56 protein-coding genes and 1 tRNA gene (2 of these 57 only partly in view) are annotated in these 56079 nt (G+C 61.5%); 34 read left to right on the forward strand and 23 right to left on the reverse strand.

The genetic code is table 11. From position 1 onward, the window contains the following. Positions 1–255 carry the 5' portion of a phosphoribosyl-AMP cyclohydrolase gene (gene hisI / locus C8264_RS00330; RefSeq protein WP_108458968.1) on the reverse strand. The gene continues 195 nt to the left of window position 1, outside the view, so the window shows 255 of its 450 coding nt (coding positions 1–255); it begins with the start codon at positions 253–255; the stop codon falls past the left edge of the window. 42 nt (positions 256–297) lie between these two features. Further along, a complete protein-coding gene (gene folE / locus C8264_RS00335) occupies positions 298–921 on the reverse strand; it encodes a GTP cyclohydrolase I FolE (protein ID WP_108458969.1) in 624 nt (207 codons plus the stop codon). Between the two features lie 143 nt (positions 922–1064). On the opposite strand from folE, the gene C8264_RS00340 reads away from it, so the two are divergent. From C8264_RS00340 to C8264_RS00370, 7 genes are all read left to right on the forward strand, one after another. Beyond that, positions 1065–1517: an iron-sulfur cluster assembly scaffold protein gene (locus tag C8264_RS00340; RefSeq protein ID WP_108458970.1), complete on the forward strand. Its 453-nt coding sequence runs from the start codon at positions 1065–1067 to the stop codon at positions 1515–1517. Beyond that, a complete protein-coding gene (gene yidD / locus C8264_RS00345) occupies positions 1517–1828 on the forward strand; it encodes a membrane protein insertion efficiency factor YidD (protein ID WP_108458971.1) in 312 nt (103 codons plus the stop codon). The genes C8264_RS00340 and yidD overlap by 1 nt, the downstream gene beginning before the upstream one ends. A gap of 72 nt (positions 1829–1900) precedes the next feature. After that, positions 1901–3880 (forward strand): threonine--tRNA ligase, encoded by a 1980-nt coding sequence (gene thrS / locus C8264_RS00350; RefSeq protein ID WP_108458972.1) that lies wholly within the window; start codon positions 1901–1903, stop codon positions 3878–3880. Between the two features lie 3 nt (positions 3881–3883). Next, entirely contained in the window at positions 3884–4114 is a 231-nt protein-coding gene (locus C8264_RS00355; protein ID WP_108458973.1) for a hypothetical protein, read from the forward strand. Positions 4115–4121: 7 nt separating this feature from the next. After that, a complete protein-coding gene (arfB, locus tag C8264_RS00360) occupies positions 4122–4553 on the forward strand; it encodes an alternative ribosome rescue aminoacyl-tRNA hydrolase ArfB (protein ID WP_108458974.1) in 432 nt (143 codons plus the stop codon). After that, a complete protein-coding gene (locus tag C8264_RS00365) occupies positions 4553–5551 on the forward strand; it encodes an NAD-dependent epimerase/dehydratase family protein (RefSeq protein WP_108458975.1) in 999 nt (332 codons plus the stop codon). The genes arfB and C8264_RS00365 overlap by 1 nt, the downstream gene beginning before the upstream one ends. Before the next feature lie 31 nt (positions 5552–5582). After that, positions 5583–6974: a phosphohexomutase domain-containing protein gene (locus C8264_RS00370; RefSeq protein ID WP_281261431.1), complete on the forward strand. Its 1392-nt coding sequence runs from the start codon at positions 5583–5585 to the stop codon at positions 6972–6974. A 252-nt stretch (positions 6975–7226) separates the two neighbouring features. On the opposite strand, the gene C8264_RS00375 is transcribed toward C8264_RS00370, so the two are convergent. Together C8264_RS00375 and C8264_RS00380 are read right to left on the reverse strand one after the other, a co-directional pair. Continuing rightward, on the reverse strand, positions 7227–9050 hold the full coding sequence (locus C8264_RS00375; protein WP_108458977.1) for a hypothetical protein: 1824 nt from the start codon (positions 9048–9050) through the stop codon (positions 7227–7229). A gap of 241 nt (positions 9051–9291) precedes the next feature. Continuing rightward, positions 9292–10272 carry a hypothetical protein gene (locus C8264_RS00380; RefSeq protein WP_108458978.1) on the reverse strand — a complete coding sequence of 327 codons (981 nt, stop codon included), beginning with the start codon at positions 10270–10272 and terminating at the stop codon, positions 9292–9294. Positions 10273–10436: 164 nt separating this feature from the next. Between C8264_RS00380 and C8264_RS00385 the strand changes: the two genes are divergently transcribed. From C8264_RS00385 to C8264_RS00395, 4 genes are all read left to right on the forward strand, one after another. Then, positions 10437–11021, forward strand: a complete 585-nt coding sequence (locus C8264_RS00385; RefSeq protein WP_108458979.1) for a nitroreductase family protein — start codon at positions 10437–10439, stop codon at positions 11019–11021. 59 nt (positions 11022–11080) lie between these two features. Beyond that, positions 11081–11881, forward strand: a complete 801-nt coding sequence (locus C8264_RS00390) for a transglycosylase SLT domain-containing protein (RefSeq protein WP_108458980.1) — start codon at positions 11081–11083, stop codon at positions 11879–11881. 107 nt (positions 11882–11988) lie between these two features. Further along, positions 11989–12159, forward strand: coding sequence for a hypothetical protein (locus C8264_RS21995; protein WP_162783384.1), 171 nt, complete (start codon positions 11989–11991; stop codon positions 12157–12159). 72 nt (positions 12160–12231) lie between these two features. Further along, positions 12232–13440, forward strand: a complete 1209-nt coding sequence (locus tag C8264_RS00395; protein WP_108458981.1) for a DUF2336 domain-containing protein — start codon at positions 12232–12234, stop codon at positions 13438–13440. Here the strand turns inward: C8264_RS00395 and C8264_RS00400 are convergent. Further along, a complete protein-coding gene (locus C8264_RS00400) occupies positions 13437–14213 on the reverse strand; it encodes an NAD kinase (protein ID WP_245892873.1) in 777 nt (258 codons plus the stop codon). The two genes, C8264_RS00395 and C8264_RS00400, sit on opposite strands and share 4 nt — an antisense overlap. 165 nt (positions 14214–14378) lie before the next feature. On the opposite strand from C8264_RS00400, the gene C8264_RS00405 reads away from it, so the two are divergent. Next, positions 14379–14642 (forward strand): spike base protein, RCAP_Rcc01079 family, encoded by a 264-nt coding sequence (locus C8264_RS00405; protein WP_108458983.1) that lies wholly within the window; start codon positions 14379–14381, stop codon positions 14640–14642. Between the two features lie 4 nt (positions 14643–14646). Here the strand turns inward: C8264_RS00405 and C8264_RS00410 are convergent, their stop codons facing one another. The 15 genes from C8264_RS00410 to C8264_RS00475 form a co-directional block, all read right to left on the reverse strand. Continuing rightward, the gene (locus C8264_RS00410) at positions 14647–15891 is read right to left on the reverse strand and encodes an O-antigen ligase family protein (protein ID WP_108458984.1); all 1245 of its coding nucleotides are present in this window, start codon (positions 15889–15891) and stop codon (positions 14647–14649) included. Continuing rightward, complete coding sequence (locus tag C8264_RS00415; protein ID WP_108458985.1) at positions 15888–17018, reverse strand: glycosyltransferase; 1131 nt, start codon at positions 17016–17018, stop codon at positions 15888–15890. Before C8264_RS00415 ends, C8264_RS00410 begins: the two co-directional genes overlap by 4 nt. After that, positions 17015–18202 carry a glycosyltransferase gene (locus tag C8264_RS00420; RefSeq protein WP_108458986.1) on the reverse strand — a complete coding sequence of 396 codons (1188 nt, stop codon included), beginning with the start codon at positions 18200–18202 and terminating at the stop codon, positions 17015–17017. The genes C8264_RS00415 and C8264_RS00420 overlap by 4 nt, the downstream gene beginning before the upstream one ends. A 29-nt stretch (positions 18203–18231) precedes the next feature. Continuing rightward, the gene (locus tag C8264_RS00425; RefSeq protein WP_108458987.1) at positions 18232–19215 is read right to left on the reverse strand and encodes an NAD-dependent epimerase/dehydratase family protein; all 984 of its coding nucleotides are present in this window, start codon (positions 19213–19215) and stop codon (positions 18232–18234) included. Positions 19216–19503: 288 nt separating this feature from the next. Beyond that, positions 19504–20835 (reverse strand): SGNH/GDSL hydrolase family protein, encoded by a 1332-nt coding sequence (locus tag C8264_RS00430; protein ID WP_108458988.1) that lies wholly within the window; start codon positions 20833–20835, stop codon positions 19504–19506. 2 nt (positions 20836–20837) lie between these two features. After that, positions 20838–20996 (reverse strand): hypothetical protein, encoded by a 159-nt coding sequence (locus tag C8264_RS22000; RefSeq protein ID WP_162783385.1) that lies wholly within the window; start codon positions 20994–20996, stop codon positions 20838–20840. Between the two features lie 41 nt (positions 20997–21037). Continuing rightward, complete coding sequence (locus C8264_RS00435; protein ID WP_108458989.1) at positions 21038–23260, reverse strand: acyltransferase family protein; 2223 nt, start codon at positions 23258–23260, stop codon at positions 21038–21040. A 45-nt stretch (positions 23261–23305) separates the two neighbouring features. Further along, positions 23306–24412: a glycosyltransferase gene (locus C8264_RS00440; protein WP_108458990.1), complete on the reverse strand. Its 1107-nt coding sequence runs from the start codon at positions 24410–24412 to the stop codon at positions 23306–23308. Next, a complete protein-coding gene (locus C8264_RS00445) occupies positions 24412–25218 on the reverse strand; it encodes a WecB/TagA/CpsF family glycosyltransferase (RefSeq protein ID WP_162783386.1) in 807 nt (268 codons plus the stop codon). Before C8264_RS00445 ends, C8264_RS00440 begins: the two co-directional genes overlap by 1 nt. Positions 25219–25249: 31 nt before the next feature. Further along, positions 25250–27376, reverse strand: coding sequence for a GumC family protein (locus C8264_RS00450; protein ID WP_108458992.1), 2127 nt, complete (start codon positions 27374–27376; stop codon positions 25250–25252). A 213-nt stretch (positions 27377–27589) separates the two neighbouring features. Further along, entirely contained in the window at positions 27590–27850 is a 261-nt protein-coding gene (locus C8264_RS00455; RefSeq protein ID WP_108458993.1) for a hypothetical protein, read from the reverse strand. 103 nt (positions 27851–27953) lie between these two features. Further along, the gene (locus tag C8264_RS00460; protein ID WP_108458994.1) at positions 27954–28697 is read right to left on the reverse strand and encodes a 2-keto-4-pentenoate hydratase; all 744 of its coding nucleotides are present in this window, start codon (positions 28695–28697) and stop codon (positions 27954–27956) included. A gap of 244 nt (positions 28698–28941) precedes the next feature. Next, entirely contained in the window at positions 28942–29709 is a 768-nt protein-coding gene (locus C8264_RS00465) for an ATP-binding cassette domain-containing protein (RefSeq protein WP_108458995.1), read from the reverse strand. Next, positions 29706–30782 (reverse strand): ABC transporter permease, encoded by a 1077-nt coding sequence (locus tag C8264_RS00470; protein WP_108458996.1) that lies wholly within the window; start codon positions 30780–30782, stop codon positions 29706–29708. Before C8264_RS00470 ends, C8264_RS00465 begins: the two co-directional genes overlap by 4 nt. A 78-nt stretch (positions 30783–30860) precedes the next feature. After that, positions 30861–31880 carry a sugar ABC transporter substrate-binding protein gene (locus C8264_RS00475; protein ID WP_108458997.1) on the reverse strand — a complete coding sequence of 340 codons (1020 nt, stop codon included), beginning with the start codon at positions 31878–31880 and terminating at the stop codon, positions 30861–30863. Between the two features lie 219 nt (positions 31881–32099). Here C8264_RS00475 and C8264_RS00480 point away from each other — a divergent pair, with 219 nt between their 5' ends. Both C8264_RS00480 and C8264_RS00485 read left to right on the forward strand, forming a co-directional pair. Then, a complete protein-coding gene (locus tag C8264_RS00480; RefSeq protein WP_108458998.1) occupies positions 32100–33335 on the forward strand; it encodes an ROK family transcriptional regulator in 1236 nt (411 codons plus the stop codon). Between the two features lie 152 nt (positions 33336–33487). Further along, the gene (locus C8264_RS00485; protein ID WP_108458999.1) at positions 33488–34195 is read left to right on the forward strand and encodes a PilZ domain-containing protein; all 708 of its coding nucleotides are present in this window, start codon (positions 33488–33490) and stop codon (positions 34193–34195) included. Here the strand turns inward: C8264_RS00485 and C8264_RS00490 are convergent. Further along, positions 34169–35200 carry a LacI family DNA-binding transcriptional regulator gene (locus C8264_RS00490; protein WP_108459000.1) on the reverse strand — a complete coding sequence of 344 codons (1032 nt, stop codon included), beginning with the start codon at positions 35198–35200 and terminating at the stop codon, positions 34169–34171. The genes C8264_RS00485 and C8264_RS00490 overlap by 27 nt on opposite strands. A 148-nt stretch (positions 35201–35348) precedes the next feature. Between C8264_RS00490 and C8264_RS00495 the strand changes: the two genes are divergently transcribed. From C8264_RS00495 to C8264_RS00550, 12 genes are all read left to right on the forward strand, one after another. After that, positions 35349–36134, forward strand: coding sequence for a glucosamine-6-phosphate deaminase (locus tag C8264_RS00495; RefSeq protein WP_342748678.1), 786 nt, complete (start codon positions 35349–35351; stop codon positions 36132–36134). Further along, positions 36124–36903 carry a sugar isomerase domain-containing protein gene (locus C8264_RS00500; RefSeq protein WP_108459001.1) on the forward strand — a complete coding sequence of 260 codons (780 nt, stop codon included), beginning with the start codon at positions 36124–36126 and terminating at the stop codon, positions 36901–36903. The genes C8264_RS00495 and C8264_RS00500 overlap by 11 nt, the downstream gene beginning before the upstream one ends. Before the next feature lie 98 nt (positions 36904–37001). Beyond that, positions 37002–38051, forward strand: a complete 1050-nt coding sequence (locus C8264_RS00505; RefSeq protein ID WP_245892875.1) for an N-acetylglucosamine-6-phosphate deacetylase — start codon at positions 37002–37004, stop codon at positions 38049–38051. Beyond that, the gene (locus C8264_RS00510) at positions 38048–39298 is read left to right on the forward strand and encodes a neutral/alkaline non-lysosomal ceramidase N-terminal domain-containing protein (RefSeq protein ID WP_108459003.1); all 1251 of its coding nucleotides are present in this window, start codon (positions 38048–38050) and stop codon (positions 39296–39298) included. The genes C8264_RS00505 and C8264_RS00510 overlap by 4 nt, the downstream gene beginning before the upstream one ends. Before the next feature lie 71 nt (positions 39299–39369). Beyond that, positions 39370–40686, forward strand: coding sequence for an ABC transporter substrate-binding protein (locus C8264_RS00515; protein ID WP_205245589.1), 1317 nt, complete (start codon positions 39370–39372; stop codon positions 40684–40686). Positions 40687–40755: 69 nt separating this feature from the next. Beyond that, positions 40756–41643, forward strand: a complete 888-nt coding sequence (locus C8264_RS00520) for a carbohydrate ABC transporter permease (RefSeq protein WP_108459004.1) — start codon at positions 40756–40758, stop codon at positions 41641–41643. Then, entirely contained in the window at positions 41640–42506 is an 867-nt protein-coding gene (locus C8264_RS00525; protein WP_108459005.1) for a carbohydrate ABC transporter permease, read from the forward strand. Before C8264_RS00520 ends, C8264_RS00525 begins: the two co-directional genes overlap by 4 nt. Continuing rightward, positions 42503–43750 (forward strand): AGE family epimerase/isomerase, encoded by a 1248-nt coding sequence (locus C8264_RS00530; protein WP_108459006.1) that lies wholly within the window; start codon positions 42503–42505, stop codon positions 43748–43750. The genes C8264_RS00525 and C8264_RS00530 overlap by 4 nt, the downstream gene beginning before the upstream one ends. Next, on the forward strand, positions 43751–44830 hold the full coding sequence (locus C8264_RS00535; RefSeq protein ID WP_108459007.1) for an ABC transporter ATP-binding protein: 1080 nt from the start codon (positions 43751–43753) through the stop codon (positions 44828–44830). It begins immediately after the preceding gene. Positions 44831–44843: 13 nt separating this feature from the next. After that, on the forward strand, positions 44844–45863 hold the full coding sequence (locus tag C8264_RS00540; protein WP_108459008.1) for a Gfo/Idh/MocA family protein: 1020 nt from the start codon (positions 44844–44846) through the stop codon (positions 45861–45863). Positions 45864–45999: 136 nt separating this feature from the next. Further along, a complete protein-coding gene (locus tag C8264_RS00545; RefSeq protein ID WP_108459009.1) occupies positions 46000–46389 on the forward strand; it encodes a DUF6152 family protein in 390 nt (129 codons plus the stop codon). Further along, entirely contained in the window at positions 46386–46841 is a 456-nt protein-coding gene (locus C8264_RS00550) for a hypothetical protein (protein ID WP_245892876.1), read from the forward strand. The genes C8264_RS00545 and C8264_RS00550 overlap by 4 nt, the downstream gene beginning before the upstream one ends. A gap of 24 nt (positions 46842–46865) precedes the next feature. On the opposite strand, the gene C8264_RS00555 is transcribed toward C8264_RS00550, so the two are convergent. Further along, positions 46866–46941: transfer RNA gene (locus tag C8264_RS00555), tRNA-Thr, on the reverse strand. Positions 46942–47243: 302 nt separating this feature from the next. Between C8264_RS00555 and cysD the strand changes: the two genes are divergently transcribed. Together cysD and cysN are read left to right on the forward strand one after the other, a co-directional pair. Beyond that, positions 47244–48152, forward strand: a complete 909-nt coding sequence (gene cysD, locus C8264_RS00560; protein ID WP_245892877.1) for a sulfate adenylyltransferase subunit CysD — start codon at positions 47244–47246, stop codon at positions 48150–48152. Next, complete coding sequence (gene cysN / locus C8264_RS00565; protein ID WP_108459011.1) at positions 48152–50038, forward strand: sulfate adenylyltransferase subunit CysN; 1887 nt, start codon at positions 48152–48154, stop codon at positions 50036–50038. The genes cysD and cysN overlap by 1 nt, the downstream gene beginning before the upstream one ends. A gap of 158 nt (positions 50039–50196) precedes the next feature. On the opposite strand, the gene C8264_RS00570 is transcribed toward cysN, so the two are convergent. Continuing rightward, positions 50197–51624 (reverse strand): mannose-1-phosphate guanylyltransferase/mannose-6-phosphate isomerase, encoded by a 1428-nt coding sequence (locus tag C8264_RS00570; protein ID WP_108459012.1) that lies wholly within the window; start codon positions 51622–51624, stop codon positions 50197–50199. Between the two features lie 194 nt (positions 51625–51818). On the opposite strand from C8264_RS00570, the gene C8264_RS00575 reads away from it, so the two are divergent. The 6 genes from C8264_RS00575 to C8264_RS00600 all read left to right on the forward strand — a co-directional run. Next, on the forward strand, positions 51819–52946 hold the full coding sequence (locus C8264_RS00575) for an S-(hydroxymethyl)glutathione dehydrogenase/class III alcohol dehydrogenase (RefSeq protein ID WP_108459013.1): 1128 nt from the start codon (positions 51819–51821) through the stop codon (positions 52944–52946). Positions 52947–53004: 58 nt separating this feature from the next. Further along, the gene (gene parS / locus C8264_RS00580) at positions 53005–53484 is read left to right on the forward strand and encodes a type II RES/Xre toxin-antitoxin system antitoxin (protein WP_108459014.1); all 480 of its coding nucleotides are present in this window, start codon (positions 53005–53007) and stop codon (positions 53482–53484) included. Then, positions 53481–53987: an RES family NAD+ phosphorylase gene (locus C8264_RS00585; RefSeq protein ID WP_108459015.1), complete on the forward strand. Its 507-nt coding sequence runs from the start codon at positions 53481–53483 to the stop codon at positions 53985–53987. The genes parS and C8264_RS00585 overlap by 4 nt, the downstream gene beginning before the upstream one ends. Positions 53988–54017: 30 nt before the next feature. Then, complete coding sequence (locus C8264_RS00590) at positions 54018–54491, forward strand: YaiI/YqxD family protein (protein WP_108459470.1); 474 nt, start codon at positions 54018–54020, stop codon at positions 54489–54491. 246 nt (positions 54492–54737) lie between these two features. Next, on the forward strand, positions 54738–55454 hold the full coding sequence (locus C8264_RS00595) for a polysaccharide deacetylase family protein (protein WP_162783387.1): 717 nt from the start codon (positions 54738–54740) through the stop codon (positions 55452–55454). 144 nt (positions 55455–55598) lie between these two features. Next, positions 55599–56079: the 5' portion of a HupE/UreJ family protein gene (locus C8264_RS00600; protein ID WP_108459017.1), read on the forward strand. 119 nt of this gene lie beyond the right edge of the window; the window shows 481 of its 600 coding nt (coding positions 1–481); it begins with the start codon at positions 55599–55601; its stop codon lies beyond the right edge, outside the window.

Consider the following 56079-nt stretch of genomic DNA (forward strand, 5'->3'; position numbering starts at 1 on the left):
CTGCAACTCGCCCGAGGTTTCGCCCTTTTTCCAGATCTTGCCGCGCGAGCGGGACCAGTAGTGGGCGATGCCGGTTTCCAGCGTAAGCGAGAGTGCCTGGCTGTTCATATGCGCCAGCATCAGCACCTCGTTGGTGCCTGCCTCGATGGTAACGACCGTCACCAGCCCCGCAGCATCGAAGCGTGGGGCAAAGGTGGTGCCTTCTTCAAGTTGATCGTGGCTCAGGGGCGTGGGGTCGGCAAAGGAAATGGTCATGACGCGGGTTTTACCCCGCGCCCGTTATCGGCGCCAGCCTGCTTAGCGCCGGCCGATCATGGCATAGAAGCGATCCTGCTCGGAACGCTCTTCGGCGAACACGCCGGTGAAACGGTGGGTGATGGTGGTGGCGCCATGGGCGCGAACGCCGCGCATGGACATGCACATGTGTTCGGCCTCCAGCATCACCGCCGCACCGCGCGGCCCCAGATGCTCGTTGATGGCATCGATGATCTGCGAGGTAAGGTTTTCCTGGGTCTGCAGGCGCAGGGAAAAAACTTCGACCAGGCGGGCGAGCTTGGAGAGCCCGACGACGCCGTCATGGGGCAGATAAGCGATGTGGGCCTTTCCCACGAAGGGCACCATGTGGTGCTCGCAATGGGAACTGAACGGAATATCGCGGACCAGCACTATATCGTCGTAGCCGCCGACATCCTTGAAGGTCTTGGACAGGATGGCCTTGGCGTCCTGATGGTAGCCGGCAAAGAACTCGCCATATGCCTTGGCAACCCGGGCCGGGGTTTCCAGCAGGCCTTCGCGGGTCGGGTCATCGCCGGCCCAGGCAAGCAGGGTGCGCACGGCAGCCTCGGCCTCTTCACGCGTCGGGCGCGGGTAGGGGGCAGTAGAGGTCGAAAGGGCACCGAGCGGATTGGTGTGGGCGTCCATAGGTGTGGGCTCCTTCAAGCGAGACCATTCTGCGCTGGCGCCTTGGTTTTGGACCAACGTTTTCGGCAACCCTGACATTGCCCATGCAAGCCTCTATATAAGCTGAGGGCAAAACAGCGGCAAGAAACAGAATTGTTTGGTTGATGGACATCAGCGATCTCTATTCCCAGAAGATATTGGAACTTGCGGCCAATGCCCCGCAGCCGCCCCGGCTCGCGAATCCCGACGCCAGCGCGCGCAAGGTCAGCCGCGTCTGCGGTTCGCTGATCGAAGTGGACGTCGTGGTGCGTGACGGAGTGATCGCCGAATACGGGCATCACCTGTCCGCTTGCGCGCTGGGGCAGACATCGGCGGCGGTGGTGGCGCGGGAAATCGTCGGTACCCCGACTGGGGAGTTCCTGCTGCTGCGTGACCAGATGCACGCAATGCTCGAGGCGGACGGTACGCCGCCGGCCGGAAAGTGGGCGGATCTGGCCTATCTTGAGCCGGTGCGCGAATACAGGGCGCGGCATATATCGACGCTGCTGGTGTTCGATGCTGTTGCCGAAGCGCTGGAAAAGGTCGAGTCGGCACAATCGGTTGCGGCGGAACCTTGATGCAGCGATTCAATGACTGGCTGTGGCGTGCGGTGGATCTGCCGTTCAAGATCGTGGCCGTGCTGCTGATTACCATCTACCGCTACACGCTATCGGCTTTTGCGGGGCGCACCTGCCGGCATCTGCCGAGCTGTTCGGAATATACCAGCAACGCCATATGGACCTTCGGCTTCTGGCCCGGGGGCTGGATGGGGCTTGCCCGGTTCATCCGCTGCCGTCCGGGCGGCACCGATGGCTATGATCCGGTGCCCGACGCCGTGCCAGCCGATGCGCACTGGTATTTGCCCTGGCGTTATGGACGCTGGAAATAATGCTCAATCATGCTAGACAGGCGCCCTTGCTGCGACAAACGCGGCAATGACCCTATTTCTGGAGATCCCAAAATGACGATCAAGGTGACATTTCCCGACGGTGCAGCTCGCGACTATCCGCGTGGCACCACCGGGACCACCATCGTCGAAGGCATCTCCAAGTCGCTGGCCAAGAAGACGGTCGCGATGCGCTGGAACGGCGTGCTCAGCGACCTCAGCGATGCGCTGGAGGCCGATGGCCGGATCGAGTTCGTGACGCGCGACAGCGGCTCCAAGGATGTGCTGGAGCTGATCCGCCACGATGCGGCGCACGTGCTCGCGGAAGCCGTGCAGGAGCTATGGCCCGGCACGCAGGTGACGATCGGTCCGGTGATCGAGAACGGCTTCTATTACGACTTCAAGCGCGACGAGCCGTTCTCGGAAGAGGATTTCCCGGCCATCGAAAAGAAGATGGCTGAGATCATCGATCGCGGTGCGGCCTTTACCAAGGAAATCTGGACGCGCGACCAGGCCAAGGATTTCTTCCGCACCAAGGGCGAGGAATTCAAGGTCGAACTGGTGGATGCCATTCCGGCCGACCAGTCGCTCAGGATGTACAAGCAGGGTCAATGGATCGACCTTTGCCGCGGCCCACATATGCGCACCGTCAAGGATGTTGGCTCGGCCTTCAAGCTGACCAAGGTGGCGGGCGCCTATTGGCGCGGCGACAGCAACAATCCGGTGCTGAGCCGCATCTACGGCACGGCCTTTGCGACCAGGGAAGAGCTCGACGCCTATCTCCACATGGTGGAAGAGGCGGAAAAGCGCGACCACCGCAAGATTGGGCAGGAGATGGACCTTTACCACTTCCAGCCAGAGGCGCAGGGGTCGGTGTTCTGGCATCCGAAGGGCTATGTGCTGTACAATCAGATGGAGGCTTATATCCGCCGCCGCCTGAACGAGTCCGGCTATGTGGAGGTCAAAACCCCACAGCTGATGAGCTCAAAGTTCTGGGAGCAGTCGGGCCACTGGGGCAAGTATCGCGAGAATATGTTCGTGGTACCCGACGAAGTGCCGGGTACGGAAGACGAAGGTCCGGTGCTGTCGGGCAAGGGCGACCTCATGGCGCTCAAGCCGATGAACTGCCCGGCCCACGTGCAGATCTTCAACCAGGGCATCAAGAGTTACCGCGACCTGCCGCTGCGCATGGCCGAATTCGGCTGCTGCCACCGCAACGAGGCACACGGCGCGCTGCACGGGCTGATGCGCGTGCGCCAGATGACCCAGGACGACGCGCACATCTTCTGCCGCGAAGACCAGATCCAGAGCGAGACCGAGCACTTCGTACACCTGCTTTATTCGGTCTATGGGCACATGGGCTTCGAGAACGTCGTCATCAAGCTCGCAACGCGTCCCGAGAAATTCGGCGGCACCATCGAGCGCTGGGACGCGGCCGAGAAGGCGCTGGGCGATGCCCTGCGTGCAACCGGCTACGACTTCGAAATCGCGGAAGGCGAGGGGGCGTTCTATGCACCCAAGCTGGAGTTCCACCTCAAGGACGCCATCGGCCGCTCCTGGCAGGTCGGCACGCTGCAGCTCGATTACGTGCTGCCCGAGCGGCTAGACGCGACTTATGTGGCCGAGGACGGCAGCCGCAAATATGCCGTGATGCTGCACCGCGCGATCCTTGGCTCGCTCGAGCGCTTCATCGGCATGATGATCGAGAACTATGCCGGCAAGATGCCGATGTGGCTGGCGCCGACGCAAGTCGTCGTAGCCACCATCGTGTCCGAAGCGGATGAGTACGCCGAAAAGCTGGTGCGCCAACTCAAGGCCGCCGGCATTCGCGCCGAGATCGACACCCGCAACGAGAAGATCAACTACAAGGTGCGCGAGCACTCGGTGGGCAAGACCCCGTTGATGTTCGTGGTCGGCCGCCGCGAGGCCGAGGAGGGCACCGTATCGGTGCGCCGTCTCGGCACCGAGGGTCAGAAGGTGGAGCCATTCATGGATGCGCTGGTGTCCCTGATGAGCGAAGCCACCGCGCCCGATCTCAAGGCGAAGGCCGCCTGAGCCATGCCGCAGCGTCCGTCCAATCGCGAAATCAAGGCCCTCACCCATCTGGGTGAGGAAAACGCGCTCGGGCCCGGCGACTTCAAGGATATCGGCGAAAAGGTTTTCGCCGGTATGCTCAAGAAGGGCTGGGTGGTTGAGGCCGAAGGGCTGCCGGGAAAATACCGGGCAACCATCAAGGGCCTGACGATCCACGAAGGCGAGATCATCTTCGCGGGTCGCTTGCGACGATAGGGCTGACATGGCCGACCGGATACCCATAACCCGCACGATCTCCATCGATCCATCAGAGATCGAGGAGACTTTCGTGCGGGGGACCGGGCCGGGTGGGCAGAACGTCAACAAGGTGTCGAGCGCGGTGCAATTGCGCTTTGATCTGCTCAATTCCCCTTCCATTCCCGAGGCGATGAAGCGGCGGGTTGCAGCGATTGCCGGCAAGCGGCTGACCAAGGATGGGGTAATCGTGCTGACGGCCAACACCCACCGCGACCAGCCGATGAACCGGACCGAAGCACAGGCCCGGCTGGTTGCTTTGCTGGCGGAAGGCGCCCACGTGCCCAAGCCGCGTGTCGCAACGCGGCCAACGCTCGCCTCCAAGAAGCGGCGGCTCGAAGGCAAGTCCATTCGCTCCACCGTCAAGCAATTGCGCAATGTGCGCCCGGAGAGCGAGTGATGCGCTTTCTCGTGACCGGCACCGCCGGCTTTATCGGTTTCCACCTGGCGCGGCGCTTGCTGGCCGATGGGCACGATGTCACCGGTTACGATGCGGTCACCGATTATTACGATGTTTCGCTCAAGCGGACCCGGCTGGCGCTGCTGGGGGAACATGCCCGCTTCACGCCCATCGAGGCGCGGCTAGAGGATGCCGAAACGTTGACTTCAGCTCTTGCCAACGCCCAGGCCGACATCGTCGTGCACCTCGCCGCACAGGCGGGGGTTCGCTACAGCATCGAGCATCCGCAAAGCTATGTGCAATCCAACCTTGTCGGCACTGCCAACCTGCTGGAAGCCCTGCGCCAGCATCCGCCGCGACACTTGATCTTCGCCTCGACCAGCTCGGTCTATGGCGGCAACACCCAGATGCCGTTCGCCGAAACCGATGCGGCCGACCAGCCGGTTTCGCTTTACGCGGCCACCAAGAAGGCGGGCGAAGCCATGGTGCATGCCCATGCCCATCTCTGGCAATTGCCATCCACCTGCGTGCGGTTCTTCACGGTTTACGGGCCGTGGGGCCGGCCGGACATGGCGCTGTTCAAGTTCGTCGAGGCGATGCTGGCCGGGCGCCCCATCGATGTTTATGGGCACGGCAAGATGCAGCGCGATTTCAGCTTTGTGGATGATGTCGTGGACGCGCTCATCCGGATCGGTGCCAGGCCGCCGGTGATGGGCGAGAAGCTGCCCCATGATAGCCTGTCGGGCGTCGCCCCGTTCCGCAGCCTCAACGTGGCGGCGGGCGAGCCCCTCGAACTCATTGATTTCATGCGCGCCGTCGAGCGCGCCACTGGCATGTCGGCGCAGCTGAATATGCTTCCTGTTCAGCCGGGCGACGTGGTTGCGACGCAATCGGATACCAGATTGCTCACCGAACTGATCGGCCCGATGCACCATACCCAGGTCGAAGACGGCGTCGGGCGGTTCGTCGAATGGTATCGCGGGCACTATCAGAAATAGACCAGAGGATTTTGGATTGTCTCAGTCGAGCTTGAAGTTTGGAACGAGTGGGCTCCGCGGATTGGCCGTCGAGCTGGAAGGGCAGGCGGCGCGCCGGTATACGGCAGCCTTCCTGCGCCACCTGCAAAGCCTCAATGCGCTTGGCGGCGGCAAGGTGTTCCTCGGCCGCGACTTCCGGCCCTCCAGCCCACAGATAGCGCGCGACTGCGCAATTGCCATCGCACAGTTCGGGCTGGAGCCCGTGGATTGCGGCACCATCCCGACGCCCGCGCTGGCCTATCACGCCATGGCTGCCGGCTGCGCCGCGATCATGGTGACGGGCAGCCATATTCCGGTCGATCGCAACGGGCTCAAATTCTACCTGCCGGTGGGAGAGATCAGCAAAGCCGATGAGGCCGGCATTGTCGCGGGCCTGACGGATGAGCCGGTGGCTGACCGCGAAATTGCCATCGCCGATGAGGCCGATGCTGCCACCGAGCGCTATTTCCAGCGCTTTGCCGAGCTGCTGCCGGACCGAGCGCTGGCCGGCCAGCGGATCGGCGTCTTCGAGCATTCCACTGTGGCGCGGGATCTGTTGACCCGCATCATGCGCCGGGCCGGCGCCGAGGTGGTCAGCCTGGGCCGCATCGATGGTTTCGTGGCGGTGGATACCGAGGCGTTCGGCGACGAGGTGTTCGCGCCGCTGTCGGGTTGGGTTGCCGGCGAGAAGCTCGACGCCATCGTGTCCGCCGACGGCGACGGCGACCGCCCCTTGCTGATGGACGCCAAGGGCAATTTCGTGCGCGGCGACGTGCTGGGGCTGCTTGCAGCGCAGTTTCTCGGCGCCCGAACGGTGGTGACGCCGGTAACTTCAAACTCCGCAATCGAGCGCACCGGCTATTTCGGGAGCGTAGTCCGCACCCGGGTGGGTTCGCCCTATGTGGTTGCCGCAATGGACGAGGCCGACGACGGGGTCGTGGGCTTTGAAGCCAATGGCGGCACCTTCGTTGGCTATGGCATTTCCGTGCGGGGTGCACCCTTGCCGCCGCTGCCCACGCGCGATGCCGTGCTGCCGCTATTGTGCGTGCTCGGCCTGGCGGCAGAAAAGGGACTGGCTATTGCCGACCTGATCGAGACGCTGCCACTGCAACATGCGCTTGCCGACCGCCTGCAGAACGTGCCGAGCGAGCGCAGCGGAGCCTTCCTGCACCGGCTGGCCACCGATCGGGATTATGCCGAGACATTGTTCGGGCCGCATGGCATCGCCGGCCTCTCGCAAGTCGACGGCCTGCAATTCCGCACCGCCGCCGGCAACATGGTCCATTTCCGCGCCTCCGGTAATGCGCCCGAACTGCGCTGCTATGTGGAGGGCGACACGCCCGAGACGGCACGGGCCCTACTGAATTGGGGCATGGCGGTGGCGGCCAAGGAAATGGCGGGCTAGGCTTTCTCGGCACTAGCGCCGCAGGATCGGATGCCCTGAATAGACCTCATCCCGAGCCTGTCGAGGGACGAGGTCGTGGCACCAAGCCCTCCAATTTCCCCGCGTCATTCCCGCGCAGGCGGGAATCTCACTTCCCTGAGGCACAAAAGTGGGATCCCCGCTCAAGGCGGGGATGACGTTGTGGGGTGGGATACATTGGGGACAACCAGTCACCCCCTACAAAAAAGGGCCGCATCGCTGCGGCCCCTTTCGTTATTTCGCGGTGGCGTTGATCGTGACTTTGCCGATCAGCACGGCGGGCATGGATTCGGCGGCTGCGAAGTCGGCGAAGCTGAGGCCCGGCTGTTCCTTTGCCACCATCTCGATGTTGAGCTGCTTGGCCTTGCCGCTGACGAAGCTGTTGATCGCCGCGCCCACCTTCTGGGCTTCAGCTGCCCCGGCAAGGACGCCCACGATGGTGCCTTCCGCGAGCCCTGCGAAAACCGGGCGCATGGTGGCCGGGTCGCTCCCCTGTTCGGCTGCAACGCTGGCCAGGATGATATCGGACAGGCCCTGATCGGTTACATCGAGGTTGAGATTGGCGATGGCCATGCCCATGGCCGCGGCGAGTGCCGCATCGGTATCAAGGCCGAACAGCGCTTCGGTGGCATTGGCAATGGTGCCCGCCAGCTTGACCGTCGCCAGATCTGCGCCGGACACCGAAAACTCGGTTAGATCGATCTGGTCCTCGGCTTCGTTCCAGCTGGCCTTGAGGGCAAAACCCAGATCGAGCGAAGTCACGCCAAGAGCCTGCAGCTGCGCCAGCTGCTCGTCCTGGGTGTCGGCGGGAATATCGGCGACGATGTTGGATGCCGTGGTGCTGATACTGGTCGGCAAGCCGTTCAAATATTCGCCCAGCGTCAGATCGAACGCGCCAATGCTACCGACGATACGCTCGCTCGGCGCTTCGGGATCGGGAACGTCAACTGCAACGTCGCTGAATGAGAACCCTTCGAACGCTGGGACAAGCAGGCGGGCGTTGTCGTTGAACCAGGTTTCGTCGATGGCCGCAGGAGCAGACTGGATGGTGGCAATGGGGCCGGACAGGTCCATGCCCTTGAATGTCACGCTGCCGACGCTGACGCTGCCATCGTCCTCCATGGTGATATCCAGCCCGTCGATTGTATAGGCGGGATAGTAGCCTGGCCTCATGCCATCCATGGACATGCCGGCAATGCTGAACGCGATGGCCCGATCCTCGTCGTCCACGCCCGAGCAATCAAAGCCATCGAAGCTGACCGGCGAAGTTTCGAATGCGGTCAACAGATCGACATACATCCGCAAGGCATCGCCCGTGACCTCGGGGTCGGGTGTTTCTCCCTCGGAGTCGTCCAGCGCTTCGGAAAGCGCCATGATGTCGGCGAAGGAATAGTTGAGCGGCCGGGCCTTGAATTCGGCAGTCTCGGCAGCGCCGATGGTGCAATTCACCTCGGGGCTGGTAACGGTACCGCCTTCAAAGGCGAAATCGGTGTAGATGGTTTCCAGCTCGGTTTGCCCGCCGCCGTCGACCAGGCCATAAAGGGCCAGCACGCCGCCGATGTCGAAGTTGGAGGCGGAAATGGCCCCGAAGGCCGCATTGACTTCCTCGCTATCGGTGGTGACCCCGCCCAGGGTGACCGATGCGGCCGTGCCATCGGTGACGTCGCTCAAAACGATGTCGCTGAAGGTCACGTTGATTTCGGTTTTCTCGTCATCGATCGTGGACGATCCGGTGACGTTGATCTGGGGGATCGTGATGCTGGATGCCGTCAGGCTGGCAAGCGTTTCGGCATGGTCGACGACATTGCCGCTGAAGATGTCGCGCAGCGTTTGTTCATCGAGGCTTGAACCCGTCGCATCGATCGTGGGGATGTCGATGGTAAATTCCGGTTCACTGGCAGCAGCGCTGTCCGCTTCGGACGTGCTCGATTGAGCCGGGGCTGCGTCCTTGGTCTTGGTCTTTTGTGCCCAGGCCGGCAGGGCAGGCAGGGCAACGCTGAGGAGGCAGGCCGTGGCGAGCGCTGCCAGGCGCCGGTTGTTCAAAGTGCTGACGAGCATCAGATAAAGTCTCCCGCGATTGTTGGCGCAATCTGGGCCATCGGCCAGCTTGCAGCAAGAGCAAAGAGCGTGCAGGAGGGTCAACTAGGGCATGTGGAGTTGGTGGACCGTAAGTGAAGAGGGCCGGAGCCCTCATGGTGAGCCTGTCGAACCACGAGGGTGAGCGAGTGGAGGCGTGGGTGCCACGGCCTCGTCCTTCGACACGCTCAGGATGAGGTCTACTGGTAAACTACGACCGGCTTTAGAATGCGGCCGTGAGCACTTCGATTTCGACCAAGGCGCCGGGCTGGACCTGGAACTCACGGTTGAAGACCTGCTCGCCGAGCTTGGCGAGGATCAAATAGTCGCCCTCCGCCAGCACCGTCGACGGGAAAGCGCCCAGATCGGTGAATATAGTCTCGCCATCGGTGGTTTTCACCGTCCATTCGACGTCGGCAATCGCCTCGCCACCGGCTTCGGACACCAGCTTGAACGAGACTTGCGCCGCATGATGGTAGAGCGTTGCGTCCGTCAACTGGCCGGGCTCGACGCGCAAATCGGCGCGGACGACGGCATTGATGACGCCGAAATTGGAGACGATGTGATAGGTGCCGGCATTGAGGGTCACGATCTCATTGGCGCGCAGGCCTTCTGCAATCGGGGTTCGGCTGGCGTCGTCGCCGCCGGTAAAAATATCGAATGTCAGCAATGTCGCTGGAATGGCTACATCGCCGGTCACCGCCGAATTGAGGCGCAGCGCGCCGGCTTCGATCACGAAGCTCTTTTCGTTCGGCCCCTGGGCGACGGACATGGTTTCGCTGGTCTGCGCCCGGCCATAGGCTACGTGCACGACGTATTCCCCGGGCGGCAGCTCGACATCGGCCGCGCCACCCTCGGATTTGGCGACCAGCGCCAATTCGCCACTGGCATCGGGTGTGGTATCGAAGATGCGCCAGACCAGCCCATCGGGTATGGGCGCGCCCTCCTGGGTGATCCGCGCGGACAGCTGCACCGGCTGGGGCGCCGAAGTCAGGGATGCAATGGCTTCGCTGGCCGGGTTAGAGGCTTCGCCGGAGGCCGAACGTGCAGGAGGCTGGCTATCGCGATCCGGGCGCGGGCGCGGCATGGGCGGCATGACGTCGTCTGCCTCCTGCGCCATGGCGGGCGCTGGAACAAGGACGGCGGGAACGGGGGCAAGCATGGCAAGGGCAAGCAACAAGCTCAGAATTTGTCGCACGCGCATGTAGTCTCCTGCCGCTACGGCTCGATCGGCATTGCGTTGGTAGGTGGCGAATGGGGAAAAGCTGTGTCACAGAGCAGGCACGTTGAAAACAGTGCATTGCGCCGCGTGGACAAATTATTCGTGTTCGCCCCGCTCGACCGCACGCGACAGATGGAGCCCTGATCATGCCTGCCATTCCAGAACTGCGCGACTATTTGCTGACCCGGCGTTCGGTGGGTATCGCCTTTCTCGGCGAGCCCGGACCGACGCCCGACGAGCTTGAGCAGATTTTGCGCATCGGGACGCGCGTGCCCGATCATGGCAAGATCACGCCCTGGCGCCTCGTCATCATCGAAGGCGAGGATCGGGCCAAGGCAGGCGAGAAGCTTGCACGCATCATGGAGCAAGCAAACCCGAAGCTGGATGCGAGCAGTCTCGGAGCAGAACGCAAGCGATTCCTGCCCGCGCCTCTCACAATCGGGGTGATTTCTTCCCCCCAGCCGCACCCGAAAGTGCCCCAGTTGGAGCAACTCCTGTCGGCCGGCAACGTGGCCTTCAACCTGCTCCACGCCGCCCACGCACTGGGCTTCGCCGCTTCCTGGGTCACCCGCTGGTACGCCTTCGACGCTGAGGCCGCCGCCATGCTCGGAGCGCGAAAAGATGAGCAATTCGTAGGGTTTATCCATATCGGAACCCCCACCGCCACCATCGAGGATCGGCCACGTCCCGACCTCGAAAGCATCGTCACCCGATGGTGCGATCAGGGTTAACGGGAGGTTAACCGATCCGCGGCATCATATGCCGATCAGTTTAGGGATTCCTCTCGCGCATGGGCGTTCAGCCAATCTCCGTGCCACAAAGCCTGGCCTACATGCTGAACGCCGCCGGCGAACGGAATGGCGTCGATTTCGATTATCTGCTGCAAACAGCGGTGCGCGAAAGCAGCCTCAATCCGGGCGCAAAGGCCCAGACTTCCTCGGCTGTCGGCTTGTTCCAGTTCCTCGAAGGCACCTGGTTGCAGGTGATGAAAGAGCACGGGTCGCGGCTGGGTTATGGCGACATAGCGCAGAGTATCCAGCGCACCGGCGAAGGCGATTTCGTGGTCAGTGATCCGGCGCGGAAAGCGGAAATCCTGAAGCTGCGTGAGGACCCGCAGATTGCCGCGGATCTGGCGGGAGCTTTCACCAAATCCAATGGCGACTATCTGCGGCAGCGGTTTGGGCGAATGCCAAGTGCTGGCGAGCTCTACATCGCGCACTTCCTTGGGGCGCAGGGGGCGGAGCGCATGTTTAATGCGGGACTGCAGAACCCTGACCAGATCGCCGCGGATCTGTTTCCCCGGCAAGCCAACTCCAACCGGACGATCTTTTATTCCAACGGCGAGCCACGCACGATACGCGAGGTTTACCGGGTGCTCGTTGCCAAGCATGAGACTGGGGACAGCAATGCCGGTTTCGCCGCCCAGCAGCTGGCCGGAACCGCGCCACCCGAGCCGGTGCCCGTGGTGCCGTCGCGCTTTTCGCCGGCCAACATGTCCTTCACGGGGCTATTCAAGAACGAAGCAGAAGCCGGTGATCCGGCGCCGCAGAACGCTAGCGGTCCCTTCTTCACCCAGCTTTATGCACAGTGAGATCTGCATGTTGAGTGGAAATCGTGAACGGCTCAAATGCGGGAGAGGGAAATAATACGCTGTTAAGGCGTTTAGCTCTCTATAGAGCGAAGGCGGGAGGATGCGGCATGAAGCATGCAGGTGTAGCCCAGATAAGTACGAAGTCGGATGCGCAGGGGGTCTGGCCAATTCCGCGTGGCTGGGTCGTGCTCGGAGCGGCTCTGGGCGCTTGGCTGATTGTCGCGGCCCTCGTCTTGTTTGCAGCGCACCTCTTCGGTCTGCTCGCCCCGCTGTTCTAGGCTGAAATTATGGTGAACCGTTCCTTAATTCTTGGCCTGTAGGCTGTTCCGCGCAGGTGTGCGGAGAATGGAATGGTTGGGTATCAAGAGTTTCTGTCGCTGTCTCAGTCGCCCGACAGTGAAGAGCGCGGCAGCGCTGCCCATCTCTCAGCCTTAGCCTATCTGAATCATCACGGTCCTGCCGACGAACACGCGGCGCTCTATGCTGCGCTGATCGGCTTCCTCGATGATCCTTCCGTCAAAGTGCGCGCCGCGCTTGCCTATGGCTTGCTCCATTCCTCTGATGCGCCGCGCCCGATCATGCTGGCGCTGATGCATGACAGCCCGGTCATTGCTCGCGCCGTGTTGCAATACTCCCCGGTGCTGATCGACGCGGACCTCATGGGCCTGGTTACGAGCACCCCCGATACGGCGATCCTGCTCGCGATCAGCCAGCGGGCCAAACTGAGCCCAAGGCTGGCTGCCGCGCTGATTGGACGGCAGGAGTTCCAACTCACACTGCGATTGCTCCGCCGGCACGAGATTGCGCTAGGCGATCGGCTGCTGGGAGAACTCTGCGAAGCGCTGGGCGATGACCCGCAAGGCCGTGGCGCGTTGCTGGCCCGCAAAGATCTGCCCGCTTCGGGCCGCCTGCACCTGATTCACAAGATTACCGCTGCGCTGCGTGAGTGCCGCGTGGTGAGGGGGTCGCTTTCGTCCGAGCGGCTGGGGCGCCTGCTGCGCGACAGCACCGACACGGCGGTCGCCGCAATCGGGGAGCGTGAGGCGATCCGCACGTCGCCGGAATTTGTGTCCGATCTTGTTGGCAATGAGCGCCTCAATACGCGGGTGTTGCTGCATGCAGTGGTGACCGGGCATGTGATGTTCTTTGCTGATTGCGTCGCCGAATTGTCCCAGTCCCCCCGCAGCAAGGTTTTTGCGCTGCTCGAAAGCGGCAGCCGGGCGTCGCTCGGTGCGCTGCTGGCGCGCTGCGGGTTGGCGAACGGCGTGCGGGACCTGCTGACGCGCATCGTCATGCTGGCTCGTTCGACGGATCTTGCTGACGATGCGGGAGCGCGGCACTATGTAGTGACAGTGCTCACCGAAGAGCTGATTGCGGAGCATGAGGGCGCGATTCCAGAGGAGCTGGAAGAGGCCTTCGCTTATCTTAGCGAGCAGAACATCCTGCTGGCCCGCAAGGCTGCGCGTGGGGTGATGGCCGCGTTCGCCGAGGACACGCCGCGGCAAATTGCGCTGCCGGGTTCCCGGGTCGAGCCACAGCTGGCACTGACGGCAGCTTAAAAGCGGAACTGTTCGCTGAGCACGCGCTCTTCGAGGCTCGTGCCGGGATCAAATAGCAGGGTCACACCCTGGCTGCGATCTTCGCTGATGGTTACTTCGAGCACGTTATGAAATTCGACATTGTCGGCAACTGCGCTGACCGGACGCTTGTTGGCCTCGCGCGTGATGAACTTGACGACTGCCCGGTTGGACAGGATGGCGCCGCGCCAGCGCCGCGGGCGGAATGGCGAGATCGGCGTGAGCGCAAGCAGTTCAGCTTCGATGGGCAGGATGGGGCCGTGTGCCGACAAATTGTAAGCGGTTGATCCGGCTGGCGTCGATAGCAGGACGCCATCGCAGATAAGCTCCTCAAGCCGCGTTTCGCCATCGACCACGATCTGGATTTTGGCGGCCTGGTAGGTGGCGCGGAACAGCGAAACCTCGTTGAGCGCCAGGGCCATCTTCGTATTGCCGGTGGTATCGAAAACAGTCATCGATAGCGGATAGATCCGCGTGCGCTGCACGACCTCAAGGCGGGCGACGAGATCATCTTCGGAGAAGTTGTTCATCATGAAGCCGACCGAGCCGAAGTTCATGCCGTAAACCGGCGTGCCGCTGCGCATGACCTTATGCAGGGTTTGCAGCATGAGGCCGTCACCGCCCAAGGCAACAACGACATTGGCGGTATCGAGATTGTAGTGGCCATAGCGCTCGCGCAGGCGATGGGCCGCGACATTGGCTTCATGAGTATCGTTGGTGACGAAGCAAATGCGTTCAGTGCTTTGGCTGGACACGCTCGTCTCCCACATGATCGGGCTTGCGTACCATGACGTACGGTTTGGAGCCAGAAGATATGCATTCTTATGCAGGGCCAATCCGAAGGAGGAGATGTCCTGCTTATCCCCGTTCGGGCTTAGCGTCCTAGACTGGCTGGCTATCGCAACCAGGGAAAGAACCAAATGACCGATCCATTTGCCGGATATGCCGGCTCGCTCGATGATCCGGCGAGCTTTTGCCGCAACATCGAACCCAGCGACAGTGTCGCCTTGCCGGAAGTTTCGAGGGCCATCTATGTGGGCGGGGCAGGCACTATCCGGTTGATCGATGCCGCGGGTAATACCGCTGTTTTTGCCGGGCTCGTGGGAGGCTCGATCCTGCCGGTGCGGACCCAGCAGGTTCTCAGCACGGGCACGACGGCCACAGACTTGGTCGTGATGTTGTAGCTGGCTAGTGCCAGCGGATAGTGATGCGCGGACCGACGGCGAAAAGCAGCAGCAACCAAAGCGAGGGCAGGGCGCCCGACGTACTTTCGAAGAGGCTATGCACGATCAGGGCGCAGGCGACTGCTAGCCTGATCAAGGCGGCGCGGCTTCGCCCCAGAATGGCTCGCCTGCACGTCATGAAGATGATGTGGGAGAGCCAGGCTGCAAAGGCCAAGAGGCCTGGATAGCCCAACTCTACAAGCAGGGACAGATAACCGCTATGCGGCGTCTGGATATAGGGCAGGCCCAGCGTCTGGCGGATGATCGGCAGCATCTGATCGGTTGTCGAGATCGTGGCCCAGCCCCAGCCGGCCCATGGACGCTGATCTGCAAAGTAGAGAAACTGCTGCCAGATTTCGGTACGGCTGGTGAAGGTCAGATCGCGGCCCAACGCGGCTGCGATCAGACCCGTGCTGGCATAGCCGCCGATGGCCAGGAGCGTGATCAGGGCAAGCAGCAACCAGAGCCCCTGCTGCCGTATTACCTGCAGGCGAACGATCAACAGTGCGGTTGCGAACACCAAACTGCCCACGGCGGCAGCCGCAAGGGCGGTCGCGGAACCGGACATGATGAGGCAAACGAAGGTGACCACGACAACGGACACCAGCCAATAGGTGCGCAGGATGTTTGCAGCGAAGAGCCCGCCGCCCACAATCAGTGTGATTGCGGCGGCTTCGCCTAGCGAATTCTTGTGGTTGAATATGCCGCGCCAGCGACCCGCATCAAAACCGTGCATGATGCCGACCGGCGTGGCCAACGCCGTCAAGAGCGAGAGCAGCATCACGGCGCCCATTACCGCTACAAACAGGCGCATCAGGTAATATGGCGAGAACCTGTAGCGCAGGAAGACGCAGGAGCCGAAAAACAGCGCGGCCGTGCGGACCATGCCCAAGCTGTTGGGTGAGGATACCGAGAGGGTGATCCCGATTGCTGCGAGCACCAGCAGGGCCAGATAGGCAGGCTCGGCGAAGATTGTTTCGATGGCGTGGGTGAGCAGGAGCCGCACGGTGCCGTAAAGGCAGAAGGCGAGGAATAGCGCATTGAGGAGCGCGATGCCGGGAACTGTATCGTTGGGCAGAAGCCCGGGGTGGTACCAGGCGCCGCTCAATTTGATGATCAGGACCACGGGCAGGGCGTGGTCCAACAGCATCAAAAGATCCTGGTCAACCGTTCGGCCAGCCGCAGGAGGAAGGGAGATTGCTTCGGTCATGCAGCGGCTTCGCGCGTTTGGATGACCTTATCATAGAACTGCTCTAGCGCTAGGGACTGGCGGCGGATATCGAAATTTTCCCGCACGAAGCGATGGGCGGTCAAGCCCATTGAGCGAGCGCGAGCAGGGTTGTCGATTAGCTCGAGGAAGGCTTGGGCGAGTTCTGCGCTGCTGGTAGGGTCAACGGTGAAGCCTGTTTCGCCGTTCACTACGGCTTCGGCGGTGCCGCCCGTTTTGGAGGTCACGACCGGAACGCCGAGCGCCTGTGCTTCGATCAGCACGAGGCCGAAGCCCTCGACGTCGCCGTCCTGTGCCGGCCGGCTTGGCAGTGTCGCCAACCGGGCGCTGGCCATGATTTGTTGAGTGCGCTCCGGCGATTGTGCGCCATGGATGATGATCCGGGGCGTCTGGATCGCCCGGGCTTCGACCAGAGGGCGCAGAGGACCGTCGCCGACGATGTGTAGTTCCGCATCCGGGTTGGTGCGAAGCACCAGGGCGAATGCCTCAAGCACGGTGTTGATACCCTTTTTGGCAACGAGGCGACCGGCAAAGACGATGCGCGGTGGGTTGGTCCCTGCATCGACAGGCGGATCGTTGGTGAGCGGTATGCCGAGATAGTGCGTGCGCGTTCTGGTGGGCGGAAAGCCTCGAGCCAGCAGCTGTTCGCGTAAGAAGTTCGAGACCGGCAGGATCAATGCAGCGTTGCGGATCAACCTGGCGCGTTGCAGGCGATAGAGCTGGTCGTACGCTGAGTTGGCGCGCAGGACACGCGTTGCATCGTGCCCATGTGCCGTGACGACAAGCGGAATGCCATGCCGCTTGGCATAGGGCGCGAGGAACGCGCCATTGGTGAGATAATGGGCGTGGATGATGTCTGGCTGTATCCTGGCGATCAGATCATCGATGCGGCGGCTGAGGCCGAGCCGGAACGCCAGCCGGGAAACGGCACTCGGCCTGCCGTGTGGAAATATCAGGTGCCGTGGCACGTCGGCATGGTTATCGCCGCTGCTGTGTAGCGCGATGAGGGTGTAGTCGTAACCCTGCAGCGCGCGGCAATGTGCGGCAATGAAGGTCTCCGACAGCGCCAGAGCGGTCTCGGTGAACACGAGGGCGCGTCTGGGTATCACGCTAAGGCACTCTCGTAGCTTGGCGTTGCGCTTGCTGGCGCAGCATCGAGCCTGCCAAGTTGAGCGGCCACCAAACTTTCGAAACGGGCCTGCCGATCGGATGCCCAGGCTTGGGCTGCGTCGTTGTTTGGTGCGGAGAGCATCTGGCGCAGCAAGGCTTCGGTGAACTGCTCCGGGGCGTCTGCAATCGCGACGTTGGCGGGCAGGTCATCGAGGCCGCGTACGCCTAGGGTTGTGCTGACAGTCGGTGTCCCCGAAGCTATCGCTTCGATGGTCTTGAGTTGCACGCCGGCACCGGCCACCGCTGGAATCGCCAGAACGCGGGCCTGATGCATGAAGCTGACGGGATCTTCGATGTAGCCCAAGCCGGTGACGTTCGGGTGGATATTGTTGACCCGTTCGGAGCCGCGGCCGGCCACACATATGGTGACGTGATCGGGCAAGAGCGGGACGACCTTGTCGATAAACCACTTGAGGCCGCGGCCGTTTACGTCCCAGGCCCAGGTTCCCAGCAGACCGATGTCGAAGCTTGGGGAGATGAGACCGTCCTTGGGCGATATGGAGCGGCCGGCCAACGGCATGAGGCTTGTCTTGCTTTCACCGCCCATGATGCTGAAGGCTGTTTGCTCGTTCTGGCTGAGCGTCCAGACCTGGTCGGCGGCGCGAGCTAGTAGAGGCTCCAGATGAGCCAGCAGATGGCTGTCACGCTTGAGCATCAGGCGCTGGAGGGGCCGGGTTTCGTTCGCGGCCTCGGCCGCATAGAGCGGCGCTTCATGGTTATGCGCGACAAGGATCACGGACTTTGCAAGGCGGCGCGCAAGTGGCAGTAGCCATCCCATCTGGGCATGATCGATGACCAGAACATCGGCCTTGCCCAGCCGCGTGGCTCGCCGGAGCAGGTCCAGATAGCGGTGGGCGCGAAACTTCTCGCATACATATGGGCGGCCGGTGAGCAGGGATCGGCCCAGCCAAATATATTTCGCGAGACCGGCGGAGGCAGTTTCAACGGCGCGGAGTTCGACGCTGACCGAACCTCGAGGAGGCGGACTGAAGTCGCGTGCGAAGCCAAACACCTGGACGAAATGGCCCGTTTTGCGCATGGCGTCGACAAAGGCCTGGCTGGCGATTTCGCCACCCGTTGTCTGGCCATGCGGCAGGCTTGTTGTTGCAAAAAGTATGTTCATGGCCACATCCCCGAGAAACCCAGCAGAAGTTATTCGGCTGCTTTGGCCGGGGCGGCGTCCACCTGGCTTTCGATCCAGGCGAAGGTTTTTTCGAGTCCGGCACGGAGCGTCTGGCTCGGTTTCCAGCCTAGCTGCTCTCCGACCAGTGTGTTGTCCGAGTTGCGTCCGCGCACGCCCAAAGGGCCGGCGATGTGGTTCTTGTGAATGGTCTTGCCCGCGATATCGGCAACGAGGTCAACCAGTTGATTGATGCTGACCATTTCTTCCGAGCCGATGTTTACCGGTCCTTCGAATGAGGAACGCAGCAACCGCGTAGTGCCCTCCAGACATTCATCGACATAGAGGAACGAGCGGGTTTGCTGACCATCGCCCCAGATGTCGATGGTGCCGTGGTTTGCGGCCATTGCGACCTTGCGACAAATGGCGGCTGGCGCCTTCTCCTTGCCGCCAGTCCATGTGCCTTCGGGACCGAAGACATTGTGGTAGCGGGCTATGCGGTTCTGCATGCCGTAGTTGCGGTTGTAGGCGAGGAACAGGCGCTCGGAGAACAGCTTCTCCCAGCCATATTCGCTATCGGGAGCAGCAGGATAGGCGGAATCCTCAACGCAGAGTGGATTGTCGGGATCGAGCTGATTGTGGGCCGGATAGATGCAGGCCGACGATGAATAGAAGATGCGCGCTATTCCGCGCCGTTGCGCCACGCTGGTGACGTTAAGGTTTATGGCGGCGGAATTATGCATGATGTCGGCATCATGCTCGCCGGTGAAGATGTAGCCGGCGCCGCCCATGTCGGCGGCAAGCTGGTATATTTCGTCGAATGGGCGGTCGATCACGGCCTCAACGACGTCGCGCTCGCGCAGGTCTGCGACCACGAAATCATCCGCAGGACTAGAGGAGTAGGCGGGCAGGCTGAGGTCTACGCCTCTGACCCAAAAGCCTTCGTCTTTGAGCCGTTTCACCAAATGGCTGCCGATGAAACCACCAGCGCCGCAAACAAGAGCAGTCCCTACCAAGAGAGCCTCACTTCAAGATAATGCGCTGGGCGCAAACTACAGCTGGGCATCTCCTGGCCGATCAGGGCAGAAAGACGCCAAAGATGTAGGGCCAGGATTTGGCCTGAAGGATATGTTGGCGCCCGAATTGATTTCAGGTCGTTCCGAAGCGTTGCTTTGGCTCTTGGGGCATGGCTAAGCAAACGCATTAACATAGGTGAAGTACGTAGGCGAGTGCTGGTGGCACTCTGCCGACGCATTTTTCGATCTGAACGGTTTACGCTACCGCGGCCGGATTATCCGGAAGACTTATGCAAAGAGGGCAAGATAGGGAGCGGCGGCCGTGGCAGCCTGCATGTGGGCGTAATTGCTGGGATGGATGCCGTCGATCGTCCATTTGAAAGCCGTACCGTCCACGCGCCACTTTCCGGAGTTGCGGGCGCTTTCGACCGCGTCCGCCATGTCCAGAATGGCATGGAGCGGGTGCGATCCGTCGCCGGCGCGCAAGGCTTCTGCGGTGCCGATCTCCGCTGCAGCGGCACCCTGGATTGGAGCGCCATCCCGTAACCAGTCATTGAGCTGTTCGCGTGTGCCATTGCCCGCGGTGGAGAAGTTGTTTGCCGGTGCCTGGTTGGCAAGTGTCGCGAAGCTGTCCGTGCTGGTGGTGCTTGGCGTGATCGTGGTTTGAAACAACCTTCCGCCTGCTGAGATACGAGCGCTCGCCTTGCTCCACAATTCGATCATGTCAGCCTTGATCTGCTCCAGGCTCCGGCCTGCGCCGATGTCGTTGACACCCATGCCAAGGACGGCGTTGCGGGCGTAAGTCAGGAGCGCCAGGCGCCTCGAAGGGCTTTGCAGCAGCAGCTCCAGCCGATCGCCACTCTGGGAAAGATTGATATAGGGGCAGGCGGGTCCAATGAAGCGGGCCAACATGCCGACGTGATCGGTGATGTCACTGGCATCACCCACGCCTTCGCCCACGCTGTCGGACAGGATGGCTGTGGCCTTGCTGCTTGTTCTGCCAATCAGCGCGAGTGGCCAGACGCCATAGCTCTGGGCAGTGCCGGTGTGACTTGCCATGGTGTAATCCGTGACATCGCCGGTCGACACCGTGCCCTTTTCGCCGTTCGCAGCCACCTGACCGGTGCTGCCGTTGAAGAACACGATGCTCGTGGCGGCGGACAGCCAGATATTGGCCCAGAACTCGGCATTGTCGGGAATGGACACGGACACGAAAGCGGACACACGATAGCTGCCGCCCGGGATCAGTTCGCGAACTGCCCCGTCGAAGTTCAGGCGGTGGAATGTGCCTGCGGGATATTCAACCGAAGCTGCACAGATTGCGCCGGCATTGTTGGGATATTCCAGCTTGCTGGCCGAGCGTTCGACATACCAGTTGGGTAGAACCATGGCGATCTCGGTGATCGCTCCGCGGGCCCGGTGATGATTGCGAGCGCTGATGCCCTTGTTGGTTCCGGCCTTGGCATTGACGAGCCGGCAATTGGTGGCGACTTGCCCGTAGAATTGACCGGCAGAGAGCGGGTATTGCGCCGTGTTGGCGGGCAGGGGGTACGCTTGGCCCAAAGTGGCAAAGAAGGCCGCCTGCTGCGGTCCGACTTGTGAGAGATCGATGGTGGCCATGATCAGTTTGCCTCCGCCAAGAGGTAGCTGCCTTCGAACAGGACATAGACGCCATCCAGCGTCAGAAATGCCCAGCCATGGGGAAGCGACGGTAGTCCGTTCCCGCCAATGGCGGGCACACTGGACAGTGTAATTCCCAAGTTCAAACCAAGCGCCAGCATCGGCAATCTCCCAAAATGATGATCGCCAATATGGGTGGTGCTCAGACGGTGGGGGATTTCGGGGACAAGTAGGGGACTAATCCTGCCTCGGCCAGCTTCAGCAGACGGCGGATGGACTGGTGGAACAGCAGCGGAACGCCAAGTGACAGGAAAATAAGCAACGCGTCCTGCTGCACGCCAAGCTGGCGTAGTCCGAGGTGCACGGCTTGATGGAGATAGAGAATGGTCAGTGTTCTTTGCCCAAGCGCCTGCAGGGGCGACGCGATGGATAGCCAGTGCTCAAGGCGCTTGCTCAACTGCATTAGCAGGCAAGAGAGCGCCATCGCGGTGGCAAGCCCAAGGATTGGCGGTCCGTAACCACCAATCTTCATGTCGAACGGCATGGGCATGAGGAGTCCGATAGCTACTAGAAGGCCGCAGATGGAGAGGACAAGCACAATATGGGACGGAAGCCTCTGGGCAAACACCTGACCCAGCAGGATAAACGCCGCTGCCATGGGTGCTGTGCCTAGTGCGAGCAGAGCCGTTGAACCGGGCATGAGGTGAGGCAGCGCGTATCCGGTGGTTACCAGCAAGGCGAACACAGCAGCCTTCTGGCGCCAGTTTCGCCCCCTGCAGAGGGCGATGACGAATTGCACCAGGATCAGTGCCAAGAGCAGGCAGGGAATGAACCAGAATACGCCGAAGATGCCGCCCAGTGTGCTGCCGCCGAGGAGGAGCTTGAAAGGCATGACGCTGCAGCGATCAATGCCGAGATTAGGCAATGGAGTGCCGAACCCGCAGGTCACGACCAGCGCTGGCAAGCCAAGCAGCGCGATAAAGAACACATAGGGGAGCCCCAGGCGGATGAGCTTTCGAACCGCGAAGGCGCCTGTCGGTTGTGCCGAAAGGGTCACTCCAGCCAACAGGAAGAACAGCGGCATGTGGAACAGGTAGATCAACTCGGCAGCCCCGCTTGCAACGGGTGCCTCGGAGAGGAGCAGCACGTGCCCCACCACAACGAGGATTATGCCCAGCCCCTTGGCTACGTCGAGCCAAACTAACCGGTGCGTTGGCGGGTTTGCCCTGGTCTTGAGGACCTCGCTTCGGCGAAGCAGCATGACAGCGCCGCCCATCAATGCACACGAGAGACCGATGCCAGCATAACTCGCCAGCACGATCTGGAGGCCATCGTGCAAAAGCCAGAACATGAGAGCTTGTGCGATCACGCCCATGGTGGTGAGCACGAGGCGGACGGGCAAGAAGCCAGCGCCTGAGAGCGTATCGGATAGCACGGCGTTTATGGCAAAAAGTGGAAGTGTCGGCGCCAGATACAGCAGATAGATCACTGATTGCTCGAACTCGGGACCAACAACCAGCGGCAGCCAGGATGCTGCGCCGGCGATGGCAAGGGCGGTCACTGCCGAGGCAGCAAGCGCCAGCGGCAAAACGGCAAGACCATACCGCAAAGTGGCGCCTAGGCCCCCCGTTCCGGCCTTGAAGAAACCGGGGTAGGTCAGACGCAATACGGATTGCAGTGGCAGCAGGCCAAGCTGGATGAAACGTTGTGCCGCGCCATACAGCCCGAGCGTGGCGGGATCGACCAGGGGCGCCAGAACAATGCGGTCGATATTATGCTGGCCGGCGCGTACCAATTGGGTGCCCATGAACCAAGTGCCTTGGCGCGTACCGTCGGCCAGAAGGTTTGGCCTGGTCCCAATGGGCAGCGCTCTGGTTGCCCATGCGGCGGCCAGTCCGCCGGCCAGCATGCCAAGTGATCCCCCCAGTGCCAGCGCTTCAAAACTTGTTCCACCGAGCGCGAGATAGCTGATCGCTACGCCAGCAATGCGAGGTGCGACCTGAGAGCTGCGCAACCAGTTTGCCCCGCCCATGCGTCCGAGTGCGATGAACATCTGCTCCGCGTTGACCAGCAAGCGCAAGCCGGCGAACTCGGCCAGGCCGATGGTCGCAACCACCAGGAAGCTCAAGGCCTGGCTCACGGCTCCAAGGGTGAGCGCTGCAAAAACTAACGTGGCGAGCGGCAAGCTGAGCCAGAAGGCCGCGCGCATGTGTCCCCGCGTGGCGGCAAAAGCGGCACGATCCTGCGAGGTGCGCCTCAGAAGGTGTTCACCCGCGCCCCAGCCAACCAGTTCGAAACAGAGCGGGCTCCAGCTCAGCAGGGCGAGGTAAAGGCCATATTGTCCGACGCCCAACACTCGGGCCAGGAAGATGAACAGCCCGAACTGCATCGCGGCGGGCACGAGCATGGCCAGGAGACCGAACAAGTATGGCCCGACTTTGAAGCGAGATAATTTTAGCAGAACAGACACTCAGGAGGCCTGGGCGAGCAGATCGCCGAAAAGCGCCTCGTAGGCATCGGTAGATTTCTGCACGCTGAACATGCTCGCCCGCCCGATCTGGCGGGCGCGGTCGAATGGGCGGTCAATTACGTCCCTGATTGCTGCGGCCAATGAAGCATGATCGCCGACCGGCACCAGCGCGCCGAACTCCCCATCGGCCAGGATCTCGCGCGGACCGTTGCGGCAATCGGTCGAAACGATGCTGCACCCGGCACCAAGTGCCTGCACCAGCACATTTCCAAAGCCCTCCCAAATCGAGGTGAGGGCAAAGACGTCGGCCTTGGCGAGGTAAGGTGCAATTTCCGGCACGAAGCCCAACAAAGCGACGTCATTGTTCAGGCCCAAACCCCAAATCAACCGTTCAAGTTCGGTGCGCAGGGGACCATCGCCCAAGATGATGAGCCGGGCAGATCGTTGGTGCTGCAGAAGTGCAAACGCCCGCAGGAGCGTGGGCCAGTCCTTCTGGACAACCAGGCGCCCTGCGGCGAGCACAACCGGCCTGTCTTTACTGTCCAACCACGGATGGGTGCTTTCCTCGCTGGATCTGGATACGCGGTCATCAAAGGCCGGGTTGTAGATGACGCGAATGGTCTCTCGTGGAATTCTGGCGAACTTTGCCAGGTCATCGGCGAGGTCCCGGCATACTGCGACAATGGCGTGAGCGAGAGGATAGACCAGGGGCTGCAGGGTAAAAGCCGAACGATATCGCCACGTCTTGGAGTGCTGCGCTTCCAGCGCTGGATTCGAGCGCTCGGATATGACTAGCCTGGTCTTGGCGCCGGAGAGCCGCAGGGCTGCTATGGTCGCAACATTGGTGGTCGGCATGGCGGTATAGAGCACATCGTAACGTGCCGTGCGTAGATGGTTTGCCAATCGGAGTATTGTGGTGGCCGTGCTTGCCGCGTTGAGGCGAACGACCGTCACGCTCGGGTCGGGATTGTATTCGCGCGGTTGAGGTGCCCGGGCGAGTACGAGCGTCACGTCATGTCCGCGCAACGCAAGCTCGCGCGACAGTTCGACCATCATGTGCTCGACGCCGCCGAGTTCCAGCGACCAGAAAAACATGGCGATGCGCATCAGGTGCGCAGCGAGGTTTGAGGGGTGCCAGGCCGGAGTTTGCCCGAAAGAGCCATTCGCCAGGATTGCCGGGCAAAAAGAACCACGAAGCGGCAAATGGTTTTGGCATAGCGCGGCACCAGCCTTCGGGGTTCGCTACAGCAGCGGTGGGCCCACTCGAGGCCGCAACGCTGCATCCAAGCCGGTGCACGCCGAACCCGCCCGGTTTGGAAATCAAAGGCAGCCCCAACGCCGCAGAGAGTCATGCCCGCGAGGCGATGCCGATGCTGGGCCATCCAGATTTCCTGCTTGGGAGCACCAAGACCAATCCAGACAACGTCGGGCTTTGCAGCAATCATGCATGCCAATTGCTGCTCGATGTCTTGCGGCGAGGAAATACCCATTGGCGGGCTGTCCGTGCCGACGATTTTTATTCCAGGATGCCGCTGCTGCAGGGTAGCGGCCAGTTCATCGGCCACCCCCGGCTTGCCGCCGAAGAGATAGTGACGGAGACCGTTATCCGCCGACCGGGAGGCAAGAAATTCAAGGAAGTCCGGGCCACAGAGTCGCCGTGCCGAGAGGCCATACAGGAGGCGCCCGACCCACGCTATCGGATGTCCGTCGGGGGCCACGATATCAGCAGTGCGTAGAGCTTGGCCCATGCTGGGGTCGTCATGCGCCTTGACTAGGCCGTGGGTGTCGCTGAAACACACGACGTGTCCAATATCGCTTTGCGAGGCGGCCCAATGCTCTATGCAGCGAGCGAGATCCTTGTCAGAAATGCAGGAAACGCTGGTGCCGAATACTTCGAACTTTTGCGGGTTCATGCCATCACTCTTCTCGGGTCTTCCAGGCCAATCACGCATAGTCGGCATCATAATATCGCTTATATTGTTGCCGGTGGCTGGCCTTTGGCTGGTCCTTGGCATTGAGCACGCTGATGATGCGGCCGGTTGAGTTCTTGGCTTGCGTCAGGCTGGCGAGGGCGCGATTGCTTTCGCGCTGTGCGGTGCTGCCCCAGCGGGTCACCAGGATTATGATGTTCGCCAGCGGCGCCATGTAGAGGGCATCGATGACCGGCTCGACAGGTGGGGTATCGAGGACCACGATTTCGAATGTCTTTGCCGCTTCTTCGATCAGGCGTTGGAACTGCACGCTCCCAAGCAGCGTGTCGGTGGGCCGATCGGTGCCGCGGTGACCGAGGAGCAGTGACAGTTTGGTATCGGGCTCATGCTGTATGCAGTCGGAAAGCGTAACTGATCCGTTTCGAGACGTCAGGATTTCAAGCAGCCCGGCCTGGGGCTTGGCGTCGAGTTCCCGGCCCAGTGACGGTTGGCGCAAATCGCATTCCATAAGCAATGTGCGCCGGCCAGATAGGGCATATGAGCGCGCTAAGGCCATTGCTATGGTCGACTTGCCTTCAGAAGGCACCGCCGAGGTCACCATGATGATCCGAGCCTGCCCAGTCGCTTTGTGGTCAGCCTCTGGCACCGTCTGATCGATGGTCATCTGGGTTCTGCGCATGGCCTCGGAAAACTGAGACAGAGGCGCGGTGATCACCAGATCCGCCAAGGTGTCGTTGCCGTTCGGCAGCTTCAGGCGTGGGATCGTTGCGGCGACACGCGTGCGCAGGGCGGCCTCGAGCTGTTCCTGACTCATGAACCCGCCGACGACGCTTTCATATACCGCGCTGACCGAAACGCCGAGCCCCAGGCCGAACAGGACGGCCGCGCCGAGGAAAATGGTTGCATTGGGGAATGAGTGGGATGAGGGCGGCAGGGCAGGCGATGCTATGCGGCTGTCGGCGACCTGCAGGTTGGACCTGTTTTCGAGTTGCAGCGACCTGGAGAGCAACAACTGATATTGCTCGCGTGCAAAGGCCGCCTTGCTTTGCAGATCGAACAGCCCGGTCAAAATGTCGGCGGGTAGCTCGCTGCCCATCACTTCGGTGCGCAATTCGTCCTGGAGGGCGAGCCGCTGCGTATCGAGATCGGCCACATGGGTGCGCAGGCTGGCAAGCTGGATATCTGCCGATTGCCGCAATTGCCGTTCGAGGCTCGCCAACTGGTTCTGCAGGTCGGTCGCCGCGGGCGAATTGGCATCAAGGCTGGCGATCTGCTGAGCCAACGCCAGACGTTGCTGGCTCAGGACTGTCGCATCTTCCGCCGCCAAGGCTGTCGCGAGACCATCCCAGTTCATGCTGGAAAGGCTGGTTTGCACTGTGTCAGCCAGGTGGCGTGCCGTGTCGCGTGCCACGGTTAGCGCGTCGATCTCGCCAGTCAGGCGCTGCACGTCGGCACCGCCCGGTCCATGGGCAAGCTGAGCGGTGCTCTGTTGCATGAAGGCGTTGAAAGCGGCCTCGGATGCGACGATCTCATCGCGCGCGTCGGCCAGCCGGGCCTGCAATACGTCGCGCGAGGACAGCATCGCGTTCACCTTGGAGGCCACCTGATCGTCGATGTAGGTCTGGGCGATGGCATTGGCCAGCTTGGCCGCCTTTACTGGGTCATTCGAGCGTGCCTGGACCGCGATCAGGTATGTCAAGCCGCGGCGCTGGACGGGCACCGAACGCCGTAGCTGCGCCAACGCCTGTCCGAGGCGCTGTTCCGGAAGCGGTTGCTCGGCGCTGGCGAGGCCAATTGCCGCCAGCACGCGAGCCCGCAGACCGGGCGCCGCGTCGCCTTCTGGCAGTAGATTTTGCGATGCGATGACCTTGAGCAGGATGGAGTCCGAGCGCAGGAGCTCGACTTCACTTTCGATCCGCGCATTGTCGGCCGATCCGGAACTGGACTGAGCGCTCGGGTCGAGCAGGTCCTTGCGGATCGGATCAAAGACAATCAGGCTGGTTGCGGAATATACCGGCGGAAGTACAAATATCGCCGCAATCGCGACGGCCACGACCGCAGCGGCTATTGCCGAGATTAGCGGTATTCTGCGCCAAATCAGCGCAAAGATACGGCGCAGATCGATTTCTGCGTCTTTCATACAGTGCCCCACACCGGCTTGTACGCACCGATGGCCCCCAGAGCTTACATTAACAAAAACTTAACACGTCTTATGCGCGTTTTAACGTATGTAGATGCTTTGGCAATGGAGAAGAGAGCGAAAAGGCGAAATCACTGTTCCCAGCCCTTTTTTGCAGGGCTCGAGTCTGGCTTGATTTAGTGCCGTGTGGAGGAAATCTTCGACGGTGCGCAGCTATCCGGCGCTCTGATTTCGTGGCACGCGTTCGTACTCGTATCCGGCCCAAGTGCGCGTCCTGGCGTTGACCAGCAGATCCACCGAGTAGGCTTTGTCCGGAAACGCGATAGCTATATCGGCCAACTTGTCTTGGTTGGCATCGAGTTCGCGGTGCATGGCGTCGGCATCACCGGCGCTAATGCCGGTAATGGCCATCGTCCAGGCCTTGAGCAGGGCACGGTATTCCGCGATGCACTTGTCAGCTTCCGCTTCATTCATTTGAGCCACCCAGGTTTTTTACTGTGGTAGCCGATTTGGCCTGACAGAACGCTGACAGGCCGCCGACCAGATATTTAGTCCGGCGGCCTCATCGCTTTTGGAATTATTCGAAGACGACGGATACTTCGCCTAATCCCGGAGCGCGGGCGAAGACATGCTTGCCGGAAAAGGGCAGGGCGCCGATGCGGGCGCCGGTGATCACAACATCGCCGGCCTTCAACGGTAGTTCGCGCGTTGCCGCGTGGTTGGCGAGCCAGGCGAGCGAGGAGAGCACGTTCTCCGTACTGGCATTGCCCGGCGTGGTCGCAACCACGGCGTCATCAAAGCTGAGTTCCATGGTTTGCTGGCCGAATTCGGGCAGCGTGTCAGGCGGTACAGCCGGGCCCAGCACGATGCCGGCACCGCTTTGCAGGTCAGCAATTCCGGCGAGTTGTGGCACGCTCTTGCTGTCCGCAAAACGCGAGGAGAGAATCTCGATGGCGATGTGGATGCTGCCGATAACATCGCGAACTGTCGCGGCAGAGTACCCTTGAGCGATCGGTGGCAAGTCTCGGCCAAGGGTGAGAGCAACCTCCACTTCAATTGCGAGGTTGGGAAAGTCTGCGGTGCGGAGTGTCGCGCCATCTGGAAACATAGTGCTGGCGAGAATTGGGGCCGCAAATGGTTGACCTGATTCTGGCAGCGGCTGAACCTTCCAAGCTCCGACAGGACCAAGTTTAGAGACAATCTCGCTCTGGATCCGGTAGGCCTCTTGGGGAGTTTGCGGAACCAGATCTGGCGGGAGCTCGCGGACCAGGCGCCCTGATTGGCGACTGTCAATCAGAAGATCGGTAAGGGGATGCAGCATTAAACTCTCTTTTGCGTATGGGATGCGAAAGCCGGACAGGCGCAAAAGCGTATCGTTGCCGCCAAAGCCCTCCCTATCGTGATATCGCCAACCCGCCGCCTCGGGCAATAGTGGGGAAGGTTATCAATCGAGCTATAGCCGCGGCTTGTCGGATGGGATTCGTGGCGGATCGGTGCCACGATCTCGTGGTTCGACAGGCTCACCATGAGATCTACTGGATGAATCCTGTTCTGTGCGGCATGTCTCAGGTAGCCGGTGGCTTCATGGCGCCGGTCATGATCGCAACTGCGTCGGACATGGAGAACTGCTTCGGATCGATAACCGCAATTCGCCGACCAAGCCGGTGGATGTGGATGCGGTCTGCTACTTCAAAGACATGCGGCATATTGTGGGAGATGAGGACAATCGGCAGGCCACGACGTTTGACGTCGAGCATCAGTTCCAATACGCGGCGACTTTCCTTCACGCCTAAAGCGGCCGTTGGCTCGTCCATGATAACAACACGGCTGCCGAAGGCGGCGGCTCGCGCAACGGCTACACCCTGGCGTTGTCCACCGGACAGTGTCTCCACCGCCTGATTGATATTCTGGATGGTCATAAGGCCGAGATCGGCCAGCTTTTCGCGGGCGATCTTCTGCATGCGGGAGCGGTCAAGCGTGCGGAAAAGTGCTCCCATGATGCCTGATTTGCGGAGCTCTCGACCCAGGAACATGTTGTCGGCAATCGACAGGGCAGGTGAGAGGGCCAGGTCCTGATAGACGGTTTCAATTCCTGCCAAGCGTGCCTCCAGCGGAGAGCGGAAGCTTACCGGCTCGCCGGCAAGGCGGATTTCTCCGCCATCCGGCGTCACGGCACCACAAAGCGCCTTGATCAAGGTGGATTTGCCGGCTCCGTTGTCCCCAATGACGCCGAGAATCTCATTGGGTTGGAGGTCGAAGTCGGCGTTGTCGAGTGCAACAACCCGGCCATAACGCTTGGTGAGGCCACGGGCCTCAAGCACGGGCGCGCTCATGCCGAAATCCTCCGAATCCACTGGTCGATGGCAACTGCGATGATGATCAGCGCGCCGACCGTGAGTTGCCGCCATAGGGGATCTACGCCGGTGAGCGATAGCCCAGAGTCAAATACGCCCACTATGAGCGCTCCAAACAGCGTGCCCAAGATAGAGCCTCGGCCGCCGAACAGCGAAGTGCCGCCGATCACAACTGCAGTGATGGCGTCGAGGTTGGCCGTCTGGTTGCCGAGCGGCGAGACGGCGCCCACGCGGCCGATAAGCACCCAGCCCGCCACGCCACACAGCAGGCCTGCAAGCGTATAGACCCCGATCAGGGTTCGGTTGACCTGAATACCCGAGAGGCGGGCAGCGTTGGCGTCATCGCCAATGGCGTAGACATGGCGCCCGAATGCAGTGCGGCTGAGCATGTACCAGATGACGGCGGCCACTCCGATCATCAGGATCGAGCCGGACATCAGAAATGCGCCGCCGCTGAGTGGAATACGTGCACCCATAGCCTTGAGGAACGGCGCAAACTGATCAAGCGCCTGGGAGCGGATGGTGGCGGCATTGGAGACCAGCGTGATCATTGCGCCATAGATGCTCCAGGTGCCAAGCGTGACGATAAAAGGGGGCAGCTTGAACATCGTGACAAGAATGCCATTGACGAAACCACAAGCCACGCCCGTCAGCAGGCCGGCAGGAAATGCCAGAGCAACGGGGACCTGGTAGTCGATCGCGAGCTTTCCCATGATGATGGAGGAAAGGACCATGATGGCGCCCACTGACAGGTCAATGCCGGCGGTGATGATTACCAGGGTCTGCGCCGTGCCAAGCAGCGCGATCAGCGTCACTTGGGCGAGAATAAGAGACAGGTTGAGAGTGCCAAAAAAGCGCCCGCCACTGACAAAGGCGAATACGGTCACCGCGACCAGCAGGATGATGGCGGGGATGGCAGTAGGGTTCTGGTGGAAGAAGTGCTGCACGCGCCGGAGCGGACCGGCAGCTTCGTTCTCAAAACTGGCGAAGCCAGCAGTGGCGCCGGTCAGGCCTTTTTCGGCCGTCGCTGAACCGGTGGCGTCGTCACTCATACCGCGCCCCTCTCGTCAGTATTAAATTGGTGAACTGCCCTTCCGGTGATGCCGGAGGGGCCATTGCCATGGTTCGGCCTAGCCCCAGCAGAGCTCAGCGCCTTCAGTCGTGTCGATGGATTCTACGCCTTCAACCGGAGCGTCGGTGACGAGGCGGGCGCCGGTATCATAGAAGCCCAGTTCAGGATCGACTTCCGGCTTGGTGCCATCGGCCGCAAATTTGGCAATTGCTTCCATGGCAAGGGACGCCATATCCAGCGGGTATTGCTGGGAGGTGGCACCAATGATGCCTTCCTTGACGTTCTGGACGCCTGGACAGCCGCCGTCGACGGCAACGATCAGCACGTCGTCCTTGCCTGCTGATTGCAAGGCCTGATAGCCGCCAGCAGCAGCAGGTTCATTGATGGCGTATACGACATTGATGTCCGGGCAGCGTTGCAGCAGGGTTTCCATGGCGGTGACGCCACCTTCTTCAGCCCCGCCGGTCACTTCGTGTCCACAAATGCGCGGATCGTCTTCGTCGCCGTAGCGGTTGGGATCCTTCACGTCGATGCCGAAGCCTTCCATGAAGCCTTGGTCGCGCAGGTAATCGACGGTGGGCTGGTTGGTCGCCAGATCGAGGAAGCCGATCTTAGCATTGGCCGCCTCGTCGCCAAGGGTGCCTGCGGCCCATTGGCCAATCAGACGGCCCGCCTGACGGTTGTCGGTGGCGAATGTCGCGTCCGCAGCGTCCATCGGATCAAGCGGCGTATCGAGGACGATCACCAGAAGGCCGGCATCGCGGGCTTGCTGGATCGTCGGCACGATGGCCGAGGAGTCGGAAGGAACGATGGCGAAGCCCTTGGCGCCGACGGCGATCAGGCTTTCGATGGCCGCGATCTGGCTTTCGTTGTCGCCGTCGAAATCGCCAGCGTAGGTCCGAAGGTCAAGGCCGAGTTCCTCGGCCTTGACCTGGGCGCCCTCGCGCATCTTGACGAAGAATGGGTTGCCCTCTGTCTTGGTGATCAGCCCGACGATGTCCTGAGCGTAAGCGGACGAGCCGCTTGCAAGACCAAACAGCACGGCACTTACGGCCGCGGACTTCCAGAACCTGTTCATGCGTTCTCCTCCCGAGAAGGTCGCGCCGGGTGTGCCCGGTCGCGGCCGTTGCGAACGGGGGCGCCGGTCTCCTCCCCGCGCACTGTTCGATAGTGCAAAGATCAGCACGGGGGTTTGGAAGTGTCAATAAGTTAATCCGATGGATTTATTAATTGACAGAAGACCGGCTGGGGCGTCTCCATCGCGGCACAGGCAGGGCAGAAAGTAGAGGAGCCGCATATGGGCGCCGGCACAATACGGGCGCGGTCGGACGACCTTAGCCGTGGCACCAATCAGAGTGGCGTTCGCCTCTATAACGAGCGGTTGGTGCTCTCTCTGGTGCGCCGTCATGGCAGCCTCCCCAAAGCCGACATTGCGCGCATGACCGGCCTGTCGCCCCAGACAATATCCATTATTGCCAACCAGCTTCAAGCGGACGGCCTGTTGCGGCGTGAAGCTGTTGTGCGGGGCCGGGTTGGGCAGCCATCGGTGCCCTATTCACTGAACCCCGAGGGGGCCTATTCCATTGGCCTCAAGATCGGCCGCCGCAGCGTTGATCTCTCGCTGATCGATTTTGTCGGAACAGTGCAGCATTTCCTGCACCAGACTTATGCCTACCCCACACCGGCCGGCATCAGCGAATTTGCCGCGTCTGGATTGGCCCAATTGCAGGCAAGCCTGCCCCCTGAAACATTGCGGCGCGTTGCGGGGCTTGGGATCGCCTGCCCATACGAGATGTGGACGTGGTCCGAAGAGATCGGCGCTCCGCGCGAGGACATCGATGCATGGCGCCACATCGACGTTCGCGCTGAACTGGCAAAGGTGAGTCCATGGCCCGTGTACCTCTACAACGATATCACCGCCGCCTGCGCCGCCGAGCTGATGTTCGGCCGCGGCGCGGAGTATGTCGATTTTCTCTATGTCTACATTGGCTCCTTTGTGGGTGGTGGGCTTGTTTTTGGCGGGCACTTGTTTCCGGGCCGCACCAACAATGCCGGGGCACTTGGGTCCATGCCGTCGCGAGCAATGGCGGCTGGCGGACGGGCGCCGCAGCTGATGAATGTGGCTTCGATCTATGTGCTTGAGCGCGAACTTGTTCGGCGGGGCCGCCGCGCCGAAGTGCTTTGGCAGTCGCCCGATGATTGGGGCGATGATCTCGGCTCGGCGCTGGATCAATGGATCGAACAGGTTGCCGAGCATCTGGCACATGCCATCGTTGGCTCTGTCGCAGTGGTCGATGTTGAGACCGTTGTTATCGATGGTGCGGTTCCCAATGCGGTGAGATCGCGCATCATAGAAGCGACAAACGCTGCTCTGAGCACGGTCAATCGGCAAGGTCTTTCTGCGTTTTCCTTGGTCGCCGGCTCACTGGGCACCAGTGCTCGTGCACTCGGCGGCGCGGCTATTCCGCTCCTGGCGAACTTTACGCAGGACCGCGAAGTGCTGTTCAAGGAAAACCCGTTTAGCTCGCGTTAAGCGAGTAGTGGGCTAAATAGCGCTGCTGCTTACCAAGTCCAGCTACAATTACGAGGCCCGGCATAGATGGGTGTTGCTATAGAAACCCGCGCGGTTGAAGTTGGCCCATCGACATCGATTCGAATGGTGCACGTCCTTATGGCAGCCACTGCATGCAACACGCTCGTTTTATAGGCGGCATCGCCAGCAGGGTTACACCACTGGATGAAGCGGATCGGCCGATCCTCAGTGCCGTCTCGCCTTGCTGGACAAGATCGATCAGTCCGCTCGTCGCGGTAATTGCATGCAGCAACAGATTGACGCGTGGGCAGAAGTTGATTGTGCAATTGGCCGACATTGGCGGCTTTCTCGGACAAGTGGAGCGTTTCGTCGAGGGCGGTTATGCAGTACGACTTCTTCTGGATGACGCAGGCAGGGAAAAGCTCTCAGCAAAGATCGCCTGGTACCGGTTGCGTGTGCTGCACGCCAGCGCCGATAACCGGACCTACAAGAGATGGAGGCCAGCCAATCGCCATAGCGTGGTCCTGCTGGCCGACGGCAAAACTGCGCCGTGCCTGGTGCTAGACGTTTCCGCTTCTGGCGTCGCCGTGTCGTCGGGATTGAAACCAGACTTGGGGACGCCGCTGGCTATTGGCCAACTCGTCGGCAAGGTGGTGAGACATCTGGATGATGGCTTTGCGGTGCAATTTCAGTCCATCCAGGACGAGCGGACCGTTGAGCGCATGCTCCTACCCATCGCCAGCCAGCACACTTCCGTGTTGACCTCTGTAGGGAAGGCGGGGGAATCCAAGGTGCTTGTCAATCACGTGACGCAGGATATTGCCGCCACCGAGCTACCGGCTTTGGTCAGGACTCCCTGATTCAGAAGTTGCATTTCTGGCCGGACCAGTGGTCTTGCGGATCACCAGATTGGTGTTCAGGACATAGCGGACGTCGCGAATGGCCTGGTTTTGCAGGATATCCATCAAGAGGTTCAGGGCCGCCTTGCCTGCTTCCACCGAACGGTTGGAGACCGTGGTTAGCGAGGGATAGGTGGCAGCGCCCAACACGTCGTCGCAACCGACCACCGCGAAATCGGCCGGCACGGCGATGCCCTGATCCGCCAGTTCGGCGAGCATCCCCTGCGCTGTTAGATCGTCGAAGGCAATCGCGGCCGTTGCTCCGGTGGCGAGCACACTGGCGGTGATTTTGCGGCCGGATTCGAAGGCGGCGAACTCGTTGGAGATGACGGTGACGTCTAGCCCCAGTTCCCGGGCCGAGCGCCGAACGGCACTGCGACGCTGCTTGTTGGACCACGAACCGTGTGGGCCTCCCACATAGACCAATTTCTTGTGGCCGAGGCCAGCGAGGTGCGCCACGGCTTCGGCAACACCGGTGGCGCTGTCGATCAGGATGCGCGGAATGCCTTTCACGTCGCGATTGATCAGCACCACCGGCCGGCGCGCTGCGTGGTCGATGATCTGCTCGTCGCTGAGGCGCGAGGAAACCAATACGAAGCCTTCCACCTGGCCAGTGAAGCGGCCAATGAGTTTGTCTTCCTGCTGCGGGTTTTCGTCGGAATTGCCAAGGAACACGCAATAATCGGATCGGTCCGCCTCCGCTTGGGCAGCGCGGATCAGGGGCGGAAAGAACGGATTGGCGACATCGGGCACGATGAGCGCAATGTTGCCGTGGCGTCCGGTGCTGAGCGCGCGCGCCGTGTGGTTGGGTACATAGCCAAGCTGCTCGGCAGCAGCAAAAATCTTGCGGACCGTTTCTTCGCTCAGCATCTCCGGGCGAGTGAAGGCGCGGGACACGCTGGACTTGGTAACTCCAGCCGCCGCGGCGACCTGGTTGATCGTGGGTCTGTTCTGGCGAGGGGTCATCGGCGAGGTCTCTGGCTCATCCACAGTGTCATGGCATGGTCCCGGGTCACAAGGATAGTCATAGCAGCTTGACATGCAACCGGTTGCATTAAATAGTCGGCGAAAGCTGGTGCTGCATTTCATCGAAAGCCCGGCGTGGAGGTTTTCCGTGACGCTTGATGCTTCAATCCCGTCAAACATCGCTCGCAAGGCTGGGCAGATGAGCGTTCGGTGCTTTGCCACGAGAGCGCTGATGGGCGATGCGGCGGCGCGGGATATTGCCGATGCCGTGCGTGGTGCGCTGGCGCGGCAGCAGAACGTGCGCATGGTTTTTGCGGCGGCACCGAGCCAGGCGCAGATGCTGGCTGCGTTGTGCGCGGCCGAGGGCATTGATTGGACGCGCGTTACGGCCTTTCACATGGACGAGTATATTGGGCTGTCCGCCGATGCACCGGAGCGGTTCGGCAAATGGCTCGATGACAATCTCTTCGGCCGGGTGCCGTTTGCCCAGGTGCACCGTATTGTGCCCGATCCGGACCCGGAAATTGCGGCGGCGAAATACGCGGAACTGCTGGCGGCGGTTCCGATCGACTTTGTGTGCTTGGGGATCGGCGTGAACGGTCACATCGCCTTCAACGATCCGCCGGTTGCGGACTTCGCCGACCCGCTGGACGTCAAGGTCGTCACGCTTGATGAGCAATGCCGGCAGCAGCAGGTTGATGATGATTGCTTCGCCAGTTTCGATGATGTGCCGGAGCAGGCGATTACGTTGACCGTGCCGCGCCTGATGCGCGCGGGGCGGCTGTTTTGCGTGGTGCCGGGCCAGTTGAAGCGGGACGCGGTTCGCGCCACTCTCTATGGTCCGATCAGCACCGAATGCCCGGCTAGTATCCTACGCGAGCACCCCAATTGCAGCCTTTACCTCGATGCGGAGTCCGACCCCGATGCCCAATAATCCTGTGATCGACGCCGATGCGCTGTGTGCCGGCTATCTGTCGGATGTCACTGCCCTGATGCAGTCCATTCTGGTGGAGGAGCGTGATGCTCTGGATCGCGCGGCCACGCGGGTTGCCGAGCAGGTCGCTGCCGACCGGCTGGTCTATGTTTATGGGCCCGGCGGACACTCCAATTTGGCGGCGCAGGAGATTTTCTTTCGTGCTGGCGGGCTGATGCATGTCAGCGCAATCCTCGACGAAGGCACGCTGCTGTCGAATGGCGCACTCCGGTCCATGGCCGTAGAACGCACGCCGGGCTATGGCAAAATCGTCATCGACGACCAGCGCGTGGGGGAGGGCGATCTACTCCTTCTTACCAACGCCTACGGTATCAATGCGGCGCTGATCGATGCGGCCATTACGGCGCGCGAGCGTGGCGCGTTCCTGATCGGTTTCAACTCACACGCGCATGCCAATGGCAGCGCGCCAACGCATCCAGCGCGGCACCCGACACGGCAGAATTTGCACGACATCGTTGACATCGCCATCGACACCAAAGTGCCGATCGGCGATGCGCTGGTGACTGTCGATGGGGTGAGCGAAAACATCGCTGCGGTTTCCACTTTCGCCAACGCTTTCGCGCTCAATTGTCTGGTCATTCGCACTGTTGCCAAGTTGGCCGAGCGAGGCGTCGAGCCGCCAATCTGGCGCAGCGGCAATGCGCCAGGTGGCGACGAAGCCAATGGCCGGTTCCTGGCGCGGTTCCGCGATCGGGTGCGCTGGCTGTGAGCAAAGTTGCCCGCATTGTTGGACGCGATCCGGCAACTGGGCAAGGGATAGCCATAGACTGTCAGGACGGTCGCATCGTCTCCATAGGCCCTGGGCCAGTGGAAGATGCTGCACCGTTCCTGTCTGCCGGATTCGTTGATCTGCAGGTAAATGGCTATGCCGGACACGACCTGAATGCGGACGTGCCGAGTTTGGAAACGCTTGAGCAATTGGCGCGTCATCTGCTGCGGGCGGGGGTCACCTGTTTTGCGCCGACGCTTATCACTGCAAGCGAAGAGTCCTTATGCGAAGCCCTGGGCGGCATCGCTGCGGCGAAGCGCGAAAGCCCGCTTTTGGCCGAGATGATCGGGTTCGTGCATGTGGAAGGACCCTCGCTCGATCCGGCGGACGGTCCGCGCGGCGCGCATCCGCTCGAGCACGTGCGCGCGCCGAACATCGATGAATTTGCCCGGTGGCAGCGTGCCGCCGAAGGGATGATCGGGCTGGTGACTTTGTCGCCGCACTATGCGGAAGCGCCAGCCTATATCGCGGAACTGACCGGCCAAGGCGTGCTGGTGTCGATTGGCCATACCGGCGCCACGCCGGAGCAGATCACGGCGGCGGTGGATGCAGGAGCGAGCCTGTCGACCCATCTGGGCAATGGTGCTGCCAGCGTGTTGCCGCGCCACCCCAATTTCGTCTGGGCGCAGCTGTCCGATGATCGGCTGACGGCCAGCTTCATTGCTGACGGGCATCACCTGCCTGCGGCAACACTCAAGGCCATGCTTCGGGCCAAGACATTGGATAATTCGATACTCGTCTCCGACGCTGCCGCTTTGGGTGGGCAACCGCCGGGGCGTTATCGAAGCGCCATTGGCGGGGAGGTGGACGTGTCTGCCGATGGGCGACTCAGTGTTGCCGACACGCCATATCTGGCGGGGGCAGGGCATTTGCTGGACCGCAATATCGCCTACGCCATCGAGGCGGGGGAAATTTCGCTGGCGCAGGCGCTGACCCTGGCGACCTGCAATCCGGGACGTTTCGTTGCCGGCAGGGGTGTGCTGGCACCGGGCCAGCGTGCGGATATAACGCTGTTTTCCTGGGCGCCGGGCGATGAAAAGCTGACGATTGAAGACGTTTTCCTTGGTGGGGAGAGGCTTTTGGCATGATCCGTGCGGGGGCGGCGAGCGTGGACATTACACCGCCAGCGGGGCTGCATCTGGCGGGCTTTGCGGCTCGGACCATGCCAGCGACGGGCACGCATGACCCGCTGACGGCGCGGGCAATCGTGGTCGAGGATACTGCGGTCGTGGTGCTCGACGTCATTGGCTTGCATGAGGATATGGCGGCCCGCATCCGTCGGCGCAGTTCCTTGCCGGACGACAACATCATCGTGGCTGCAACCCACACCCATGGTGCGCCGGTATCGATGAAGGGACGCCTGGGACGGGCCGCCGATCCTGCGTTTTTGCAGCTAATCGAGGATGGCGCCGTCGAGGCGTTGCGGCTGGCGTGCGAGGGCAGGCGGCCGGCGGAGATTGCAGCCGGCATGGGCGGAGACCCCGGCGTGGCCTGGAATCGGCGACACGTGGATGGCCCTTTGGACCGCTCCGTGCCGGTGATCCGTATTCGAGATTCCGATGGGCAGTGCATCGCAGTGATGACGTCCTATGCCTGCCACCCGGTGGTGCTGGCGGCGGACAATTTGGAGATGACGGCGGACTATCCGTTCTATGTTCGGCAGGCGCTGGAGGCGGCGCATCCTGGGGCTGTAGCGCTGTTTCTTACCGGCTGCGCTGGCGATGCCAATACAGGCCATACCGCCCAGGCTTCATGGACGCTTGCGGCCAATAGTGCCCGCACGTTTGCTACGGCGGGACGGCTGGGCAAGCGGATCGCGGCGGCCGCGTTGGAGGCCGGAGAACAGCGGGTAACCGGGGCTGTGGGTGCCATGCACCGGGAGCTCGATCTGGCTCTGACGCGCCTTGAAGATGGGCCGCTGCCGGAGCTTGCGGAGCGTTGGCACAAGGAGCGTGAGACGGCCGATCCGGTGCGCGCCATTCTGCTCGAACACTGGGTCGAATGGGCCGAGCGGAACCAGGATGTGGCGCCGGGCGCATGGCGCGCTCGGGTCAGTTTGCTTGATTGGGGCGGCATTCCCATCGTGGCAATGCCGGGGGAGATTTTCAGCGAGACGGGTCTTTCCGTAAGGGAAGCATGTGGAAGCATGCCCGCGTTTGTCCTCGGTTATGCTGGGGGCATGCCCGGTTATATCCCGCCAATGAGCGAGTTTTGCTTCGGGGGTTATGAGGTCGAGGAGGCCCATCGCTTCATCGGCATGCCCGGCACTTTTGCGCCGGGCTCGGCCGAGGCTTTGGCCGATGCTGCGTGTGGGCTGCTCCGCGAACGCTATTGACAGCGCAACCGGTTGCATAACAAACTCCATTATCGCCTGTGTAGGGAACGAGCGAAACAAGGGGAACTTTCATGACATGTGTATCGAAGCTACGCCGCCAATTGCCGTCCGGCGCATTCCGGCTCGCACTGCTCGGCTCGGCAATGGGCATTGCAGCCGTCGCCATGGCGCCTGCCGTCAGCGCGCAGGAAATCCGGGTCTGGAGCGGTTATCCTGAACTGGCGCCGTTCTATGAACACGTCGCAGAGGGCATGAAGGCCGATTATCCCGATTTGAGCGTCAAGGTGGAGGCCATTGCGCTGCGCGAGCATGAAAAGCGCCTGGCGCTGGGACTGACTTCGGGGGAAGCTGCCGAAGTCATCGAACTCGGTACCTCGACCGCAACGCGCTATCTCGAAAACGGCCTGTTCAACACCGCGCCCGACGAGGTGGCGGCTTTCGTGCAGGACCCGGCCAATTTCAACGATTTCTTCCGTGACTCGGCGAGCTATGACGGCACTGTCTCCGGCGTGCCGCTGTTCCGCGGCCAGAGCGCGCTCTACTACAACACCGATATGTTCGAAGCCGCCGGGCTGACCGAACCACCGGCTGATATGGCCGAATACACCAAATATGCCGAAGCGCTGACCCAGCGGGACGCCAATGGCGCTCCCACCGTGTCGGGCTGGAGCCTGCGTCTTTCCGGCGGCGGCCAGGGTATTGCCGAAAAATTCTGGATCAACATGTTCCAGTACGGCGAAAATCTGGTCGAGCAGAGCGCCGACGGCAAGTGGAAGGCCGATTTCGCCAATGAACAGGGCCGTGCTGCGCTCAAGCAGTATCTGGAGAATGTTCATACCCTCAAGACCGTGACGGTCGAAATGCCGGCCGATGCGGAGGCGTTCGAGCGCGGACAGACCGCGATGTTCATCCGCGAGTCCTGGGTTATCGGCGATATTGCCGCCAAGGCTCCGGACCTGCCATACGCCACGGCCACACTGCCGCGCGGCTCCATCGTGGCGCCGGTATCGCTGTGGATCAGCGGCGAGGGTGCAGAAGCAGAAGCTGCGTGGGCCTTTGCGCAGGCGGCCAACGAGCCGGATAACCTGCTGTGGCTGCTGGACAATGTAGGCTGGCTGCCGAACCGGCTGGGCCTCGACTACAGCTCCATCCTGGAAGCCAAGCCGGCGCTGGCAGCGTTCGTCGATTACCCCGACACTTATGAATTCTTCTCGCTGCCCAATATCGGCCCGGTGGAGGAAATCCTCACCCGTGCCGCTGCGCGCCTGACCGAGGCGTTCGCCAATCCGGCCTTGGCCACTGACGATGCGGCAATAGATGGCGTTCTGGTCGCGATGCAGGATGAAATCAACGGCCTGCTGCAGCGTGAAGGCCTGCTGGCGGAATAAGCCAGCACGTCATAATGCCAACCTGCCTGGGAAGCCCCGGCCTCCCAGGCTCCAATAGCGGAGAATGCAATGCTGCGGCGCAAGAGATGGCTCTTTGCGATACTCGCCATCCTGCCGACACTAGCCCTGTTTGCCTGGCTGCGCATGTTTCCCATTTACGAGACGCTGCGGCTGAGCCTGCACAAATGGGACATTCTGTCCAAGAACAAGCCATTCATCGGCCTGGCCAATTTCCAGGAGCTGATGAGCGACCGGCTGTTTCATGAAGCGCTGCTGAACACCTCGATTATCGCCTTCGGCGTACTGATTATCACCATTCCAACGGCCATGGTGCTGGCCGCTCTGATCCACTACCGGACCCGCTCGCGGGTGTCCGGCTTTTATGAAACGGCGATCTTCCTGCCGCATGTGGTGTCGCTGGTGCCTGCCGCCATGGCGTGGAAATGGATTTTTGATGCCCGGCTGGGGCCGCTCAATGCCGTGCTGACCTTTCTCGGTTTCGAACCGCAGGCCTGGCTGTTTGATCCGACGCTCTCGGTCATCAGCGTCATCGTGCTGTGCTCGTGGCAGGCGCTGGGCTATGCGGTGCTGATCTATCTCGTGGGCTTCAAGAGCCTGCCGGTGTCGCTGTTCGAGGCGGCCAAGCTCGACGGCGCTTCGGGGCCGCAATCGTTCTGGTTCCTCTCCATGCCGATGCTCAAGCCGATCACGCTTTATGTGTCGGTGGTGACGCTGGTGTCCGGGTTCAACGTCTATGCGCAGGCCTTTGTGCTGGCGTCGGACGCGCAGGGTGCGCCGGGCCGGCAAGTGCGTGTGCTGGTGCTGGACATGCTGGAAAACAGTTTCCGCAATTACCGCGTTGGCTACGCGGCATCGGAAGCCGTGGTCCTCCTCCTGATCGTACTGGTGCTCACGCTGATCCAGTTTTCACTGCTGCGGGAAAGGGGGCGCGCATGAGTTCCAACCGATCCACCCAGAGCGGCAGGAGCCGTCGCCTGCGCAAGATGTTCGTCGATCGCGGAATCGATCTCGTGCTGCTGGTGTTCAGCCTGTTGATGCTGCTGCCGCTGGTGTTTCTTGTGTCCAACGGGTTCAAGACACCGCAGGAAATGCTGGCCTGGCCGCCCACGATCATCCCGGCCAATCCGACGATCGATAATTTCGCGGCCGTGCTGCAGGACACGCCGCTCCTGCGCTGGATTTTCAACAGCATCCTGTTTGCGGTGCTTTCGACCATCGCGATCCTGGCGACGTCTTCTATCGCCGGGTACATTCTCGCCAAGTTCCGCTATCGCTCGCTGAACGTGATCTTCGCGCTGGTGCTGGCGACAGCCATCGTGCCGTTCGAAGTCTACATGATCCCGCTCTATTTCCAGGCGCAGAGCCTGGGTATTCTCAACAGCATCTGGGGATTGCTGCTGGGCTATCTGGTGATGAGCTTCGGCATTTTCCTGATCCGGCAAAACGTCATCCATTCCATTCCCGATGAATTACTGGAAGCAGCGCGCATCGATGGGGCGGGTGAACTCTGGATTTTCTTCCGCATCGTGCTGCCGCTGCTGCGCGGCGCGCTTGGCGCCTTGGGTGTGCTGGCGTTCTTTCAGGCGTGGACGGCGTTTGCCTGGCCGATGATCGTGGCCACCAATCGCGAGGCCTATACTATCGAAGTGGGGCTGGCCCTGTTCCAGACCGGGTTCACCGTGGATCTGGGCCGCCTCAGCGCTGCATCGGCGCTGGTGCTCATTCCCTCGATTACCCTCTTCGTCATTTTGCGACGCAATTTCGTGCAGGGCGTCGCCAGTACGGGGCTGAAGGAATGAGCGGTCCAGGGGGGGGCATTGCGCAGGCGGCGCAGGTTTATGCCGATGCCAATGCGGCAAGCCTTCGGTGGCTGCTGGCGCGGCCGCTGCTGGGGCCGGGTTTTTTGAACAGCAAGCAGAACAGCATTACGCTGGCCGACTATGGGCCGAACGATGGCTCGCGCAGCCCTGAATTCACCTATGGCTGGATTCAGGGCAGGGGGCTAGAAGCGCTGGTGACGCATGCGGCGTTTTTCGCTGGGTCCGACCGTGGGCTGACTGGTGCCATCGATGCGGTGGCGCGCCCGCTCTACGACATCCTCCGGCGTCTTTGGGAGCGTGATGGGCACGCCTATTTCTGCTACGATGCCGATTTGCGGCCAATAATTGCGGGGGCAGACGGCGCCAGCTCGCCCCAGGCGCAGCCCGCCGAGATTTATACCTATTCCGATATTTTCGTGCTCAAGGGGCTGATTGCTGCGGCGGCTCGCTATGACCTGCCGAGCCTGGATGGCTATCTTGCCGAGTTGCCTGCGCTTGTGGGGGCCATCGAGGGCGGGCGGTTCCAGATGGATGAGCGGGTGCCGCTCTTGGCGCGTGCGGCGGCCAACCAGCCCGATGATTTCGGGCCGCGCATGATCCTGCTTGGGGCGGCCGGCATGCTCAAGCGGATCGGCCGGCCCGATGCTGCGGGCTTTGCAGAGCGGTTCATTGCCCATGTGCTGGAGCGGCATCTGGATGCGGTCTCGGGCCTGTTGCGCAATGTGCCAGGGATGGATGTCTGCAATGTCGGGCATGGCATCGAATTTGTGGGGTTTGCCCTGGATCATCTGCCGGACGAGGCAGATCGGGCGCTGATACGCCAGCTTGAGGCCGTTCTGCTGGCCTCCTTTGCGGCAGGCTTTCATGCGCCGGGCATACGGCTCGCGGTATCCGCGGCAACGGGTGAGCCGACCAGCCCCTATTGCCCGTGGTGGTCGCTGCCGGAAACCATTCGCAGTGCGGCCCTCTGCCATGAGCGCACCGGCAACCCACAGGTGCTCGATGTGTGGCGCAAGGCGCATGCGGCATTCTTCGAGACCTATTGGCGCGGCGAGCTCGCGATTGCCTACCAGACGATGACTGCAGAGGGGCCGGTCGACTTCGTACCGGCGACCCCTGATCTCGATCCCGGTTACCACACCGGCCTCAGCCTTCTGGCGGCCATCGAGGCTGCGGGACGCTTGGGAGCGAACGGCGCCCTCAAAACAAGCAAAGGTGCATAAATGGCTGACGTAGAAATCCGCAACGTGGCCAAGTCTTTCGGCCCCACGGACATTATCCGCAACATCAATGTCGAGGTGCCCGATGGCGCCTTCGTGGTGCTGGTGGGCCCGTCCGGGTGCGGGAAATCGACCCTGCTGCGCATGATCGCGGGGCTCGAGGATATCGACAAGGGCGAGATCTCTATCGGTGGGCGGGTCATCAACGACGTCGAGCCCAAGCACCGCGACATCGCCATGGTGTTCCAGAACTATGCGCTCTATCCGCACATGACGATCGCCGAGAACATGGGCTTTTCGCTCCGGCTGGCGAAGCAGTCGAAAGCGGAGATTGACCAGCGCGTGGGAGACGCCGCGCGCATTCTGGGGCTTACCGATTATCTGCAGCGTTTTCCCAAGCAGCTCTCCGGCGGGCAGCGGCAGCGCGTCGCCATGGGGCGGGCCATTGTGCGGCAGCCGCAGGTATTTCTCTTCGACGAGCCTCTGTCCAATCTCGATGCCAAGCTGCGCGTGCAGATGCGCGGCGAGCTCAAGGACATGCATGCGCGCTTCAAGACCACGACGATCTATGTGACGCATGACCAGATCGAGGCCATGACCATGGCGGACCTGATCGTGGTGATGCGCGACGGAGTGGTGGAGCAGATCGGCACGCCGCTCGATCTCTATGATTTCCCGGCGAATATGTTCGTGGGCAGTTTCATCGGATCGCCTGCGATGAATTTCCTGACCGGCACAGTTCGGCAGGCTCAGGGCCAGCAGATTTTTGAAACCGGCAGCGGTTTCCGTTTGCCGGTTCAGGCGGCCGCAGGGGCTGCAGACGGGTTGACGGCAACGCTGGGTATCCGGCCGGAGCATCTATCGCTTTCCAGCAAGGGAGAGGGGCTTGGCGGCAAGATTGTCACCATCGAGCCCACGGGTTCGGAAACCTTTGTCGTGGTGCAACTGGGCGAGGACAGGATTTCGGCGCTGCTCCGCCAACGGCTGACCGCGAGCATTGGCGATGAATTATGGCTGGCGCCGCAGCCCAATACGACGCATCTGTTTGACAGCGCGACCACCAAGCGGTTGGCCGGCGCTTGAACAAGGATTTGTCATGACGGGAAAACTTGGCCTCGGCATCATTGGACTGGGCATGGCGTCGCTGCCGCACGCGCGGGCGCTGCTGGCGCTGCGCGACCGGATCGACACCCTTCATGCCTTCAGCCCAACGGCCGAGCGGCGCGCGGCTTTTGCCAAGACGCACGGCCTGCCGGTCACCGACACGATGGAAGCGATCTTCAGCGACCCGCGCGTCGATGCCGTGCTGGTGCTGACGCCGCCCAACACACACCTCGAAATCGTGCAGATGGCCGCGGCGGCGGGCAAGCATGTGCTGCTGGAAAAGCCGCTCGACGTCAGCATCGAGCGGGCCGAACAACTGGTGGCGGTTGCGGAAGCTGCAGGGATTACCCTGGGTATCGTGTTGCAGAACAGGTTCCGGCCCGCGGCGCAGGAACTCAGGAAACTGATCAGCGAGGGCCGCCTCGGGCGGCTGGTGCATGTGAGCGCCCGCACCAGCTATTGGCGTCCGCAGAGCTATTATGACGAGCCCGGGCGCGGCACGCTGGCGCGCGATGGCGGCGGCGTGCTGCTGACGCAGGCGATCCATAACCTCGATCTGATGATCTCGCTCATCGGGGTTCCGGAGACGGTGACCGGGTTCGTCGCCACCAGCCCTGTGCATGTGATGGAGGGCGAGGATGTTGCCGCGGCAGCATTGCGCTTCAGCGATGGCGCGCTTGGCAGCATCACCGCCACCACTTGCGCCTTTCCCGGGCATGCGGACGTCATCGACCTGATCGGGGAAAAGGGAAGCGCTTCGCTGAACGGCACGCAACTGACCGTGCGGCTGCATGATGGCACCAATATCGACTTCGAAGGCACTGACACAGGCTCCGGAACCGGCGCCGATCCGATGGGCTTTTCCAGCCAGGCACACCAGGCACTGATCGCGGACTTTGCCGATGCAATTGCCGATGGGCGAAAGCCGGCCGCCTCCGGGCGCGATGTGCTGGCGGTGCATTACCTGATCGCCGCGATACTGAAATCCGGTGGCGAGCCGGTTCGGCTTTAGGGCCTTTGCGGAGGAGCTTCGCAAGAGAATAGCCTTGCGAAGCGGATGGAACGGGAGATAATCGGGGCAGGGTCGCGCAACGAGTTTTCGCCGCAGCCGTTCGGAGGAGCGGCGGTTGGCTCGAAGGAGAACTTCTATGCCTTACGCAGCTCGGCTAATCAGATCTGCATATGCGGGACTGGCGCTTTGCACCATCGTGGCTGTGCCCGCGCTGGCGCATCACGGCTGGTCCTGGACGGAGAGCGGTTTCTTCCAGATCGAGGGCGTGATCACGGACGCCTATTTCGGCAATCCGCACGCCACTCTCGACGTGGATGTCGAGGGAACGATCTGGCGGGTGGAACTGGCCCCGCCCGGCCCGACAAGCCAAGCCGGTTTCACCGAAGAACTCGCGCCTCCGGGTACCGAAGTGATTGCCATCGGCAACAGGTCGGCCGATCCTGACGAGCCGCGAATGAAGGCGGTGCGGATCATCATCGATGGCCAGCAATACGACGTCTATCCGAGCCGAGCAGAGGACATTTGACCGGCTTTCTGGAACTGCTCCAGGCGTCGCCCCTCGCCACTGGCCTGCGCGGATCTTTCATTGCCTATCCGCTGGTGAACGCAGCCCATATCCTGGCGATTGGTGCGCTGGTGACATGCGCGGCGCTGATGGATTTGCGCGTTCTCGGATTGGGGAGTGCTTTGCCGGTCAAGATCGTTCTTGGCTATCTACGGCCCGTGGCAGCGGTTGCACTCCTCATCGCCATTGCAACAGGCGCCTTGCTGTTTTCGGTGCGCCCGCTGGAATACGCCGACAATCCCGCATTTCGCCTGAAGCTCATTTTGGTGAGCGCGGCAATCGCCAATGCTGTCGCTTACAATGTGCTGCCGGACCACACCGCGACGGGCCTGCGCAAAACTCTCGTGATAACTTCACTGATCTTGTGGCTGATGGCTGCAGTGGCAGGGCGCTTTATCGGCTTCGTCCAATAAATCTGCGTGGGGCTCCAGCGAAGCTGGTGCCGGCAGCAGGGTTCGAACCCGCGACCCCCTGATTACAAATCAGGTGCTCTACCAACTGAGCTATACCGGCACGCGAGCGGCTTTAGCATTGTGTTGGGTTGCGGGCAACGGCTCATTTTGCGTTTGTGGCCGTTCTTGAGCGCAGAACTATTTTTCTGCATGGGTGAAGGCTGACGCACTTTCAGCCACACCCAGGCGATGGGTCGCAGCGATGTTTGGCGGAGGTTGGCTTGTCGGCAGACAATTATGCCCAAGCCCCGCCAGAGCGCCGGATGCCTGCACTTTCTGGGTTGTCGTCGAGCATGCTGCAGCCTAACCAACGGGGTGAAACAGGCGCCGCTTTCGAGCGGCCGTACGGGGAGCTTGGCCGCGTTGACCACACCGTCTTTGACTCATCTGCAAACCCTTGAAGCCGAGAGCATCGAGATCCTGCGCGAAGTGGCCGCGAGTTTCGAGCGGCCGGTGATGATGTATTCCATCGGCAAGGATTCGAGCGTTTTGCTGCATCTGGCGCGCAAGGCGTTCTATCCCAGCAAGATCCCGTTTCCCCTGCTGCATGTGAACACCACCTGGAAGTTCCGCGAGATGATCGCGTTTCGCGACAGCATGGCGGAGAAGCACGGTTTTGACCTGGTGAGCCACACCAATCCCGAAGGGCTTGCCGGCAACGTCAACCCATTCGATCATGGTTCGTCCCGGTTCACCGACATCATGAAGACGCAGGCGCTGCGGCAGGCGCTCAACGCTGGACGCTATGATGCGGCTATCGGTGGTGCGCGGCGCGACGAGGAAAAATCTCGTGCCAAGGAGCGCATTTTCTCCCATCGCAATGCCAACCACGCCTGGGATCCCAAGAACCAGCGGCCCGAACTTTGGCGGGTGTTCAACACGCGGCTCAATCCCGGCGAGAGCATGCGGGTGTTCCCGATCTCGAACTGGACCGAGCTCGATGTGTGGACCTACATCTATTCGGAAAACATAGAACTGCCGTCGCTGTATTTTGCCAAGCAGCGGCCGGTCGTGGATCGCTCCGGCACGTTGATCATGGTGGATGATGAGCGCTTCCGGTTTGAAGCTGGGGAGGCGCCTCGACTTGAAACCGTGCGCTTCCGCACCTTGGGCGATTACCCCCTGACGGGGGCAATCCGCTCAACTGCGGCGACGCTTCCGGAAATCATCATGGAAATGCAGGCCAGCCGCACATCGGAGCGCGAAGGGCGCCTGATCGACAGCGACAGCGTCGGTTCGATGGAAAAGAAGAAGCAGGAGGGGTATTTCTGATGAGCCTGCCCATGCGCACCGCCGACGATGATCTTGACCTTTGGCTCGACCAGCAGACGCAGAAATCGCTGCTGCGGTTCCTCACCTGCGGATCGGTCGACGATGGAAAGTCGACGCTGATCGGACGGCTGCTATACGACAGCCAGATGGTGCTGGACGATCAACTGGCGAGCCTCAAGAAGGAATCCCGCAACCGCATGGTGGGCGAGGAGGGGATCGATTTCTCCCTGCTGGTCGATGGCCTGACGGCAGAGCGCGAGCAGGGCATTACCATCGATGTCGCGTATCGCTTCTTTTCGACGGACAAGCGCAAGTTCATCGTCGCCGACACGCCAGGGCATGAGCAGTATACCCGCAACATGGCGACGGGCGCATCCAATGCCGATCTGGCACTGGTGCTGATCGATGCGCGCAAAGGTGTGCTGACCCAGACCCGGCGGCACAGCTTTATTCTCTCCCTGATCGGGGTGAAGCACGTGGTCCTCGTCGTCAACAAGATCGATCTCGTGGACTATGACCAGGCTGTGTTCGACAAGATCGTCGCGGACTATCGCGCCTTTGCGGGGCCGCTGGGGTTCTCGAGCCTGGAGGCCATTCCCGTATCGGCGCTGCGCGGGGACAACATGCTGGGCCAGAGCGCCAACACGACTTGGTACCACGGGCCAGCGCTGGTGCCGTATCTCGAAACCATAGACGTCAGCGAGGACCGCTCGGCGCAGAAGTTCCGCTTTCCCGTGCAGTGGGTCAATCGGCCAAATCTGGATTTCCGCGGCTTCTCCGGAACGGTCGCGGCGGGATCGGTCGCAGTTGGTGATGAGGTGCTTATTGCCTCGTCGCGCAAGCCTGCGATTGTCAGCCGCATTGTCACCATGGACGGTGATTTGACGAGTGCAATCGCCGGGCAAGCGGTGACACTGGTGCTGGACCGCGAGGTGGACCTTTCGCGCGGCGATGTGTTGACGCGTCCGGGCGAGACGCCGGAATTTTCCAACCAGTTCCAGGCGCGCCTGGTGTGGATGAGCGATGAACCGGCTTATCCGGGACGCTCCTATCTGCTCAAGGTTGGCGCGCAACTTGTTCCCGCCACCATCACCGATCTCAAGTTCCGCACCAATGTGAACACGCTGGAGCAGACTGCGGCGACCAAGATCGACCTCAACGAGGTGGCCACCGTCACGATCGCCACCGACAAGCCGATTGCCTTCGATGCCTATCGCCGCAATGCGCTGACCGGTGGTTTTATCCTGGTGGACCGGCTGTCCAATGCAACCCTTGCGGCCGGGACGATCGAGTTCGGTCTGCGGCGGGCGCAGAACCTCACCTATCAATCTTTTGACGTCAATCGCGACGTGCGGGCGACCATGAAGGGGCAGAAGCCGCGGATCGTGTGGTTCACAGGACTTTCCGGTTCAGGGAAGTCGTCCATCGCCAATCTGCTGGAAAAGCGCCTCACTGCCGAGGGGCGTCACGCCTATATCCTTGATGGTGACAATGTCCGCCATGGCCTCAATAAGGATCTTGGCTTCACCGAGGCGGCGCGTGTGGAGAATATCCGACGGGTAGCCGAAGTTGCGCGCCTGATGGCTGATTCAGGCTTGATCGTGCTGGTGTCGTTCATCTCGCCCTTCGAGAAAGAGCGGCGGCTGGCGCGCGAAATTGCGGGCGATATCGACTTTGCGGAGGTCTATGTCGACACCCCGCTGGAGGTTTGCGAAGCGCGCGATCCCAAGGGGCTCTACAAGCGCGCAAGGGCGGGGGAGATCAAGAATTTCACCGGTATAGACTCGCCGTTCGAGCCGCCTGCTAACGCCGAGCTGGTGCTGCACGGGGCGGAGGAAGAGCCGCTCGCGCTCGCGGACCAGCTGCATGGCTGGTTGAAGATATAAGTTGGCTTCCGGTTTCCCGACTCTTGCCGGGTCCCCCACCGTGTCTTTCCCGCGAAAGTGGAAATCTCTGTTCTGAAACGGAGGTTCCCGCTTTCGCGGGAATGACACAGTGATAGTTGGGAAACCGGTAAGTACGAGGCTCCGTTGGTTGCTAGACTCTACGCGCGGCCGAACTCATCTTCGATGCGGATGATGTCGTCTTCGCCAAGGTAGGAGCCGGTCTGCACTTCGATCAGTTCGAGCTCGATCTTGCCGGGGTTGGCAAGACGGTGCGTGCAGCCCAGCGGCAGGTAGATCGACTGGTTCTCGCTCAGCACGGTGATGGTGCCATCAACAGTCACCTCGGCCGTGCCGCGCACCACGATCCAGTGCTCGGCGCGGTGATGATGTTTCTGCAGGCTGAGCTTCTTGCCCGGCTTGACGAACAGGCGCTTCACTTGGAACCGCTCGCCGCTCAGCACCGAGGAATAGCCGCCCCAAGGCCGATAGGCGGTCTTGTGGATCTCCGTCAGATTGGACGTCCTGGCATCGGCCCGCAGGGTCTTGACCATGGCGCCGACCTTTTGCGCTTCCGACAGCTTGCCGACATAGACGGCGTCGTTGGTGGCGACCACCACGACATCGTCCAGCCCTTCGACAGCGACGTGCCCGTCATCGGTAATGACCAGCGAGTTGCTGACATTGCTCAGGGTTACGGCGCCGCGCGTCACGTTCTGGCCGGCATCCTTGGCGCTGGTCTTCCACACGGCGTCCCAGCTGCCCAGATCCGACCAGCCGAAATTGACCGCAATCACTGCTGCCCGCGATGTCTTCTCGAAGATGGCGTAGTCGACCGAGATGTTCGGGGCGGTGGCGAAGCTCGCCTCATCGAGCCGGATGAAATCGAGGTCGGCCTTGGCATCCGTTATGGATTGCTCAGCCGCGGCCAGCGTATCCGGCGCCAGCTTCTGGCATTCATCAAGGAATGCGCCGGCGCCGATCATGAACATGCCCGAATTCCAGAAATACCCGCCCTCGGACAGCATCGTGGCCGCGCGCGCTTGATCTGGCTTTTCAACGAAATGTTCTACCCGGCTGACCTCGCCGCCATGCACGGCACTGGACTTGATGTAGCCAAACCCGGTTTCCGGATGGGTTGGCACGATGCCAAACGTCACCAGCTCGCCACGGGCAGCGGCATCGGCGGCAGCCAGCACTGCCGCGGTGTAGCCGCCATCCACCATCACGTCGTGGTCCGACGGCAGTATGTGCAACACCGCTTCGGGGCCATAGGTGTTCCTCGCAAACACCGCCGCCGCGGCAATGGCGACAGCCGTGTTGCGCGCCACCGGCTCCAGCAACACGCCGGCAAGTGCCGCACCCAACTCGCTCGCCTGTTCAGCGACGATGAAGCGATACTCGGAATTGGTGATAACAATAGCCGGGGCGTATACGGCTGGATCGGCGACGCGCTGCAGCGTTTGCTGGAACAGGCTCGAACTGCCAACCAGTTGCAGGAATTGCTTGGGCCGTGCTGCTCGCGACATTGGCCAAAGCCTGGTGCCCTGTCCGCCGGCCAGTATCACGGGTACAATCAGTTGCGGCATGAATTGTGCTCTATCGCTGCGTGTTGGGATGCCTTCCGGCACGGAGATTTGCGCCTATGTAGCCGAGCAAGGCTCAATAAAACAATGGCAAGCGCCCGTTTTCTCCAATCCTGAATCAAGCCGTGGCCTGGCTGGTTGTCCTCGGGCGCGGAGCATGGCAAAGCTTGGCGAAACACCATTAGGGAGAATCCTCGATGAAGACTCGAGCCGCCGTAGCTTTTGCAGCCGGCAAGCCACTTGAAATTGTCGAGGTTGATCTTGAGGGCCCCAAGGCCGGAGAGGTGCTGATCGAGATCAAGGCCACGGGTATCTGCCACACGGATGACTTCACCCTTTCGGGTGCTGATCCCGAGGGCCTGTTTCCATCAATTCTTGGGCACGAGGGCGCCGGCGTCGTCGTGGACGTAGGGCCGGGCGTCACCAGCCTCAAGAAGGGCGACCACGTCATTCCGCTTTATACGCCCGAGTGCCGGGAGTGCTATTCCTGCCGCTCCGGCAAGACGAACCTCTGCACCGCGATCCGTGCGACCCAGGGCCAAGGCCTGATGCCTGACGGCACCACGCGCTTCTCGTTCGAAGGCAAGCCCATTTTCCATTATATGGGCTGTTCCACTTTCTCCAATTTCACCGTCCTGCCGGAGATCGCCGTCGCCAAGATCGATGCGTCGGCGGCGTTCGACAAGGTTTGCTATGTCGGCTGCGGCGTCACCACCGGGATCGGTGCGGTGATCAACACGGCCAAGGTCGAGATCGGCGCAACAGCCGTCGTGTTCGGGTTGGGCGGCATCGGGCTGAATGTCATCCAGGGCCTGCGGCTCGCTGGGGCCGATATGATCATCGGCGTTGACATCAACAACGACAAGAAGGCCTGGGGCGAGCGCTTCGGCATGACGCACTTCGTCAATCCCAAGGAGATCGGGGAAGACGTGGTGCCCTATATCGTCAATCTCACGAGGCGCCGGGGCGATCTGATCGGCGGGGCCGACTACACGTTCGACTGCACCGGTAACACGACGGTTATGCGTCAGGCGCTGGAATGTAGCCATCGTGGCTGGGGCAAGTCGGTGGTGATCGGGGTCGCCGGGGCCGGGCAGGAAATTTCCACCCGTCCGTTCCAGCTTGTGACCGGACGCACCTGGATGGGCACAGCGTTCGGTGGCGCCAAGGGCCGCACGGACGTGCCGAAAATTGTCGATTGGTATCTCGACGGCAAGATCGAGATCGATCCGATGATCACCCACACGCTGCGGCTCGAGGACATCAACAAGGGTTTCGACATGATGCACTCCGGTGAGAGCATCCGGAGTGTTGTTGTGTATTAGGACTTGTGGGCTTTGGTGACATGTGTCATTTATGGGGCGACACGTGACGGAGGCTGTGATGACTGGTTTTGCCGAAGCGCCCCAAATGCCGTTCGGAACCGAGCTCGACCGGGTCGGTCATCTGCTTGGCGGTTATCGCGTGCTGAAGCGCAATCTGGGCACTGCGTTTGACGCACATGAGATGCTTCTAGGTGGTCTGCCGGGTGACGCGCTCAACCAGCTCGAGCGGCGGTTGCAGGTGCTGGACGCTGTTGCCCTGGAAAAGGCTGTGGGCATGAGTCTGCGGACGCTGCAGCGGCGGCGGGCTGATCCTGGCCAGCCGCTTAGCGTGGATCAAAGCGGACGGGTCTGGAAGTTCGCCGAAATCCTGGCGAAGGCCACTGAAGTGATGGGTACGCAGCGAGACGCCGAAGAGTGGCTGGATGAGCCCGCGATGGGTCTCAACGGGCAAAAACCGCTTGATCTGCTGGCCACTGCCGCTGGAACCGAGCTGGTGGAAACATTTCTCGGCCAGATCGAATACGGGGTCTATGTGTGACACCTCCGCTTCCCGGCCCGCTTGGCGGTGCCGACCTGTTGGGCTGGCGCCTCGATGCGCGCCAGTTCGCGCCCAGCTGGGATAGTGGGGAGGGAGCCTTCCGCTTCGGCGGGCGATGGAACAGCCCGGGAGTGAGGGCTGTTTATTGCGCGCTGGACCCTGCTACGACCATCCTGGAGGTGGCGGTGCATCGCGGCTTCAAACGGATGGACACGATTGCCCATTGCTTGACCTCGTTCCGGATTCTTGATCCAGCGACGGTGCATGTCGTCCAGCCGGAAGATTTGCCCAATCCCAACTGGCTGCGCCCGGGGCCGCCCAGCGCGGGGCAGCAGGCATTCGGGGACACGCTGCTGGCTGCCCACAAATTCGTGCTCGTGCCCAGCGTCGTTTCAAGCAATAGCTGGAATGTGGTTTTCGTCGCGTCAGTTGCGAGGGGCGGCTACGAACTTGTTGCGCAGGAGGCATTCGCGCTCGATACGCGGTTGCACCCTCCGGCCTAGCTTCCACCTTCCGCAACAAAGGCCTTGTTCATGACGCAGGCAACACTGCCAACCATCTTCGTGGATGCCGATGCCTGCCCGGTGAAGGAGGAGGCTATGCGCGTGGCAGAGCGCCTCGGGCTCGTGGTAACCTTGGTCAGCAATGGGGGCGTAAGGCCCTCGCGCGATCCGATGGTTCAGGTGGTTGTGGTGTCTGCTGGCGCCGATGCTGCCGATGACTGGATCGTCGATCATGCCCGGGCCAACGACATCGTCCTGACGGCCGACATTCCCCTTGCCAGCCGGGCCATCGACAAAGGCTGCCATGTGCTCGGGTTCACGGGAAAGCCCTTTACGTCGGCTTCGATAGGGATGGCGCTTGCCATGCGGGATCTCAAGCAGCACTTGCGTGAAACCGGCGAGATCAAGGGCTTCAATCCGGGGTTTCGACCCGCCGACCGGTCAGCTTTCCTGAGTGCGCTGGATACACTGGGACGCCGCGCCATATCTCTGGCGGGTAAGTAATCCTTAAGCTTTCGCGAGGGGAATATTAACCATAATAGCAAAAAGTGAACTCAGTTGTGGTGATGCTGAGTTCATGCCGTGTTGGTTTCGCGTTGGGCTGTTTCCCTGTTGCTTGTCTGTATGGCTCTTGGCGGTTGCGCCAAGCCACCTGCCGATCATTCGGCTCTTGCATATACGAGGCAGTCCGGTGCCAGGCTGACGACCAACGCCATCTTGCCCGGTTCCGCGCCAGTTACGCAGCAGCCCATGCCGCAGCGCGTGTTCAGTGCCGGATCGCTCACGGGGCGCACGCTTGCGGTGGCTTCATCCACGGACATCATCTTGCGGCCCGGGGAGGTTGTCCTGACATTTGATGATGGTCCGCGGCCCGGCAGGACCGACAAGGTTCTTGCGACCCTCGATGAGTTCGGCGTCAAGGCGACCTTCCTGATGCTGGGCTCGGCCGCCCAGGCCAATCCGCGCCTGGCACAGCGGGTGGCCGCCGCCGGCCATACTGTCGGTAGCCACACTTTCGGTCATGTGGACCTGAACACGCTCAGTCGTCAGGAGGCCCTGGACGAAATCGCCCAGGGCGAGCGCGCCGTGTCGCTGGCCCTGGGTGGGGCAGGGCAAGCGCTGTCGCCGTTCTTTCGGTTTCCGTATCTGTCGCAAAGCGGCTTTCTGCGCACGAGCCTGAGCCAGAGCGGGCTCATCGTTCTCGACGTTACTATCGACAGCAAGGACTACTACAAGGAAAGCGCCGATACTGTTGCTGCGCGAACCCTGTCGCGGCTCGATGCGCAGGGGAGCGGCATTGTGCTGTTCCACGACATCCACCAGCGCACCATCGAGATGCTGCCGGCGTTTCTCGCCGAACTGGAAGAACGCGGCTATTCGGTCGTACGGCTCGTGCCGAAGGATCCTGGCGTGTTCGGTCGCGATATCATCACGGCCGGCGCTCCAGAGTTGAAAGGCGCGCTATAATCGCAATAGCGGAATTCCGAAAATTGCTCCCGTCGCCTATCTATTCCGCAGTTTGACAAACTGCCGTGCAATGAGGCAAAAATGTCGTGCCCTGACTCGCAGCGAATTTGGTGTTGTTGCAGCGGGCGATAGCAGGATGTGAGCATGACCGCCAAGTTTGTGAAATTTTCTGCAGTCGTACTGGCGATAGCGGCGATGCCGAGCACCGCGTTTGCTCATAGCGATATCGGCGGCAGCGGCTTCAGCCATGGCTTCCTGCATCCCTGGTCGGGGCTTGATCATGTTCTGGCCATGGTGATGGTCGGACTGCTCGCCTTCCAGCTCGGCGGCCGCGCGCTCTGGCTGGTGCCGACGAGCTTTATCCTGATCATGATCCTGGGCGGACTGCTCGGCATGGCTGGGGTTTCGGTACCGTTTGTCGAACTGGGCATTGCCCTTTCGGTTGTCGTTCTCGGCGTTGCCGCCGCGCTTGAGGTCAAGGCTCCGGTTGCCGCTGCGATGGGGCTGGTCGGGCTGTTCGCAATTTTTCATGGCCACGCCCACGGCGCGGAAATGCCGGTCTTGGCCGACGGCCTGAGCTATGGCGGCGCCTTCGTGCTGGCCACGGCGCTGCTGCACGGCGCCG

Origin of the sequence: Devosia naphthalenivorans, from assembly GCF_003056355.1 — a bacterium.
Taxonomy (GTDB): domain Bacteria; phylum Pseudomonadota; class Alphaproteobacteria; order Rhizobiales; family Devosiaceae; genus Devosia; species Devosia naphthalenivorans.

Excerpts from the sequence above, each read along its gene's own strand:
- folE (WP_108458969.1), bottom strand. The coding sequence starts at position 921 with ATGGACGCCCACACCAATCCGCTCGGTGCCCTTTCGACCTCTACTGCC.
- C8264_RS00340 (WP_108458970.1), top strand. The coding sequence starts at position 1,065 with ATGGACATCAGCGATCTCTATTCCCAGAAGATATTGGAACTTGCGGCC.
- yidD (WP_108458971.1), top strand. The coding sequence starts at position 1,517 with ATGCAGCGATTCAATGACTGGCTGTGGCGTGCGGTGGATCTGCCGTTC.
- thrS (WP_108458972.1), top strand. The coding sequence starts at position 1,901 with ATGACGATCAAGGTGACATTTCCCGACGGTGCAGCTCGCGACTATCCG.
- C8264_RS00355 (WP_108458973.1), top strand. The coding sequence starts at position 3,884 with ATGCCGCAGCGTCCGTCCAATCGCGAAATCAAGGCCCTCACCCATCTG.
- arfB (WP_108458974.1), top strand. The coding sequence starts at position 4,122 with ATGGCCGACCGGATACCCATAACCCGCACGATCTCCATCGATCCATCA.
- C8264_RS00365 (WP_108458975.1), top strand. The coding sequence starts at position 4,553 with ATGCGCTTTCTCGTGACCGGCACCGCCGGCTTTATCGGTTTCCACCTG.
- C8264_RS00375 (WP_108458977.1), bottom strand. The coding sequence starts at position 9,050 with ATGCTCGTCAGCACTTTGAACAACCGGCGCCTGGCAGCGCTCGCCACG.
- C8264_RS00380 (WP_108458978.1), bottom strand. The coding sequence starts at position 10,272 with ATGCGCGTGCGACAAATTCTGAGCTTGTTGCTTGCCCTTGCCATGCTT.
- C8264_RS00385 (WP_108458979.1), top strand. The coding sequence starts at position 10,437 with ATGCCTGCCATTCCAGAACTGCGCGACTATTTGCTGACCCGGCGTTCG.
- C8264_RS00390 (WP_108458980.1), top strand. The coding sequence starts at position 11,081 with ATGGGCGTTCAGCCAATCTCCGTGCCACAAAGCCTGGCCTACATGCTG.
- C8264_RS21995 (WP_162783384.1), top strand. The coding sequence starts at position 11,989 with ATGAAGCATGCAGGTGTAGCCCAGATAAGTACGAAGTCGGATGCGCAG.
- C8264_RS00395 (WP_108458981.1), top strand. The coding sequence starts at position 12,232 with ATGGTTGGGTATCAAGAGTTTCTGTCGCTGTCTCAGTCGCCCGACAGT.
- C8264_RS00405 (WP_108458983.1), top strand. The coding sequence starts at position 14,379 with ATGACCGATCCATTTGCCGGATATGCCGGCTCGCTCGATGATCCGGCG.
- C8264_RS00410 (WP_108458984.1), bottom strand. The coding sequence starts at position 15,891 with ATGACCGAAGCAATCTCCCTTCCTCCTGCGGCTGGCCGAACGGTTGAC.
- C8264_RS00420 (WP_108458986.1), bottom strand. The coding sequence starts at position 18,202 with ATGAACATACTTTTTGCAACAACAAGCCTGCCGCATGGCCAGACAACG.
- C8264_RS00430 (WP_108458988.1), bottom strand. The coding sequence starts at position 20,835 with ATGGCCACCATCGATCTCTCACAAGTCGGACCGCAGCAGGCGGCCTTC.
- C8264_RS22000 (WP_162783385.1), bottom strand. The coding sequence starts at position 20,996 with ATGCTGGCGCTTGGTTTGAACTTGGGAATTACACTGTCCAGTGTGCCC.
- C8264_RS00440 (WP_108458990.1), bottom strand. The coding sequence starts at position 24,412 with ATGCGCATCGCCATGTTTTTCTGGTCGCTGGAACTCGGCGGCGTCGAG.
- C8264_RS00445 (WP_162783386.1), bottom strand. The coding sequence starts at position 25,218 with ATGAACCCGCAAAAGTTCGAAGTATTCGGCACCAGCGTTTCCTGCATT.
- C8264_RS00450 (WP_108458992.1), bottom strand. The coding sequence starts at position 27,376 with ATGAAAGACGCAGAAATCGATCTGCGCCGTATCTTTGCGCTGATTTGG.
- C8264_RS00455 (WP_108458993.1), bottom strand. The coding sequence starts at position 27,850 with ATGAATGAAGCGGAAGCTGACAAGTGCATCGCGGAATACCGTGCCCTG.
- C8264_RS00460 (WP_108458994.1), bottom strand. The coding sequence starts at position 28,697 with ATGCTGCATCCCCTTACCGATCTTCTGATTGACAGTCGCCAATCAGGG.
- C8264_RS00465 (WP_108458995.1), bottom strand. The coding sequence starts at position 29,709 with ATGAGCGCGCCCGTGCTTGAGGCCCGTGGCCTCACCAAGCGTTATGGC.
- C8264_RS00470 (WP_108458996.1), bottom strand. The coding sequence starts at position 30,782 with ATGAGTGACGACGCCACCGGTTCAGCGACGGCCGAAAAAGGCCTGACC.
- C8264_RS00475 (WP_108458997.1), bottom strand. The coding sequence starts at position 31,880 with ATGAACAGGTTCTGGAAGTCCGCGGCCGTAAGTGCCGTGCTGTTTGGT.
- C8264_RS00480 (WP_108458998.1), top strand. The coding sequence starts at position 32,100 with ATGGGCGCCGGCACAATACGGGCGCGGTCGGACGACCTTAGCCGTGGC.
- C8264_RS00485 (WP_108458999.1), top strand. The coding sequence starts at position 33,488 with ATGCAACACGCTCGTTTTATAGGCGGCATCGCCAGCAGGGTTACACCA.
- C8264_RS00490 (WP_108459000.1), bottom strand. The coding sequence starts at position 35,200 with ATGACCCCTCGCCAGAACAGACCCACGATCAACCAGGTCGCCGCGGCG.
- C8264_RS00500 (WP_108459001.1), top strand. The coding sequence starts at position 36,124 with ATGCCCAATAATCCTGTGATCGACGCCGATGCGCTGTGTGCCGGCTAT.
- C8264_RS00510 (WP_108459003.1), top strand. The coding sequence starts at position 38,048 with ATGATCCGTGCGGGGGCGGCGAGCGTGGACATTACACCGCCAGCGGGG.
- C8264_RS00515 (WP_205245589.1), top strand. The coding sequence starts at position 39,370 with ATGACATGTGTATCGAAGCTACGCCGCCAATTGCCGTCCGGCGCATTC.
- C8264_RS00520 (WP_108459004.1), top strand. The coding sequence starts at position 40,756 with ATGCTGCGGCGCAAGAGATGGCTCTTTGCGATACTCGCCATCCTGCCG.
- C8264_RS00525 (WP_108459005.1), top strand. The coding sequence starts at position 41,640 with ATGAGTTCCAACCGATCCACCCAGAGCGGCAGGAGCCGTCGCCTGCGC.
- C8264_RS00530 (WP_108459006.1), top strand. The coding sequence starts at position 42,503 with ATGAGCGGTCCAGGGGGGGGCATTGCGCAGGCGGCGCAGGTTTATGCC.
- C8264_RS00535 (WP_108459007.1), top strand. The coding sequence starts at position 43,751 with ATGGCTGACGTAGAAATCCGCAACGTGGCCAAGTCTTTCGGCCCCACG.
- C8264_RS00540 (WP_108459008.1), top strand. The coding sequence starts at position 44,844 with ATGACGGGAAAACTTGGCCTCGGCATCATTGGACTGGGCATGGCGTCG.
- C8264_RS00545 (WP_108459009.1), top strand. The coding sequence starts at position 46,000 with ATGCCTTACGCAGCTCGGCTAATCAGATCTGCATATGCGGGACTGGCG.
- cysN (WP_108459011.1), top strand. The coding sequence starts at position 48,152 with ATGAGCCTGCCCATGCGCACCGCCGACGATGATCTTGACCTTTGGCTC.
- C8264_RS00570 (WP_108459012.1), bottom strand. The coding sequence starts at position 51,624 with ATGCCGCAACTGATTGTACCCGTGATACTGGCCGGCGGACAGGGCACC.
- C8264_RS00575 (WP_108459013.1), top strand. The coding sequence starts at position 51,819 with ATGAAGACTCGAGCCGCCGTAGCTTTTGCAGCCGGCAAGCCACTTGAA.
- parS (WP_108459014.1), top strand. The coding sequence starts at position 53,005 with ATGACTGGTTTTGCCGAAGCGCCCCAAATGCCGTTCGGAACCGAGCTC.
- C8264_RS00590 (WP_108459470.1), top strand. The coding sequence starts at position 54,018 with ATGACGCAGGCAACACTGCCAACCATCTTCGTGGATGCCGATGCCTGC.
- C8264_RS00595 (WP_162783387.1), top strand. The coding sequence starts at position 54,738 with ATGCCGCAGCGCGTGTTCAGTGCCGGATCGCTCACGGGGCGCACGCTT.